Origin of the sequence: Streptomyces albidicamelliae (assembly GCF_025642175.1) — a bacterium.
GTDB classification, from domain to species: Bacteria; Actinomycetota; Actinomycetes; order Streptomycetales; family Streptomycetaceae; genus Streptomyces; species Streptomyces albidocamelliae.
This window is the reverse complement of sequence record NZ_CP106795.1, coordinates 8,336,756-8,381,966: the sequence shown is the minus strand read 5'-3', so window position 1 is coordinate 8,381,966 and position 45,211 is coordinate 8,336,756. Positions and strand designations below refer to the sequence as shown.

Annotated in this window: 37 protein-coding genes and 9 pseudogenes (1 of these 46 only partly in view); 24 read left to right on the top strand and 22 right to left on the bottom strand. The window is 68.4% G+C overall.

All coding sequences use genetic code 11. From position 1 onward, the window contains the following. The first annotated feature begins 783 nt into the window (after nucleotides 1–783). Nucleotides 784–1,029 carry a hypothetical protein gene (locus N8I86_RS37985; RefSeq protein WP_263280026.1) on the top strand — a complete coding sequence of 82 codons (246 nt, stop codon included), beginning with the start codon at nucleotides 784–786 and terminating at the stop codon, nucleotides 1,027–1,029. Nucleotides 1,030–1,082: 53 nt separating this feature from the next. On the opposite strand, the gene N8I86_RS37980 is transcribed toward N8I86_RS37985, so the two are convergent. Further along, nucleotides 1,083–1,853: a class I SAM-dependent methyltransferase gene (locus tag N8I86_RS37980; protein WP_263280025.1), complete on the bottom strand. Its 771-nt coding sequence runs from the start codon at nucleotides 1,851–1,853 to the stop codon at nucleotides 1,083–1,085. A 227-nt stretch (nucleotides 1,854–2,080) separates the two neighbouring features. Here N8I86_RS37980 and N8I86_RS37975 point away from each other — a divergent pair, with 227 nt between their 5' ends. Further along, nucleotides 2,081–2,629, top strand: a complete 549-nt coding sequence (locus N8I86_RS37975) for an ATP-dependent DNA ligase (protein ID WP_263280024.1) — start codon at nucleotides 2,081–2,083, stop codon at nucleotides 2,627–2,629. 12 nt (nucleotides 2,630–2,641) lie between these two features. On the opposite strand, the gene N8I86_RS37970 is transcribed toward N8I86_RS37975, so the two are convergent. From N8I86_RS37970 to N8I86_RS37955, 4 genes are all read right to left on the bottom strand, one after another. Continuing rightward, complete coding sequence (locus N8I86_RS37970; RefSeq protein ID WP_263280023.1) at nucleotides 2,642–3,145, bottom strand: hypothetical protein; 504 nt, start codon at nucleotides 3,143–3,145, stop codon at nucleotides 2,642–2,644. Between the two features lie 7 nt (nucleotides 3,146–3,152). Further along, entirely contained in the window at nucleotides 3,153–5,105 is a 1,953-nt protein-coding gene (locus N8I86_RS37965; protein WP_263280022.1) for a DNRLRE domain-containing protein, read from the bottom strand. A 378-nt stretch (nucleotides 5,106–5,483) separates the two neighbouring features. Then, nucleotides 5,484–6,134: a hypothetical protein gene (locus tag N8I86_RS37960; RefSeq protein ID WP_263280021.1), complete on the bottom strand. Its 651-nt coding sequence runs from the start codon at nucleotides 6,132–6,134 to the stop codon at nucleotides 5,484–5,486. Then, nucleotides 6,094–6,714 carry an NIPSNAP family protein gene (locus N8I86_RS37955; protein ID WP_263280020.1) on the bottom strand — a complete coding sequence of 207 codons (621 nt, stop codon included), beginning with the start codon at nucleotides 6,712–6,714 and terminating at the stop codon, nucleotides 6,094–6,096. The genes N8I86_RS37960 and N8I86_RS37955 overlap by 41 nt, the downstream gene beginning before the upstream one ends. A gap of 106 nt (nucleotides 6,715–6,820) precedes the next feature. Here N8I86_RS37955 and N8I86_RS37950 point away from each other — a divergent pair, with 106 nt between their 5' ends. Both N8I86_RS37950 and N8I86_RS39545 read left to right on the top strand, forming a co-directional pair. Beyond that, nucleotides 6,821–7,738: a helix-turn-helix transcriptional regulator gene (locus tag N8I86_RS37950; protein ID WP_263280019.1), complete on the top strand. Its 918-nt coding sequence runs from the start codon at nucleotides 6,821–6,823 to the stop codon at nucleotides 7,736–7,738. A 350-nt stretch (nucleotides 7,739–8,088) separates the two neighbouring features. Then, nucleotides 8,089–8,316, top strand: coding sequence for a hypothetical protein (locus N8I86_RS39545; RefSeq protein WP_404830862.1), 228 nt, complete (start codon nucleotides 8,089–8,091; stop codon nucleotides 8,314–8,316). Nucleotides 8,317–8,357: 41 nt separating this feature from the next. Here the strand turns inward: N8I86_RS39545 and N8I86_RS39150 are convergent, their stop codons facing one another. Next, nucleotides 8,358–8,441, bottom strand: coding sequence for a hypothetical protein (locus tag N8I86_RS39150; protein WP_317633657.1), 84 nt, complete (start codon nucleotides 8,439–8,441; stop codon nucleotides 8,358–8,360). Between the two features lie 113 nt (nucleotides 8,442–8,554). On the opposite strand from N8I86_RS39150, the pseudogene N8I86_RS37935 reads away from it, so the two are divergent. Together N8I86_RS37935 and N8I86_RS37930 are read left to right on the top strand one after the other, a co-directional pair. Continuing rightward, nucleotides 8,555–8,752: pseudogene (locus N8I86_RS37935) on the top strand (transposase); the annotation flags it as partial. Nucleotides 8,753–9,164: 412 nt separating this feature from the next. After that, nucleotides 9,165–9,455, top strand: a complete 291-nt coding sequence (locus N8I86_RS37930; protein ID WP_263280018.1) for a hypothetical protein — start codon at nucleotides 9,165–9,167, stop codon at nucleotides 9,453–9,455. A 305-nt stretch (nucleotides 9,456–9,760) separates the two neighbouring features. Here the strand turns inward: N8I86_RS37930 and N8I86_RS37920 are convergent, their stop codons facing one another. After that, nucleotides 9,761–9,994 (bottom strand): hypothetical protein, encoded by a 234-nt coding sequence (locus N8I86_RS37920; protein WP_263280235.1) that lies wholly within the window; start codon nucleotides 9,992–9,994, stop codon nucleotides 9,761–9,763. Nucleotides 9,995–11,702: 1,708 nt separating this feature from the next. On the opposite strand from N8I86_RS37920, the gene N8I86_RS37915 reads away from it, so the two are divergent. From N8I86_RS37915 to N8I86_RS37905, 3 genes are read left to right on the top strand one after another with little or no spacing between them, the layout of a single operon-like run. After that, nucleotides 11,703–13,565, top strand: coding sequence for an ABC transporter ATP-binding protein (locus N8I86_RS37915; RefSeq protein WP_263280223.1), 1,863 nt, complete (start codon nucleotides 11,703–11,705; stop codon nucleotides 13,563–13,565). Next, the gene (locus N8I86_RS37910; protein WP_317633639.1) at nucleotides 13,562–14,428 is read left to right on the top strand and encodes an NUDIX domain-containing protein; all 867 of its coding nucleotides are present in this window, start codon (nucleotides 13,562–13,564) and stop codon (nucleotides 14,426–14,428) included. Before N8I86_RS37915 ends, N8I86_RS37910 begins: the two co-directional genes overlap by 4 nt. Continuing rightward, entirely contained in the window at nucleotides 14,425–14,967 is a 543-nt protein-coding gene (locus tag N8I86_RS37905) for a DUF6368 family protein (protein WP_263280016.1), read from the top strand. The genes N8I86_RS37910 and N8I86_RS37905 overlap by 4 nt, the downstream gene beginning before the upstream one ends. A gap of 20 nt (nucleotides 14,968–14,987) precedes the next feature. Here the strand turns inward: N8I86_RS37905 and N8I86_RS37900 are convergent. Continuing rightward, nucleotides 14,988–15,173 (bottom strand): annotated as a pseudogene (locus tag N8I86_RS37900) (ISL3 family transposase); the annotation flags it as partial. Between the two features lie 9 nt (nucleotides 15,174–15,182). On the opposite strand from N8I86_RS37900, the pseudogene N8I86_RS37895 reads away from it, so the two are divergent. Beyond that, a pseudogene (locus N8I86_RS37895) lies at nucleotides 15,183–15,497 on the top strand (transposase); the annotation flags it as partial. 383 nt (nucleotides 15,498–15,880) lie between these two features. Here N8I86_RS37895 and N8I86_RS37890 read toward each other — a convergent pair. Then, nucleotides 15,881–16,477 carry an LLM class flavin-dependent oxidoreductase gene (locus tag N8I86_RS37890; protein ID WP_263280015.1) on the bottom strand — a complete coding sequence of 199 codons (597 nt, stop codon included), beginning with the start codon at nucleotides 16,475–16,477 and terminating at the stop codon, nucleotides 15,881–15,883. 313 nt (nucleotides 16,478–16,790) lie between these two features. Here N8I86_RS37890 and N8I86_RS37885 point away from each other — a divergent pair. Continuing rightward, nucleotides 16,791–17,000, top strand: a pseudogene (locus tag N8I86_RS37885) (transposase); the annotation flags it as partial. A 198-nt stretch (nucleotides 17,001–17,198) separates the two neighbouring features. On the opposite strand, the gene N8I86_RS37880 reads toward N8I86_RS37885, so the two are convergent. After that, on the bottom strand, nucleotides 17,199–18,143 hold the full coding sequence (locus N8I86_RS37880) for a DMT family transporter (protein ID WP_263280014.1): 945 nt from the start codon (nucleotides 18,141–18,143) through the stop codon (nucleotides 17,199–17,201). Between the two features lie 71 nt (nucleotides 18,144–18,214). On the opposite strand from N8I86_RS37880, the gene N8I86_RS37875 reads away from it, so the two are divergent. Beyond that, nucleotides 18,215–19,162: a LysR family transcriptional regulator gene (locus N8I86_RS37875; RefSeq protein WP_263280013.1), complete on the top strand. Its 948-nt coding sequence runs from the start codon at nucleotides 18,215–18,217 to the stop codon at nucleotides 19,160–19,162. A gap of 56 nt (nucleotides 19,163–19,218) precedes the next feature. Here the strand turns inward: N8I86_RS37875 and N8I86_RS37870 are convergent, their stop codons facing one another. Continuing rightward, nucleotides 19,219–19,425, bottom strand: coding sequence for a cold-shock protein (locus N8I86_RS37870; protein ID WP_073898738.1), 207 nt, complete (start codon nucleotides 19,423–19,425; stop codon nucleotides 19,219–19,221). A 556-nt stretch (nucleotides 19,426–19,981) separates the two neighbouring features. Between N8I86_RS37870 and N8I86_RS37865 the strand changes: the two genes are divergently transcribed. Beyond that, nucleotides 19,982–20,563, top strand: a complete 582-nt coding sequence (locus N8I86_RS37865; protein WP_263280012.1) for a hypothetical protein — start codon at nucleotides 19,982–19,984, stop codon at nucleotides 20,561–20,563. Nucleotides 20,564–21,117: 554 nt separating this feature from the next. Continuing rightward, on the top strand, nucleotides 21,118–21,606 hold the full coding sequence (locus N8I86_RS37860; RefSeq protein ID WP_263280011.1) for a hypothetical protein: 489 nt from the start codon (nucleotides 21,118–21,120) through the stop codon (nucleotides 21,604–21,606). 618 nt (nucleotides 21,607–22,224) lie between these two features. Here the strand turns inward: N8I86_RS37860 and N8I86_RS37855 are convergent. Next, complete coding sequence (locus N8I86_RS37855) at nucleotides 22,225–23,772, bottom strand: MFS transporter (protein WP_263280010.1); 1,548 nt, start codon at nucleotides 23,770–23,772, stop codon at nucleotides 22,225–22,227. A 142-nt stretch (nucleotides 23,773–23,914) separates the two neighbouring features. Here N8I86_RS37855 and N8I86_RS37850 point away from each other — a divergent pair, with 142 nt between their 5' ends. Continuing rightward, nucleotides 23,915–24,148 carry a hypothetical protein gene (locus N8I86_RS37850; protein WP_263280009.1) on the top strand — a complete coding sequence of 78 codons (234 nt, stop codon included), beginning with the start codon at nucleotides 23,915–23,917 and terminating at the stop codon, nucleotides 24,146–24,148. A 254-nt stretch (nucleotides 24,149–24,402) separates the two neighbouring features. On the opposite strand, the pseudogene N8I86_RS37845 reads toward N8I86_RS37850, so the two are convergent. Together N8I86_RS37845 and N8I86_RS37840 are read right to left on the bottom strand one after the other, a co-directional pair. After that, nucleotides 24,403–25,092 (bottom strand): annotated as a pseudogene (locus tag N8I86_RS37845) (MATE family efflux transporter); the annotation flags it as partial. A gap of 86 nt (nucleotides 25,093–25,178) precedes the next feature. Then, nucleotides 25,179–25,820: a uridine kinase family protein gene (locus tag N8I86_RS37840; protein ID WP_073898730.1), complete on the bottom strand. Its 642-nt coding sequence runs from the start codon at nucleotides 25,818–25,820 to the stop codon at nucleotides 25,179–25,181. A 749-nt stretch (nucleotides 25,821–26,569) separates the two neighbouring features. Here N8I86_RS37840 and N8I86_RS37835 point away from each other — a divergent pair. Both N8I86_RS37835 and N8I86_RS37830 read left to right on the top strand, forming a co-directional pair. Further along, nucleotides 26,570–27,556 (top strand): pentapeptide repeat-containing protein, encoded by a 987-nt coding sequence (locus N8I86_RS37835; RefSeq protein ID WP_263280008.1) that lies wholly within the window; start codon nucleotides 26,570–26,572, stop codon nucleotides 27,554–27,556. 1,174 nt (nucleotides 27,557–28,730) lie between these two features. Then, the gene (locus N8I86_RS37830) at nucleotides 28,731–29,582 is read left to right on the top strand and encodes a protein kinase family protein (RefSeq protein WP_263280007.1); all 852 of its coding nucleotides are present in this window, start codon (nucleotides 28,731–28,733) and stop codon (nucleotides 29,580–29,582) included. 266 nt (nucleotides 29,583–29,848) lie between these two features. On the opposite strand, the gene N8I86_RS37825 is transcribed toward N8I86_RS37830, so the two are convergent. The 3 genes from N8I86_RS37825 to N8I86_RS37815 form a co-directional block, all read right to left on the bottom strand. Further along, nucleotides 29,849–32,326, bottom strand: coding sequence for an NHL repeat-containing protein (locus tag N8I86_RS37825; RefSeq protein ID WP_263280006.1), 2,478 nt, complete (start codon nucleotides 32,324–32,326; stop codon nucleotides 29,849–29,851). Next, the gene (locus N8I86_RS37820; protein WP_263280005.1) at nucleotides 32,286–32,588 is read right to left on the bottom strand and encodes a hypothetical protein; all 303 of its coding nucleotides are present in this window, start codon (nucleotides 32,586–32,588) and stop codon (nucleotides 32,286–32,288) included. Before N8I86_RS37820 ends, N8I86_RS37825 begins: the two co-directional genes overlap by 41 nt. Before the next feature lie 61 nt (nucleotides 32,589–32,649). After that, nucleotides 32,650–33,756 (bottom strand): glycosyltransferase family 2 protein, encoded by a 1,107-nt coding sequence (locus N8I86_RS37815; RefSeq protein WP_263280222.1) that lies wholly within the window; start codon nucleotides 33,754–33,756, stop codon nucleotides 32,650–32,652. 1,290 nt (nucleotides 33,757–35,046) lie between these two features. Here N8I86_RS37815 and N8I86_RS39540 point away from each other — a divergent pair. From N8I86_RS39540 to N8I86_RS37805, 3 genes and pseudogenes are all read left to right on the top strand, one after another. Beyond that, nucleotides 35,047–35,310 (top strand): annotated as a pseudogene (locus tag N8I86_RS39540) (radical SAM protein); the annotation flags it as partial. A 13-nt stretch (nucleotides 35,311–35,323) separates the two neighbouring features. Beyond that, the gene (locus N8I86_RS37810; RefSeq protein WP_263280004.1) at nucleotides 35,324–35,977 is read left to right on the top strand and encodes an SPASM domain-containing protein; all 654 of its coding nucleotides are present in this window, start codon (nucleotides 35,324–35,326) and stop codon (nucleotides 35,975–35,977) included. A gap of 260 nt (nucleotides 35,978–36,237) precedes the next feature. Further along, nucleotides 36,238–36,351: pseudogene (locus tag N8I86_RS37805) on the top strand (IS5/IS1182 family transposase); the annotation flags it as partial. Here the strand turns inward: N8I86_RS37805 and N8I86_RS39535 are convergent. Both N8I86_RS39535 and N8I86_RS37795 read right to left on the bottom strand, forming a co-directional pair. Continuing rightward, the gene (locus N8I86_RS39535; RefSeq protein ID WP_404830895.1) at nucleotides 36,349–36,858 is read right to left on the bottom strand and encodes a nucleotidyltransferase domain-containing protein; all 510 of its coding nucleotides are present in this window, start codon (nucleotides 36,856–36,858) and stop codon (nucleotides 36,349–36,351) included. The pseudogene N8I86_RS37805 and the gene N8I86_RS39535 overlap by 3 nt on opposite strands. Nucleotides 36,859–37,263: 405 nt before the next feature. Further along, nucleotides 37,264–37,692, bottom strand: coding sequence for a hypothetical protein (locus tag N8I86_RS37795; protein ID WP_123441232.1), 429 nt, complete (start codon nucleotides 37,690–37,692; stop codon nucleotides 37,264–37,266). A 260-nt stretch (nucleotides 37,693–37,952) separates the two neighbouring features. Between N8I86_RS37795 and N8I86_RS37790 the strand changes: the two are divergent. From N8I86_RS37790 to N8I86_RS37775, 4 genes and pseudogenes are all read left to right on the top strand, one after another. Next, nucleotides 37,953–38,036: pseudogene (locus tag N8I86_RS37790) on the top strand (permease); the annotation flags it as partial. 258 nt (nucleotides 38,037–38,294) lie between these two features. Next, on the top strand, nucleotides 38,295–38,726 hold the full coding sequence (locus tag N8I86_RS37785; RefSeq protein ID WP_263280003.1) for an Rrf2 family transcriptional regulator: 432 nt from the start codon (nucleotides 38,295–38,297) through the stop codon (nucleotides 38,724–38,726). Nucleotides 38,727–38,868: 142 nt separating this feature from the next. Next, entirely contained in the window at nucleotides 38,869–39,618 is a 750-nt protein-coding gene (locus tag N8I86_RS37780; protein WP_263280002.1) for an SDR family oxidoreductase, read from the top strand. 369 nt (nucleotides 39,619–39,987) lie between these two features. Continuing rightward, nucleotides 39,988–40,170, top strand: a pseudogene (locus tag N8I86_RS37775) (hypothetical protein); the annotation flags it as partial. Between the two features lie 258 nt (nucleotides 40,171–40,428). On the opposite strand, the gene N8I86_RS37770 reads toward N8I86_RS37775, so the two are convergent. The 3 genes from N8I86_RS37770 to N8I86_RS37760 form a co-directional block, all read right to left on the bottom strand. Next, entirely contained in the window at nucleotides 40,429–42,192 is a 1,764-nt protein-coding gene (locus tag N8I86_RS37770; RefSeq protein WP_263280001.1) for a thiamine pyrophosphate-dependent enzyme, read from the bottom strand. A 14-nt stretch (nucleotides 42,193–42,206) separates the two neighbouring features. Next, nucleotides 42,207–43,748 carry an FMN-binding glutamate synthase family protein gene (locus N8I86_RS37765; protein ID WP_404830894.1) on the bottom strand — a complete coding sequence of 514 codons (1,542 nt, stop codon included), beginning with the start codon at nucleotides 43,746–43,748 and terminating at the stop codon, nucleotides 42,207–42,209. Between the two features lie 731 nt (nucleotides 43,749–44,479). After that, on the bottom strand, nucleotides 44,480–45,211 hold the 3' portion of the coding sequence (locus N8I86_RS37760; protein WP_073898710.1) for a helix-turn-helix domain-containing protein. It continues 483 nt past the right edge of the window; the window shows 732 of its 1,215 coding nt (coding positions 484–1,215); the start codon falls outside the window, past its right edge — the gene reads right to left on this strand; the stop codon is at nucleotides 44,480–44,482.

The window sequence follows — 45,211 nt, the reverse complement described above, 5'->3', positions numbered from 1 at the left end:
AACGAAGGTGGCCGCCCAGATCGGGAGGGAGGCCAACCGGCCCCGCAAGGAATCTGCCCGACACGGCCGGTGAGCGCGGCGGCTGGCGGCGGGCCGCACCGGCCGGTGGATTCGGGGTTGCCGCCGTACCGGCGGGCGGCCGCGGAGCTCAGGCGGCAGATACTGTCCCGGCGCCTGAAGACGGGCCAGCGGCTGCCGCCCCTAAGCGCCGGCATGACCGCCCGGGCCGCTCCGCGCGTACTGGGCGCCGAGGGGCTCGTCGACGTGGTGTACGCATGGCCCCCAAGGACGGCTATGTCCGGTGACGCATGGTCCTGCACCCCATGACCGCTGGACACTTCGCGGAGGGCTACCCCAGAATGCAGGCCGTGGAGGACCCCCCTCCAGGGTCAAAAGTGCGCGTGGTCAGCGCCTGGTCTGCAGCTTCCCTCATATGGGGGGCGGCCGGGTCGCCGCCCACGAGGTCTTCGAGTTCCGGCAGGTCGGCGAGCGAACCAGCGCCGGCTGGCCACTGGCTCCAGATCGCCGGCCCCGGGCGGTGCCGTTACTTCAACGAGTACCTCGACGCCCTGACGCAGGACACGATCGTCGTACGGGTGCTGTACCACGGGTGAAGGGACAGGCGACGGGCTTCGTCGGCAGTATGACGCCGGGAGGCTCATCGGCCCCGACTCCGCCCCCGCAACGACCGCTGACGCACCACGCGTCAGAGCACGCAGCTCGACAGTCGTGGAAGGCATGGCTCATGACCTGGACGCTGCCGGAGCCGATGCTCGCCCCCCCGTGTCCGACCCGGACCTGCCCCCGGGCTGGGCGGCGGAGCCGAAGGCCCAGGCCGCGGAGATCGCCCGCCTCCGCCGCCAACTGCGAGACAACCGACACGAGCGACAACGACTCCAAGACGAAGTCGATGCCGGCGCCACGGTCATCGCGGCCCTGCTCGCGGAGAACACTGCCCTCCGCGAGCAGATCGCCCAACGCTCAGCCGTCGTCAAACCGCTCGACCGAGCACACGCCACACGCGAGTGAAAGTGGCTCGGAACCAGCCTGGGGCCGGCGGCTGACATGGTGAGGTGTCGTGATCAATCTTCGTGGCGCCGACGCGCGAGATGGACGGTGATGTCGGCAGCCATCTCGACTCTGTCCGGCAGTACCTGCATGATCTGGCTGAATACCTGCTCTCGCTCCGCGGTCGGCAAGACGAGATAAGCCGAGATGGTGGAGAGATGACCCACGTAGTCGCGAGCGCTCATCGTCACGCGCCGTTCGATCACGGACTGCTGAACACCGGTGAACCACCACTCAGACTGTTGCAGCTCAGTACCCGGCCACTGCATCTCATGATCCGGAGGCGTCCCGTCAGGCGACGGAATCTCATCACTCTCCAAGAATGGTGCTCGCGCCGCGCGGACTGCTTCCTCCACAGCCGGGTCAGCCAGTTGAAATGGCCCGCCGCATGAGGCGAATACGCCGCCCGGTTCCAGCAGCGCGGCCACGCGCGACCACCGGCCCTCCGGGTTCGTCCAATGCAGCGCTGCTGCCGCATAGACCAATCCATACCGTTCGCCCGGTCGCAAGTCCTCGAACGCGGCTTGCACCGTTCTGACGCTCGTCTGCACGTGCTTGCGCAGTTCGGCGAGCATAGCCCCGTCAGGATCAGTCGCGGTGACCATGACCCCTCGTTGAGCGAACAGGCGGGTTGCCTTGCCTGTCCCAGCGCCGATCTCGAGGGCGGTCCGAACCGGGTGGCCCGCATAGGCCATCACCATGTCGAACAGCTCCACGGGATACCCCGGCCGGAACCGTTCGTATGCTTCCGCCACCACTCCGAAACTCAGCGCGCGACCAGACATGCCCAGCATCCTGACACGAGCGGCCCCTGCGGTGCTTGATCCATTCTGGCGGGCACAGACGCGTGCTGATGTCTCATGAGACACATCAAAGTCTGGAGAAGGACGGCTGGCGTGCACTTCTGTCCTGGGACGCGCACCGCCTCATCCTGCACTCCCGCGGGGGCACCGACCTCTAATGCTGCGGCACGGGCGCGCCGCGCCTCGCCGAGCAGTAGCCGGCGCACTTCGTGGCCTTCGACCTGCTCCGGCTCTCCGGCACCGACACAATGGGGTTGACCTACCGACGCCGCAGCGCCGCCCTGGAAGCCCTCTTCACCGACCGCCAGCTCACCGCGCCCTGGGTACTGTGCCCCTCCACCACCGATCCGGCCACCGTGCGCGAATGGCTGACCAACTGGACGGCCGTCGGGCTCGAAGGCGTCGTCTACAAGCGGCTGGAGGGACGGTGCGAGCCGTCCGTCCGAGGCTGGAGAAAGCACAAAGCCCGGGAGACCCAGGACGCCATCGTCGGCGCGTTCACCGGCTCGCCGGCGGCGCCCCGCACCCTGCTGCTGGGCCGCTACGACACCGACGGACGCCTGCGCTACGTCGGACGCAGCACCACGCTCCCGCAGACCGCAGGCCGGGCGGTCGCCGCTCTGCTCACCCCGGCCGGCGACGACCACCCCTGGGCGGCCTGGACGTTCTCCGCCGGATGGGGCTCGCGAGAGAGCTTGCACGTCCGCTGCTGCGATCACCGCTGCGAGGGCTGGTGCCGGGCTCCGCCCTCACAATGATGATCATCTATGTCAGGTCTTCAGCGGCTGCCTGCCGGCTGTGTCCGGCATCGGGTTCCAGTCAGTGATGGCGAACAGCCACAGGCCGTTCCGCTTGAAGACGGTGAAGTTCTGCCGCTGGCCGGTGCGGCGGAAGCGGATGGTGCCGCCGCGGACGTCGTAGGGGTCTTCCGCGGTCATGTCGACCGTTACCGGGCCTGCCGCTCCCTTCCGGTAGGCGCGGATGAGCCGGCGGGCGCCGGCTGCCTCGTCGCGGCGGGCGAACCAGTGGTTGTGCCAGGACAGGTCCTCCAGACCCTCCGTGTCGCCGTCACGTACCCGCTCGATGAACAGACGCATGTAGAGCTTGAGGGTGTCGGGGGCGGTCTTGTCACCGGTGAAGGTCACCGCGGGCAGCCCCGTCCGGGCTGCCCGGCGGTAGTCCCACTGGGTGCGCGGCGCGCCCCACGCCGCCGTTCCCGCTGCCAGCAGGACGACCAGGTTGAGGGCGGACCACAGCACGTAGCTGCGCTTCATTTTCACGTCAGTACCAATGCGGGGTGATGTGGGCGACGTAGACCGTGACGCCCCTGCGGCGCTTGATGATCGCGGAGAGGGTGGTGTTCCTGTACTTGCTGGAGTGCTGGTAGACCTTGACGGAGCCCGTCGTGGAGCCGGCGCTGTAGATCACGCCCGCGTGGTCGAGGTTGGAGTCCCCGTCTCCCGCGTATTCCAGCAGCATGATGTCACCGGGCACGATGTTGCTGATGCTCTTGACCCAGGTGACGCTGTCCTCGTTGCCCATGAAGTTGGCGAAGTTGTTCGCGGCCGACCAGGAGTAGGTCATGTCGGACTTGGACTTGCGCCACCATTCGTAGGGACTGCGCTTGATGTCGACGACCGACCCGTACTCCATGTGCGCGCCGCCGCCCCGATTGAGGGCCTTGGACGCGAAATTGGTGCAGTCGGTTCTCAGTTCGTCCTTGTCGTTGTAGTGCTTCGACGCCCAGGTGGCCACGCCGCTTCGGGTGAAGGACGCGTAGCTCGCGGTGGAGGCGCCGCTCGCCGCCGGGAGGGAGTCACCGTCGGTGTAGAAGGCGTCCAAGGCGGGTGCGGTGGTGTCGGTGTCGCCGTTGTCGAGAGAGACCTGCGCCGCCGCCCTGTCGGAGGAGGGCAGGCTGGTCAGGAAGTCGTCCGCGGCAAGTGGCTGGGAGATCACGGGAACCGTGCCGCTGGTGTCGAAGGTGTAGACCTCGTAAGCGTTCTCCTCGTTCTGGGCGCTGCCGTCGGTCATCGTGGCGGCGCCGGTGTGGTGCGTGTAGACGAAGTCGGAGGTGTCGCCCGAGGGGCCCGCGATGGTGCCGGCCAGGGTGACGGTGATGGCGGTGTAGCCGAGGCCGTCGCCCGCGTAACGAGCCTTCTCGGCGAGCAGGTCGTCCTCCTCGGCGTGCAACTGGGTGCTGAATGACACTCCGTCGGCCTTGGCCGCTACGGCCGCGTCGGCGTTCGCGTAGGTTCCGGTCAGCAGCCCGCTGCGCGCGTCGAGGTACTGCTGGACGATGGATTGGTACGCGGTGGTGCTCAAGGCGTGTGTCGCAGCGGGCACGTTCAGAGCGGACGTTGCCGCCGCGCTGGTGCCGTTGCCGGTGGTCGCGGTGACGGAGACGGTGTACCCGGTGCCGTTGGCCAGACCGGTGAGCACGGCCGTGGTGCCGACGGTCGCGGCGTCGACCGTGGTCTGGGCGGCTTGGGTGGTGGTACCGGCGGCGTAGGCGGTGACCTGGTAGGAGGTGATGTCACCGGAGTAGCCGGTGTTCTCGGGCGCGTTCCAGTGCACCAGCAAGCCGGCGGCGGTCGGCGTCGCAGTTACGGCGGTGGGGGCGTCCGGGGCGCCGGGGGCGATGTAGGTGACGGTGAGCTTGGTGCCGGAGGCCGGGTAGGTGGTCCCCGTGTTGGTGTCGGAGTCCTCATCGGCGGCTTGAAGGGCGAGCCCCTGGTCGGGGTTCGATCCGTCGAACCAGAGGCGTACGGCGGAGGTGACGTCGAGCGCGGCCGGGTCGGCGGCGCCCATGTCGAGCGGGTCGCCGCCAGCGGCCGTGACGAGGTCGGTGCCGCTGCCTGTGCTCGACCAGTCGGCGTTCAGCGGGCGGACCTCGACGTCGTGCGCTTCACAACTGCCCAGGCACCCGGCCGTGCCCATACTGAGGGTCGCCGAGGTGATCTGCGCCCCGGCGGGCAGAGCGGACAGGTCGGGGCGGACGTAGCTGCGCCAGTGCGTGGTGCCGGAGGCTCCTACCTTCAGGGTGGCGGCTGCCGATCCGGTGCACGCGGCGCCGGAGCAGTCGGTGGCGCCGACGTCCACGGTCGCCTGCGTGAGTGCGGTGCCGCTGATGACCTTGGTCGTCGTGGTCGGTGCCGTCGTCGCCTGGGGCAGATGGACGGTGAAGTTCTGCAAGGCGGTGTAGCTGGAGCAGCGGCTGTTGGAACAGGCCCGCATCTTCCAGGTGTAACCGGCTCCGTCGCTCAGCAGGCCGACGGAGAACTCGTCGTCCAGCCCCCCCGATGTGGACCTGTTCGCCGGTGTCCGCGGCTTTGGACAGGGCTGAGGCCGCGTCACCGGTCGTGCGGTCCGTCTGTTCACCGCTCTGCGACAGGGCGGGAACGGCCATGGCCGTTCCTCCGCCTCCGCCTGCGAGCATCATGTCGAGCGTGAGAGCGGCGGCCACGATTACCGCGGTCCGTCTCAGGCGCCTGGCGAAGTGCAAAGTGCTTCCCTTGATCAAGGACGAGAGTCGGTGAATATTCACAAGGGATTCATGTCGCCTTCAAGATGTTGAGGGGTCTACTTACCTCATCCTTACCGCATTGTCTGTGGTCAGAGCCTCGCGAGGGTTTTGGCGCCTTGCTCGGCGTGCGCGTCCGCATGGGCGGTCAGGAGGGCGGAGGCCCTAACGAGTTGGTGCGTGATAACGGGCATGCTCATGTGGTGAGGGGCACGGTCGATCGGGCGGTGTTGGCGCATCCGTTGTTCACTGTCCCCGATGAGCTCTACGCCCTGGCCCCGGTCCTCTTCACCGCTGCCAGAGATGAGCGTGCCAAGGCCGCGCGAGCCGCTGGCGATCGGGGGCTGGCCGAGCAGATCCGCGCCGGCTGCGCAGGCGGGTTCGGCCTGCTCATTCCCGGAGTGGCAGGTGATCAGTGTGGCGTCGATGTCCAGGACCAAGCCGGGCACTTCCCGTCCGCCGGCTTTCGCCGCCGGTATGCCCCAGCGAGTCTCGGATGCCTGAAGCCGGGCCAGTTCCCGGGCCCGGGCTGAGCGCAGACGGTCCAGTACACGTTCGTCGACGGCGGCCAGCAGCCGCCGGGCAGCCGGTGTAGAGGCAACGGGCCCGAACACTTCGCTCTGGTCCCGCAACACGGCCAGATCCGCAATCGCCTCGCCGCCGTCGGCTTCCACCTGGACCGACAGAATCCCTCGACAAGGTTCATCGTCCCAGCTCGGAGGCACTTCCAGGTTCACGCCCATGATCTGGACGGACTCCAGGTGAAGCCCGAGGCCACGGCTTCACGGGCTCCAGCCGCAGCCGCTGGGCCGGCCAGGGTGCCGGTTCGGCCGGGCCGAACCAGATCCGGACATCCTCCCCGGTGCGAACGGGCAGGCGGGGAAAGTCGTTCTCGGCGTGCTCGGTGCGGTGCAGTGCATGCCCCGGGCCCAGGTGCCGGGCGGCGTACGTGTCGAAGTCGGCCGCGTCGGTGGGATGGCAGACGGTCGCGAGCACCTCACTCGTCCCCGGCTCCGGCGTGAAGCCCGGGCCGCGCAGCAGCAGGACGTCGTCGCTGTCGATCATGGTGGCGTTCGCGGTGTCGCGGTGCTCCCGCCAGACCGGGCCAGTGTAGAACGCCTCCAGCGCGCGCCGGCGGTGCGCCATGTCGGGGAATGCGCGCAGCCAGACGAAGCGGTCCGGGTCGTCCAGATCGCGGAACCGGCCGCCGAGGGTGATACCGACCGCCTGCTGACCGGTCACGAACTCGCGCTCGAACAGCTCGATCAGCGTCTCTCTGGCGCCGGGATGCAGGGTGTACTGCCGGAGTTCGACGATGCTCATGCGGTGGCCTGCCCGGTGCGCGTGAGGTCCATGGTCCAGTTGTCGTCCATGCGCGACAGGTTAGGGCCGGTCTCCTGACATCTACTGTCAGTGGATACTGAGCCGCATGCGTGCGAGCCGGCTGGTCACCCTGCTTCTGCTGCTCCAGAACCGGGGCCGGATGACGGCCCGGCAGCTAGCCGACGAACTGGAGGTCTCCGTCCGGACGGTCTACCGGGACGTCGAGGCGCTCGGTGCCGCCGGTATCCCGCTGTATGGCGCTGGCGGCTACCGGCTGGTCGACGGCTACCGGACCCGGCTCACTGGACTGACCGTGGACGAGGCGCGGGCCGCGTTCCTCGTCGCACTCCCCGGCGCCGCCGTCGAACTCGGCCTCGGCGAGGCGCTCGTTACCGCCCGGCTCAAGCTGCGGGCCGCCCTTCCTTCGGAGCTGCGCGAGCACACCGAGCGGATCCAGGAACGCTTCCTGCTCGACGCCCCCGGCTGGTACGGCGACGTCGGCCAAGTGCCTCACCTGGCTGTGGTCGCCGCCGCGGTGTGGGCGCGGCGGGCGGTGGTTTTGCGGTACCGGCGCTGGCGGGCGCCGGAGGAGATCGAGCGACGGGTGGAACCGTACGGGCTCGTCCTCAAGGCCGGCCGCTGGTACCTGGTCGCCGGTGGGCCGTCGGGGATCCGCACCTACCGAGTCGACCAGGTCCTCGAAATCCGGTCGCTGGAAGAAGAGTTCGTCGTCCCGGACGGGTTCGACTTGGCCGGATACTGGAACGTCTATCTGGCCGACTTCCGAGCGCGACTACACACCGCGGACGCCTTGGTGCGGCTCACCCCGGAGGGCGCCCGCCGATTCGGCGTGACACCCACGGGTGACGGATGGACGGAGGCCCGCGTACCCATCAAGTCGATCGACCACGCCCACCGAGCCTTCCTGCGGCTGGGCGCCGATGTCGAGGTCCTGGCACCGGCCGAACTACGCAGCCGCATCGCCGAGACGGCACGAACCCTAGCCGCCCGCTACGAAGCGTGACCCCGGGCAGAGGGTTCTCCTGCCGGGCACCGGTCACCCGCACACGCGTGTCGGACCCGATATGCCTCTTCACCTGAGAAGTGCAGCGTTCCTGACCGCGCCAGGACTCTTGACAGGTTCCATCGCGCCAGGTCAGCGGCACTCTCATTTCGTCGATCGTTCGTGTCCCTCGCGGCCCCCCACGGCCCACGCCGACAACTTCCCCGCTCTAGCAGCGACCAACTGGGACTTCTCTGCCGATCGCATCTCCGGCCCCGTCAACTAGCGAGCGACGCCACGTGTCATGGGCCGAACGCGCGGCGCCGGTGCAGTTCGGGCCTGAGTTCATCCGTGGTGATGAACCAGTTCTGGTGCAGGTCCCCGACACCGCGGACGCGGATGTGCCACTCGCGGCCACCCACCGGATCTTGTTCGAACGACTCGGCGGACACTGGGCCACCGCCGTACCCTCCGAACGCCTGCCCCAGCACAGCGAAGCACACCTGAACTGGTCACTCATCACCCTCATGACCAGGCGACTCACCCGCAAACCCACCCGGTGGACGAAGAAGACCCCGGCAGCCGACGGTGTGACCTGACCAGCCAGACACCGCCCCGGCAAGGGACTCCCACAGCTCCTTCAGTCCCACCAGAACGTCCAGTGGGCGTTATCCACGAGAGCTTCCTCCGCGTAGAGGCGGATGCTCTCGTACCCCTGCCAGATGTTGTTAGGGCAGAACGCAAAGTGCTCCGCAGCGACCGCGAGAGCTTCTCCAGCGTCTGCGGCGGAGCTGCGACCGACAGGTCCAGCCGCGCGTACGACAGAGCAACAACTCGGAAGGCCGGGACACCGAGCCGTCGGCCTGCGTGACCGACGCGCAGAGCGTCAAGACGTCCACCAGCGTGCACGCCGCAAGTCAGGGCATCGACGCCGACAAGAAAATCGTCGGCCGGAAGCGGAGCATCATCACCGACACCCTCGGCCTCCTGTTGGCCGTCCTGGTCACCGCGGCCAGCGTCCAGGACTCCGCCGCTCCTGCTGCAGCGTGGCAGCGTCATGTCACGGGACGGCAGGCTCTTCACCGGCGGCATTCCCCCGCCCGGGGTGGTGAGATCTCCCCGGGAGGGAAAGCGATCAACCACCACAATCCGACGCTCTGGGCAGACAGGAGACCGCACGTGAGCGCCATACCCGAGGGCCGCGACTGGACCCGTATGCAGCGCGCCGACTTCGACGACTGCGCCCCGCTCGACCTGGTTGACGCGGCCGTGTGCCGGCCGGTGCCCGCCGTGCCCGACGAGTGCGGGACCCAAGCACTGTTCGGAAAGGACCCCGAGCACCCGCCACCCCGCCGCCCCCGCACGCCGGCCCCGCCACCCACCGAGGACTCCGGGAACACGGAAACCTTGTTCTAAAACCGGCACGTCACGCCCGTAGGGTGCGGGCATGACCGACCCCGTCCCGCTCACCGGCCGCCAGGCCAACCGGCTCATCACCGTGCTCCGGCACGGCCGGGCCCTTCACGTTGCGGCCACGGAACTCGGCATCGATCTGCGCGCGGTGTGGGCCAGGGCCCAGACCGACACCCGCCTGGCGATCGCTCTGGCCGGCCGGGATCCCGACGTCCTCGGGGAACGCGGCCGCACCCTGCGCGCCGACTACCTCCGCCTCCTGGCCCTCGGCCTCTCCCCCGGCCTGGCGGAGCTGATCCTCGGTATCAGCGGTGTGGCGGCATGACGGGGAGACGATCCGACGTTCGCCGCCGCATGCGACGCGGTCAGCGCCACCTCACCCCCAGGCGCGGCCAGCAGGGTCATGCGGCAGAGAGCGAAGGTCAGGCACCACTGCAGCATGGCGCGACTCCCGAGCGGCGGGTGCCTGAACGGAAGGTGGGTGGAAGGCTTGGGGCATGGCTTCGCGATCGTGGCGGGTGTTCCGGAGTTCTTGGGAGCCGGGTCACGCACCCGCGTTGATGGTGATCCCCCTGGGGTTGATCGTCACGGTCTGCGTGGTCGACGTGCTGGCTCCGCCGCACATTCACCTCAGGCCCCTGCTGGTGGCTGCACGCTCACCGACGGATGACAGAGCTGCAGGCCGGTGAGAACACCTGATCCGTAGCTCCAGAGCGATCGGTCAGCATGGGCAAGCTCCGCCACATAGTGGAGCAGACTTTCGCCCTGCTCCAGCACTTCAAACGCCTTGCCGTCTGATGAAAACGCCGCACCGAACCGCACGACGCCTTCGTCTCCCGAGCCTGCAGCCTCATCTGCTGGCACGGCTGCAGAAGCCCGAGAACGACTGACGGGTGTCAGGGCAGGCCAGGACACCAGCAGGCTGCTTCAGAACGTTGGTACTCTCCGCATCTACGAGGAGGAGGGGAGATGGTCGTGGGAACAGAGCCGTCGAGTCCTCCGAGCCGCTGGTTCAGGGGAACTGGCTTCGGGATCCTGTTCGGTGGACTGACCGCACTGGTGTCCACTGCTGCGATTGGGAGCGCGTGGGCTGCTTGTGACATCGGCAACGGCGTAACCAATGGCATGGCTTTGCTGCTTCTTGCGCCTCTTACATGGTTCGCCGCTGCGGTTCCGTGGGTCATCCTGCACAGCACCCTCGGAAGACGTCATCGCAGGGCAGCCCATACTGCAGGGCTCACCTTCACACTGTGGCTCACCTGGTTCCTTGTCACATGGCTCGGCATGCCGGACTCCTACCCCGCCCCGTTGTGCCCGGGCAACGTCCCACCTTGGTGGCCGAGCTTCATCCCGGCATGACTCCGGCGAAGACTGTGAAACCTGCACCCCCGCAACTGCCCTCACTGCGACAAACCAGTCACCATCGTCGCTCTGCCGGCCACCCCCAAGGCTGCCCGTCCCACCATTCCCGCAACAAGCCCGGACGTGATTCCCATGCGCAGAGGCTGAGGCTCAACACAGCCGAGGAAACCAGAGCGACATGACCACCAGCCGTTCACTATCGTCGCCCTGAGATAGGACGTGGGCATGGCACTGGTGATCACCACCAACCAGCCGCACCCAAGCAACTGGTTCGGAGCACAGGCCAACCCTGTCCTGCCCTCCGACGTTGCCGACAGCATCCTCTCCTCCCTCTGACTCGCCCACCTCGAAGGACTCACCGAGCATGAGATCGGTGAGTCCTTCTGCTTCCCCCCGCATTCCCCAGTTGGTTCACCCCGTGAACCAACTGGGGCGAAGAGCAGCACTGGGGAAATCTCGCGATCGTCATCAGCGGGGAGCCCTGCTGCTCCCTCGGCCGGTCCGGCGTATGCGGGCTGTCGGTTGAAGCGGCCAGAGCGTGGGCTGGTTGGTGGGTCACCGCCTGCTTGGGCCGATGCTCCATACCGTGGCCGATTGGCGGGCGAGGCACGCAACTTGGCGCGTGGCCGGGGCAGGTCAGTTGCAGCGGCAGCAGGGCGAGGTGGCGGCCGGGTCGTCGCCCCGTTCGTGCAGCAGGACCGCTCCATGCCCGCTCCAGGCCGAGAGCGCGTCCGGCTCGCACCCCTCCCAGGGCCACCGCCTGCACGCGCCACGGCCCGGTCTGTGCTGTCCGCAATCCCCCGAGAGAGTGGCCCGACCTGATCGAACGAGTTTGAGCGGCTCCACCTCAGAGCCCGCACGGCCTGAACTTGGCATGAGAACTTGTGTTCGCCGAATGCCCTCCATTGGGCCGTGACGGGACCGAATTCGCCGCGTTCCTAGAGCATCAGTGCCACATCGACGCCCAGACGGAGGACGCCATGCACCCCGCCCCCGCCCCCTTGCAGCAGCCTCCCAGAATCGAACGGCAGCCCCGCTTGCCCACGCACAGCGTTGACGGCGCGCCCACCTCAGCACGCCCGGATACGGGGTGGGCAGCATGAGTGAGTCCACCAATGCATCAGCCGACACCGTTCCGGGACCGCGCACCACCACCGCACCGTCCCCCGCCGTCTCCGTCACCGCGCCCGCGCCCGCGCCCGAGACGCAGATGCGGTACGTCGACCTGACTGGCAGCCGCGAGGCGGCCGGCCGCTCGATCCGGATGCGCGACATGGCCCGCCGCCTACCGCAGTTGGTGCGCCGTTCGCTGGCCCTGGCCTGGCGCGTCGACCGGCGGGCGGCCGTCGGCCTCCTGCTGTGCCAGATGGTTGCCGGCGTGATGCAGGCCTTGGGTCTGGTCGCCATCGCCGGCACCCTGACCGCCCTGCTACGCGACGGCGACGTCTACCACCGTCTCCTTCAGGCATGGCCCTCCGTCGCCCTGCTCGCCGGGGCCGCGGGCGCGCGGGCACTCCTGGGCATCACCGTCAACTGGCTCTCCTTGCGACTGGCCCCGCTGATGTCCCGCGAGGCCGAGCAGATGCTGCTCACCGGTTGTGTCGAGGTCGAGTTGTGCGCGTACGACGACCCAGGCTTCAACCGCGACCGTGAGGCCGCCGACCGCGGTGCCCAGGTCACCGGCGATCTGATCAGCGAAGGCCAGGATCTGATCGCCTCGGCCGCCGCCTTCCTCGCTGGGGCGATCGTCCTGGCCGGCGTGCACTGGGTCCTCCTCCCCCTTCTCGTTGCCGCCAGCCTCCCGCAGGCCCTCGCCCAGGTCAGCGCCGCCCGCGTCCGCTACCTGGCCAACCTCCGCAGTAACGGCGACGACCGGATCCTGTCCGTGCTGCGCTGGCACATCTACACCAAGGACGCCGCCGACCAGATTCGCGCCGGCACCATGGCCGACTTCCTCTCCGGCCGCTATCGGGACACCGTCGCCCGGATCAACCGCGAGGACCGGGCCGCAGCCGACGAGGGCGCACGGATGTCCCTGGTCGGCGCGATGTGCGGAGGGCTGGGGTCGGCGGTGGTGTGGGCGGCGGTCGTGTGGCTGCTGGCGACCGGCCGGATCACCGTAGGGCATGCCGGCACGGCGGTCTTCGCCCTGCAGACCGTCGGCATGGCGGTGCGCGGCTTGGTGGCTGTCGGCGCCCGGGCCGTGCGGACCGGGCTGTACATGGACGACTGGACCGGCTTTCTCGACAAGGCTGGCGGCTTCCGCATGCGCCGCGGCCCCCACCAGCCCGCGCCGCCGCAGACGATCGAAGTCAGGGGGGCCACCCACCGCTACGCCGGCAAGGATCGCGACGCCCTGTCCGGCGTCTCCCTCACCCTGCGCCGCGGCGAGGTCACCGCGCTGGTCGGCTTCAACGGCTCGGGCAAGTCGACGCTGTCGAAGCTGGTCAGCGGCCTCTACCTGCCCACCTCCGGGCAGGTGCTGTGGGACGGCGTCCCCACCGGTGACTGCGACCCGCAGGCCCTGTGGCGGCAGGTCGCTCTCGTGCCGCAGGACTACGCGCACTGGCCGCTGACTGTGCGCGAGAACGTCACCCAGGGCCAGCCCACCGCGCGGGGCGACGCGGCGGTCCGTGAGGCGTGCGAGGCGGCTGACGCCGACGAGGTCGTCGCCAGGCTTGGAGCCGGACTGGACACTCTCCTGGCCCGCGAGTGGCTCAACGGGGAGGAACTCAGCGGCGGCCAGTGGCAGCGCATCGCCCTGGCCCGGGCTTTCTTCCGCCCGGCCGGTCTGCTGGTCCTCGACGAGCCGACGGCCAACCTCGACCCCCGCGCCGAATTTCGCATCTTCCAGCGGCTGCGGACCCTCGCCCGGGACCGGGCGGTACTGCTGGTGACCCACCGCATCACCAACGTGGCCATCGCCGACCGCATCGTGGTCCTCGACGAAGGCAAGATCGTCCAGGAGGGCACTTACGCCCAGCTCACCCAACAACCTGGTCTCTTCCAGCGGTTGTTGTCCTACCAGATCACGTCCGAGCCGGACGATGACCAGCACGAGTCCCCCGCGTGAGCCGCCCCGGCGCCGTGGTCGCCCGCACCAACGGGGACCTTCTCGCCCCTCTACCGCCGTCCCGAGGTGATGACGTGCCGCTCGCCCGCTCCCACATCCGCAGAACCTCCGAGGCGTACCTGACCCGGCATCCGCATGAGCGGGACTCCCTCGCCGGGCCGACGTCCCTCCTGGACGGCGCCGACGACCCGGCCGACCGTGCGACGCTCCCCGGCCACGTCACGTGCAGCGCGGCCGTCATCGATCGTGAACGGCGCGTACTGCACATCGGCCACCGGGGCACAGGGCTGCTCCTCGCCCCAGGCGGCCACATCGAAGGGGACCGCACGCTTCTGGCCGCGGCGCTACGGGAAGTGTGCGAGGAGACCGGCCTGCGTCCGGGCGACCTGTGCCTCACCCCGCAGTTCCCAGCTCTGTCCGCGGCCGACGCTCTCGCGACGAGCGTGGAGTTCACGCAACCAGGCCACGCCGCGGTCGACGTCACCCGCATGTCCTGGCGCCAAGCCGACCGGCCGTACCTGACCCGTGCCGCCGCGTTGCTGAGACTGAGAGGTGCTCCCCGGCGGCAGGCCCGAGCGAACTGCCAGCCGCCCGGACTCCGCCAGCCGGTAGACGACCAAGGAGCTCAAATGCCCGTGCGCAAGCGAGCGTTCGCCACAGCGTTCCTGGCAGCCATCGCGTTCACCGCCCTCGCACCTCAGGTACTCGCCGCCCTCCCTGCTACCAGTAAGGCTTCGTTCCACCACTGCAGAAGGGAGGGGGCCTTGTTCACGAGTTGCGGTTCTGGCTCAGCTTCTGTGACGCGGCCACGCTGGGTAATCGGTTGGGGTGACAGTCCCGGCTGGTTAGGCTCCCGGCCATGAGTGGACCGGTGTTGGTGATCGAGTTGGCGGAGGCCGTCCCCCGCGTGGAGATCCAGCGGCTCCGCGAGTTCCTGCTTGGCGCCTCGGCACGGTTTGAGGAGAAGCGGGTCGGCGAGTACGACCTGAACATTCACGCGGTGAGCCTCGGGATCACGGATGCCGGCGACGTAGACGGACGTCGGCCCATCCTGGTCTCTCTCATGGGGCCTGGGATCGGTGACGAGGCCATCTTCGAGGCCGAGCACGCCGACGAAGTCGACCAGGAATCCCTCATCGGCTTCACCCCCACTCACGCGGTCGACGTCATCGCGTTCTGTAACCGTCCTGTCGACCACCTCGTCACCGCCCTGCTGACCGCCGCCGTCATGGATGTCATCGGTGGTGTCGCCAACGCCGAACTGCGAGAAGATCAGGTTTCAATCGTGGCTGGCCTTCCCGGCATCGTCGCAACGACGACCGATCCGTGGCCCGCCGCGTACGGCTCGGCGGAATTCCTCCGCGCATGGGCCCAACAGCCCGGTTTCCGGCTCCTGAAGTAGCTGGAACTCAGCCAGCAGGCTCACGCGAGTAGTACCAGCTTGCGTAGCAACTTGAAGCCAGCTCGGCCGAACGTCTGGCGCTTGAGCATCTTGACCCGGTTGAGGTGCCCTTCGACGACACCAGAGTTCCAGGCCAGGGTCAGTCCGGAGATCACGGCGTCGAGGTCGCGGGTGACGCCAGCGGCGAGGGTGTGGAGGCTGGGCAGGACGCGACGAAGGAAGTCCTGTTCAGACTGCGGCTGATGCACCCCGAGATCACCATTGTCTGGGCCGACTCCGGCTATGCCGGATAGCTCGTGACCTGTACGAAGCAGCACCTGAACCTGACGCTCAAGACCATCAGCCGCCCGAAGGACGCCGTCGGGTTCGTCATCCTGCCCCGCCGCCGGGTTGTCGAGAGGTCGCTCGCCTGGATCATGCACGCCCGCCGTCACGCCCGGGACTACGAACGACTCATCCAGCACTCGGAATCCTTGATCACCTGGGCCGCGATCACGCTGATGACCAGGCGCATCACCCGCCGGTCCCCCCGCAGGACACAGCCCGCCTCCCGCGAGGCCAACCGGGACTGATGGTTCTTAAGTTCGCGGTCGGCATCTCCGGCCGGACCGGCCCGAAGAATGAGCACCGCTTCTACGAAGGCGCCGGGTCAGCACGATAGGCGAAATACCGATCGAAAATCTCCTGGCTATCGGGAGTGAAGGTCCACTGCTGCAGAGGGGTCCTGAGCGTCAACGCGTTCCACAAGTTCATCCACGACTCACACGATCGCAGACCCCACTGACACCTGCCTGGACCCCGGGGACTGTCGCGCAGTCAGCGGCCCCCGACCCACCTCCCCACGCTCCAGCCCGGCCAGTTCAGGAAAAAGCACTGATGCCCCGTGAGTCCGGGTGCTCGGGACCAGGGTGGCTCACCGGCCCGCCTCCTGAAGCGCCGGCGAAGCGGGGTTCCAGCCCAGCTCGGGGGCGATCAGGTGCCGGACGTCGTGCAGGATCTGTGCGTACTCCTCCCGGTGGAACTCGTACGGCAGCTCCAGACGCAGCTCCGACACCTGCGCGACGACGGGATCGGCCGCCAGCTGTTCCAGGATCTGCTCCGCGGTGCCGATCACGTCCGGAGCGAACAGGATCCGCTTCCCGCCCAGCGCGGCGATGGTCTGCGGTTTCAGGGTGCGCTCGTGCCGGCTGGCGGCGTAGTCCCGGTAGCGGGCCCGGGTGGCCGCGTCGGCGCTGTCGAAAGGCACGATCACCCGCCCGAGCGCCACCCGCGCCGCTGTCCGGTCGGCGCCCAGGCTGCGCCGGTACTCGGAGAGCAGGTTCAGCTGGGCGGTGGTGAAGTCGTCGGTGTCCTCGCCGGAGACGATGTTGCCGGACAGCAGGTTGAGACCGTTCTCGGCGGCCCAGCGGGCCGAGCGCAGACTGCCTCCGCCGTACCAGATCCGTTCCACGAGACCGGGGTTGTGCGGCTGCAGCCGCGGCCGCTGGACGTTGCCGGGCGAGTGGATCACGGTGTCCGGGCCGCCGAGGTAGTCGCCGCGCAGGTGGTCGACGAGGCGGGCGATCCTGCCGTACGACAGGTCGAAGCGAGGTCGTTTTCATCTGTGTTGCCTGCATATAGGGCGGTTCTTGAGGTGTGGGATCGCGGTGCGGAAGAGGTAGTCAGGTGTGGTCGGGGCCTGTGTGCTGGGCGGGGTGACTGGCGGGGCGGGATGTGGCTTGTTCCTGTCTCATCCCAGGACGCCCGGTCTTCCTGGCTGTGTGCTTCTGTCGCCACAGCTGTGCGCCTGGGCGCACTCGGGTCCATGGCGATACGCCGGAGGCATGCCGACGCGACGCCCGTATCCGAGTGGTCTGTCCGATGCCCGCTGGGAGTTGATCGAGCCGGTACTCTCGGCCTGGCGCTTCGAGCGCCGAGGCAGGGCCCTGGACTTCGGCCGGCCGCCAGAGCGCGATCTGCGCGACATCACGGACGCGATCTTGTATGTGGACCGCACCTGCGTCCAGTGGCGCTACCTCCCCCACGACTTCCCACACTGGTGCGGGGTCGCGGGGAGGAGCCCAGGTGCCCAGGAGTTTAAAGTCGTTACGGAACACAGGGGCGAACTTTCGCCAGACGGCGTCGTCGTCGAGAAGCTGCGGTGTGCTGCCGCCGACGTTCCGGAGCCAGCCACGCAGTTCGTCGTCGGACATCAGGTGAGGGAGGCCGTCGGCGAGCCCGAACCACAAGCCCTACCCCGCGCACCGGGACACAGGGGCCGGCCGCCCACCCTCACTCCCGCGAGTCCGCGAGCCCGCCAACGCCTGCGCAGACGAGGCCGGCTTGCGCCGGGTCAGCCCCACCCCCACCAGCACCACCGCCATGCCCGCGAGCACGCGTGCGCCGATGTGCTCGTCCAGGACCACCGCGCCCAGCGTGACCGACACGACCGGAAGCAGGTAGCCCACGGTTGCCGCCGCGGTAGGGCCCTCGTCCGCGATCAGCCGGTAGTTGAGGTAGAACGTCACCCCCGTGCCGAGAACACCCAGCGCGGCGACCGCCAGCAGCGCGGTGGCATCCGGCCTCAGGGGGCCGGCCACCGGAAGAGCCAGCGCACTCCAGGCCGTGGCGGTGAGCATCTGCGCCGCCGACATGGCCATGGGCGACTTCCCAGCCGTCAGATACCGGGCCATGTAGGCGAAGGCCACCGCATAACTGGCCGCCGCCGCCAGCAGATACAGGGCAGGCCAACTCAGCAGACCCGCGTGACGCCAGGGCGCGAAGATCACGACCGTACCGGCGAAACCCGACACGAGACCCACCAGACGTACGAAATGCACCGCTCGATCGGTACCCAGCGCGATCCCGATGAGGAGGGACCACAACGGCGTCGTGGCGTTCAGGACACCCGCGATGCCCGAGTCGAGGTGCCGCTCCCCCAGGGCGAACAGAGCGAAGGGCAGCGCGTTGCAGAACAGCGCGGCCACCACCAGGCGCCGCCACAGGGCCCCGGACCGGGGCAGGCGCTGGCCTGCCCGGCGGGCCAGGAACAGCAGGACGGCCGTGCCCAGGACACATCGGGCGATGGTGATCTGAGCGGGAGTCAGGCCATGAGTCAGGGCCAGCTTGATCCAGAGGAAGCCGGAACCCCAGAAAAGGGAGAGCGCGGCCATACGGAGCGTGGAGGCGAGGGGCATGCAGCTACGGTCACCCACCCAATCAATGAGGACAAGTGAAATGTTTTTGATGGTTCGTTAAGCTGGGCTGCATGCTTGATGTGAGACGGATGCAGGTACTGCGGGCGGTCGTACGCAACGGCTCCGTGACGGGGGCGGCCACGGTGCTGGGATACACGCCGTCCGCCGTCAGCCAGCAGATCGCCACCCTGGAGAAGGAAGCCGGCACCGTCCTGCTCGAGCGGGTCGGCCGGGGCGTACGGCCCACGCCGGCCGCCGTCCTGCTCACCGAGCACGCGGACGCCCTCGCACGACAGGTCGCCGAGGCCGAGGCGGCGCTCGCCGACCTGCTCGCCGGACGGACCGGGCAGCTGGCGGTGCGGTACTTCGCCACCGCGGGCGCACACCTGGTGGCACCGGCCGTGGCACGCCTCCGCACCGCCCACCCCGGCATCCGCATCGACCTCAAACTCACCGCCGACCCCGAGGACGCACTGACCGACGTACGCCAAGGACACGCCGACCTGGCCCTGCTGGTGACAAAAGCCGGGCGGCCGGACGGCGATCTCCGGCTGCTGCACCTGCTCGACGACCCCTACCTCGCCGTCCTGCCACGTGGGCACCGCCTCGCTGGACGGCCCAGCGTGCGATTGAAGGACCTGGCCGACGAACCGTTCGTAGGAAGCGAATGGCCCGGCCCCTGCCTCGACGCCCAGCTCGACGCATGCGCGGCAGCCGGCTTCCGCCCCCACTTCGCCGTCCACAGCGAGGACTACGTCACCGCCCAGGGGTTCGTCGCCGCAGGCCTCGGCGTCAGCCTCATCCCCCGCCTCGGACTCGGCAGCCCACACCCCGACGTCGTCGTACGACCGGTAGACGACCCCGCACCCACACGCACCATCGAAGCAGCCACGCGCGAGACAGCACCCCCACAGCCCGCCCTCGACGCCTTCATCGACGCACTCAAGAAAGCCGCACCCACCGCGCCGGCCGGCATGCGCCCCACCGACCGTGCGAAAGGCGGAGGCCGACAAGGGTGAAGGAAACGGCCCGGCCCGGCGGTGGTTGCGGCCACCGACGAGCAGACCGGCGCCGATCAGACGACCACGGTGATGTTCGCGGCCGTGGGCCCCCTGACCCCCACGATGAGGTGGTAGTCGACCCTGACGTTCTCCCCGAAAACTCCCAGACCGCCGGTGTTGACGGCCGAGCGGTGGGCGTAGACGTCGGGCCCTCCGTCATCCGGGCTGATGAGACCGAAACCCTTCTCCGCGTCGAACCACTTCACCGTTCCCGTCGCCATGACCGTGCCCTTCGCCAGAGGATGCGATCACAGCCTCTCCCAACCCGACGAGCGGCGCACCGCACTCGCAGCCAGACGGCTGGCCTTCACCCGCGGCACACCCCACACGGCAACCGGCGCGAACCATCACCCACATGCACCACACCCTCGGCAGGCCTGCGGCGCCGCCGCGAGATCCCCGCCGGCCACCCGGCCAACCGGGTCGAAGCCACCGGATGACGTGGGGTGCGGTGGGGCTGCTGGCGGGGCGGCCCGGATGGGATGTGTGCAACGCGGCGAGGGGGACCGAGCGCACCACCCGGGAAGCGGGCGCCAGTAGTTCAGCGGCTGAGCCAGGATCAGGGGTCCGCCAAGAAAACGACGTCCAGCGCAGAACGGAGCCGCCCACCGGGGCTGGGCCTCGTGCTGCCGGCCAGCCAGGGACTCAGGACCGCACGCCGACCAGGACCGCCGCCACGGCGAACGCCTCGTGCCCGCCGTAGACGACGACTCGACTGCTTCAGACGAGCAGCACAGTGCGGTGTCCCGAGGCGGGCGCGCACTGCATGATCGTCACATGTCGAATCCTGCTTCCTTCCGTGACCCGTCCAACTGGGGCGACGGCTACGAGCTGGCCATCGAGGTCGGCTCAACTAAAGACGCCCAGCTGCAGACCCTCCTGAGTGCTCTGTGGCGGGCGGCAGGTGTGCGGGGCTGCTTCGGGCGGCGCGAGGGGGAACCCGACGAACAGGACGAGGTGCCGTGCACGGTGGCCTCGCTGACTGAACACACCCACCTCCTCGGCCAGGTACGCCTGCCGACAGGACAGTTGACGGTCTGCGGTTGCACGGCCGTACGCGGTGGCGACGACAGCAGCGACTGGCTGGACTTCTACATCCCCACAGGAGCACTGGACAAGGCCGGCATCGCGTACGGGGACGGCCGGCCGTTCTTCAGGTCTGCGGTCATCGACGACTGGCTCGCCGGCATCGCGATGGAGACCTTCCACCAGGTGCCGTTCAGCCTGGGGCTTGTCGGCTGGATGGTCTCCGGAGGCGCCGACGCCTCCGCCCTGGCGGGCGAGATGCCCACGAAGCGCGACATGGGATACCTGCTTCCGCGCGGCGGCGTCCTGCACTACGGCGCCGCCAACACCTGACCCCGACCACTCCCCTCCACCGGGAAACCGCGGCAGCAAACAAGGCTTGGCGACACGAGCGTCGGGAGGGACGTCCTCGCCGAGCCTGCACAAGGTTCCCCGTGCGTGCGCTGCGTATGGGGCATCGCGCTCAGACGACGGAAGGGCGCTGGAGACCGACCGGGTTGACCGCCCCCCTACCTGCTAAAGCCCGGTCACCGTCTCCTTCGAACTCCGGCGACCACACCACCGTCACCGCCTTCGCCGGCTTCTGGGGAGTCGGTCAGCCCGCCACCCTGCAGATCGGCGACATCCGCGTCTTCTCCTCCTGAGCCCCCGCGGCACACACCGGCGCAATGGGGACCGTACGGCCCCTGGGGCGTCCACGGCGCGAGATTTCCGCCGGCCCGCCCCTGTCGGTATCAGGTGCTGGTGTCAGCGGGATGGCCGCTCGTGCATGCATGCGAGTGGAAACTGGGCGTGCCGCGGCATGGATGGCGATACTCGGGCATACATTGGCATGTTTCTTCATAAACACGCATAGGCCTATCAATGCAAGAAAGGAGTACATAAGGGTGAAAGAGAAGCGTAGGGTTGCCGCCTCGCTGGCCGCCGCAGTCGTCATGACGTTCGCCGGAGTCGGAACGGCACACGCTGCGAAGCAGCCTGGGGCAACAAACGGCATGACCACCCGCGCGGGCATCGCATCCCTTGGCGGGTGCGACAACGGCCACGACTGCCCGAAGCCCCCGCCGGTGCCGACGGGATGCTTCGACATCGACTCGGCAGTTCAGGATCCGGACAAGTTCATCTCGGTGGTGTGCGACGGGCGGGTGTACGTCCTGACGGTCAGAGAGGCGCCGCCCACGGCTCCTCAGCCTGTGGGCGACTGGCAGTTCGTGGGCGGCCCGACCAACGTGGTCGACGCCACGCTGTCGACGCGTGCCAACGAGGTCTATGTCAGCGTGCTGACCGCGACCGGCACCGTGTTCCAGGGCGTCTGCACCGCGACAGAACCGCTCACGGTGCCGTGCACCTTCACGCAGATGCCCACGCCTCCGTGACGAGACGTCAGGCGGATCCTGCCTGACTGGCAAAGCCGACACTAGGTGGTTTCGGAGTGACACACGAGTCGCTGCGGCGTTCGAGGACCTGAATTGACAGCCAGTTTTGGATAGCCGGCGCGACTGGGCGCAGTCAGGTGAGCGAGGTCCTCACGGCCTGCCGGTCACAAAGTGTTGGAGCCCCGGTTGGTGATCATCAACCGGGGCTCCTAACGGACGGGCCACTTCCTCACCGTGGGGCGGCCCGGGGTTAGGACGCGCTCGAGGGCGGCGGACGGAGCCAGAGAATCCGCGCGCGGGCTGTCTCGCCCCCATCGCAGACGTCGAGGTCGGTCGTCGACCTCACCGCCCCGCTGGTGGCACTGGTGCCGGCCGATGCACGTCAGGTCTGTGACGGACGTCCGCTGACGAACCGAAGTGATGCCTTCCCCCGCGCACGCCCACGTCGTCACCGCCCTGCTCGCCCAGGCCGACGCCGAAGGTGACCTGGACCGGGTCGCTGGGGTCGCCTCCCCAATCGTGCGTGCGCATCAGCACCAGCCGGGGCCCGGCACAAAGGGAGGCGGCCGGCGAGCCGGCAGACATGCCCTCGAGCGGACCTGGCAGTGGACTGACCCCTCATGCCGACGGTCTGGGCGTCGACCGGCCGATAGTTCCGCGCTGCACGGTAACGGCGACGAGGGCACCCAGCAGGATGATTCCGCCCAGGGTGAGGAAGGTGATCTCGATTGCTGTTGCGAAGGCTTGGTCAGCGGCTCCACGGACGTGGTCCTGTGAGGCGCCTGGCAGCTGGGCGAGGAGATCGGTGTCGATCCGCTCGCGTGTGAGGGCGTCATCGAGAGCACTCTGTTCTTCCGGAGTGAAGGCATCGCCGGGTTTCAGGAGGCTGTTCCGCTTCTGCCATTCCACGGCGGTGAACAGCATGTTTGTCAGGGCGAGTCCGAAAGTGGCACCGATCTGTCGGGCTTGGATCGCCAGACCTGCGCCGACACCCTTGGCTGAGCCCACAGCGGTGTCCGCAACAAGTGTGGTCGCTGACGGGTAGACCAACGGGGGCGCCAGCCCGAACAGCAAGAGGGCTGGAACGAGAAAGATGATGCGCCTGTCGAACACCTCGAGGGTGAGCCAGAGCAGGCAGACACCAAGGGCGGCCATGCCCGTGATGACCAGCCGGCCACCATGGCCACGCTCAGTCAGCTGTCCCACGAGCGGCGAAAGCACGATGGTCCCCACGCTGGTGGCCAGCAGTAGCAGACCCGTGCGAAATGCACCCATGTCAAGTACATGCTGCAGATACAGCGTCATGTAGAGGACGAGAGCCAGTGACGCGCACTGGACGAGGGCCAGAGCCGCCAAGGGGACGGATGTCGTGGCGCCGCGCAGAGGCCGCAGATCAAGCAGTGGGCTTCGGGCACGGCGCTCAGCCAGCACGAAGGCGACGAGCAGCGCGACACCAGCGGTGAGCGGAGCGAGCGTCCCGACATCGGTGAGCCCCCAGTCGGAAGAGCGTTCACAGGCGAAGACCAAGAGGGCGAGCCCACAAGCGATGAGGACACAGCCCATCAGGTCCAGCGAGGTCGTAGCGGGAGCGCGTGTCTCGATCAGATGCCGCCAGGCCAGGACGACGACCAGTGCAGCCACAGGGACAGTGGCGGCAAAGGCCCACCGCCAGCTTGCGTACTGAGCCAGTAGGGCGATACCCAGCGGCATGGCGATGGCGAAAACGGAGACCACCGCGGTCTGAACGCCGATAGCCCACCCATGTTTCTCCGCCGGTAGCGCGGCGGTGAGGTTCGCCAGAGCGAGCGGTACGGCCAGCGCCACGCCCAGTCCCTGCACGGCACGAGCTCCCACGAGAAAGGCCCCATCGGTTGCGACGGCACACAGTGCTGATCCGGTGACGAAGCAGGCCATGCCAAGAAGAAAAACCCGGCGTCGTCCGAACGCGTCGCCCAGACGACCGCTGACGACAGCAAGCGCGCACAGCGGCAGTAGCGCAGCGACAACGACCCAATGCAGGGCTGAGCTGTCCAGTCCAAGGTCGCGCTGGACCGCCGGCAGGGCAACGATGATGCTGGTCAGGCTGGAAAACAGCAGAGCACTCGCAGTTACTGTGGCCAGCATGGCGGCCCGCTGCTGGATCGTCAGGCGTCCAGAATTACCCATAGGTCCCACTCTGCCGACTGTCGGTGGGTTTGGCCTTCGCGGTGGCTGGACGGGCGACCGGGATCGGCAGTCTGTCGTAGCAAGCAGTCAAACTGGCCACCCCGGCCTGTCCACGGGCGGGGACACCCGGTTCGACGCCGCCGTGGCCGCGGCCATCTTCCCGGCGGGCACCGAGCACGCCCCGGAGATCACCCGGCAGCTCACCACGCGGTTCGCCGACGAGTTCGGCTACGCGGTCGACGACCTCCTGCTGTACCGGGCCGCCTATGCGATGGCCACGAGCGACGCCTTCGCGCCGGGCGGCGGGGACGAGCACTTCGCCTGGTGCGTCACCGTGCTCGAGGACCCGGCCGTCGCCGAGTCCCTGCACCGGTGACCCACCACGGCCAGCCGGGCGGCCGGAAGGTTCCGGTGACGGTGTGTGATGCCCTACGATCCCGAGCGGACCCAGGGTCGCCCAGACGCGATGTGGTTCTTGCCGAACAGGCCCCGGGGCCGCGTACCGGCACCGACGTGTTCCACGTCTGCGAGTTCGTCCCGATCCCTGCCGATCGGATCTGAGCGCGCCGCATGGCTTTGTCCACCCGATCTCATGAACAAAGCTATTCCCGCCTCGGCCCACCGCACCAAGGACACCCCCGTCTCCGCCTGACTCCGGGCGCGCCGCAGCAGCACCGCGACGGCCGCGCACTGCACGGCCATGGCGAGCCCCGGCGCCAGGCAGGCCGAGGCCGGACAGGGCGTGGGCCAGGGGCAGTTGGACGGCGGTGCCGAGCAGGGTGACCCGGAACAGCGCGGGTGCTCCCCCGCTGCCCGCGAAGACCCCGCCGAGCGCGATGAAGCACGCCATCAGCAGCAGGTAGGGGCCGATGCAGCGCAGGAACAGCACGCCCTTGTGGGCGACGTCGGGTCCGGCGCCGAACGCGGCCATGATCCAGGGCGCGGCGGCGAACAGAGCGGTGGCACCGAGCCCCAGCATCCCGGAGAGGCGTACCGCCTGCCGGCCGATGTCCCGCCGTGCGTCCCCACCCGCGCCCCGGGTGTGCGCGCGGTGTGGATGGCGGCGGCCTGCCGTACCGCGTAGAAGGCCATGGTGGCGACGTACATCACCTTGTAGGCGATGGCGCAGGCGGCCACCGCGCTCACGCCGAGCCGGGCGACGACCGCGACCAGTATCGGCGCCCCTCCTTGCCGCACGGTGAAGTCGGCGGACATGGGCAGCCCGGTGGCGAGCGTGCGGTGCAGGGCAGCGGGGAGCGGGACGGCAGGACGGGCCCGGGCGGCCGTCCGCAGCAGCGCATTGCGGCGCAGGCAGCGCAGTACTCGGCAAGGTTTGCCCAGCCGAGTAGGCCTGCCGCCCCCGCAATCGAAGTTGTTCCTCGCCAAGACTCGCCCGCCGGGACATGTCACATCGCGAGCGCCCGGACCCCGGGGGTATCGGGCACACCGCATCCCCGGCGGGTCTGCGAGGACACCGCGGCCGGTGGGCTGAGGGCCGGTCCGACCAGCGGCATGACGGCCGCCAGCATCTCCGCCTCGCTCGCGGTCCCGTCCACGACCAGATCGGCCGCTGCCCGGGAGGGCGCGACATGGGCCGCGTGGCGGTCCCTGCCGGTCTGTAGATAGTTGCGCAGGGACAGTCGCGGGTCCTGACGCTGCGCCTCGATCTTCCTGAGGATCTTGCGGGCCAGGCGTATGTCGTCGGGGGTCTCGACGTACACCCGCCACGCCGCCCGCCTCACCACAGACGGCAGTGACAGCGCGAACAGGCCCTCGACCACCACCAGCAGCACGCCGGGGCGCTGCAGCGCTGCGTCGATGGCGTGTGCCGCCGCTGTCTCGTCGATCGATCCCGGATGGTTCCAGTCGAGGACGGCGTGCCCGTCGGCGCTGACTGTCCACACACCCCTCAGGGGGTCGTGGGCGGGCACGTAGTAGTCGTCCAGATGGATCAGCGTCACGCTCTCGGGACACTGCAGCGACAGCGCCTCGGCAAGGGTCGACTTGCCGGATGCGGTGCCGCCTGCAACCGCCAGTACACCCGTCATAACGGGCGCTCCTCATGTGCTCAAAGGGGGGTGGACGAAGCGGCCGGACAAGCCGGGTCCAGGGAATGTACGGCCGTGCGATCGCCGCTGGCAAGCACGGAGACCCGGCCCGGTTCAGCGGAGCCAGGGCTGCTGCGCACGGCCTCGACGACGCCGCGGACCATCAGCGTGGCATGACGGCCCCTGGGCGCAGGCGGGACGCCGTCGCCCTCATGACCGCCCCGTTCGCCGCCGCCCCGCCAGGCGGATCGAGAAGAACCCCGTCGCAGCCGTTCGAGCAGACCGACAGCGGCATCGCGGTCCGGGACACTCGACACGGTGAGCCCCTAGCCGGTCAGCCATCCCGAACGACGCGTGTGTACGGCGTTGCGGATGGCGCTGGGGAGATGGGAGAGGGTCATGGTGATGAGGCGATGGAGCCGCGTGACGGCACTGCCGCCGGCGGTGAGCGGACTCGGCCTGGCAGCTTCGGCCCGGCACGGCGAACGCCGCCGACACGAAGCTGTCGCCCGGCGAAGACGACAACCACGCCTGCGGCGCACCCATCGACGGAGTACGCGCAGCGGGGCCGGGGGCGGGTGAGGAAGGGCAGTGCGCGATGTCAGGTCGCTTTTCCGCGCGATCGCCGAGGGCCGTTCGCTAACCCCCCGGTGGCTCCTCCTTTGGGTGCCTCCATCGGGAGTACCGCCACCCCACGGTTCGGAGTGGCATCACAGACTCGTGGCCGCTTGCTCTAGGCAGGGGATGTGATGACTGCGCTCTATCAGCGGCGGGCAAGGGCACGCCGCATCCGACGCCTGCACCGGATCGGTTCCTTGGTGCTCGCCGTGGGAGGCGCTCTGGTCCTCGCGGTCGGTCTACCCTGGCTGGTGTGGCGAGGGCCGTATCTGCTTGACAAGGGCTACATCGACACGGCCACGGTGGGTGTAGACGGCGGTTCGGCCGCACTGGTCACTGGCCTGCGCACCGCACTCGTCGCGTGTGCGGCCGCGATCGGGGCCGGAGTTGCCCTGGTGTACACGATCCGAAACTACCGGCTGACCCGGCGCGGGCAGGTCACGGATCGGTTCACAAAAGCCCTGGAACGCCTCGGGTCCGACCAGAGGTACGTGCGGATCGGCGGAGTGTTGGCGCTCGAGCAGATCGTCCAGGACGCCCCCGAACAGGCCACCCACGCCGCTCAAGTTCTGGGCCACTTCGTGCGCGACCGCGCTCCGACCCACCAGCACCCGACTAATCCCCCGAACGGCGAGCCAACCACAACGGACACCTCACTCCCCACGTCTTTGGAAGCAGACGTCCAGGTGGCCTTGACCGCCCTGACGCGTCCCGAATCACGCACGCACGTCGACGACCGCGAGAGGCTCTACTTCGCCATCCTTCACCTCGCAGGCGCCGTCCTGGTCAGAGCCGACCTCACCGACGCCCTCCTGACCAGGACGAACCTCACCCGCGCCGACCTGTCCGGAGCGGACCTCACCAGCGCCTTCCTCCGCCGAGCGGACCTCACCCACGCCTTCCTCGATGGGGCGAACCTCACCGGCGCCAACCTGGCCAAGGCGAACCTCACCGGCGCCTCCCTGCGCGGGGCGGACCTCACACGCACCGACCTGAGCGGGGCGAACCTCACCGATGTCCGGGGATTGAGAACGGAGCAAGTAGAGTCGGCACGTCTGAATGCGGAGACGGTACTGCCGCCCGACATCAGGACAGCCGTGGGGCCACCCACCACCTGAAGAGCAGATCGCCGTATCGGTCGACCGACCGTGCTGCAGAGTGGCGTTCGAGAGGTGACGAACGTTGGGATCACAACCCTGGTGGGCGGACCTGCCTAAGGTCACGTGGCCCGACGTTCCGTCGAACGTCACGACGCGCAGTGCGTGTTGTTGCGCTTCTGGGCTTTCTTACCTCCCTGCTTACCGGGGCGCGTCATATCTTCGACCCGCAGGGAGACTGGATCAGGTTCAGCCAGGCTAGCCTGCAGATCGAAACCGAGGTAGTCCGCTACAAGCAGGCTTGGAACGAGTACGGCGACCCAGCCACCGCCCCAGGAATTCTTGCCGCACGCGTCGAGGACATCTGCGCAGAGGAGACCGGCGCCTGGGCTCAGCGCCTCCCCCGTCCTGCCACCTCGGGCACCACTGACGTCAGGCCTGACACCAACGGCTGACGTCAGCCGCCCAACTTTCTTTCTCGGCGTCTCAACGCGCAGATGTGCGGCCCGGCGGCTTGGGGCCGCAGGCGATGGACGGCTCCGCGGACGTGAGCGGCAGCCGGGGAGGAGCGGGCCGATGGCGGTAGTCAGCTGATAGGACACTCGTCGGTGGCGCAGCCTGACACCAACCCGAGTGCTCAACGCTGGGCCACTTGCCGATAGGGGGAACGATTCGGCGTTTCTCGTGAGAGGGACCAAGCGTCTACAACGCCGTTGCCGGGGCATCGCTCGCTATGACCGCGTCGGCACCTCGACGACAAGGAACCCTGATGTCTCTTCGCTCCCTCACAGCGGCCGCCGGTGCTGCCTGCAGCGCCCTCGTCCCGCTGATGGCCGCCCCCGGCTCCGCCCTGCGTGGCGACGGGCCAGTTCCGCTACACCTAGACCAACGCCGAGGGATACGACGCCGTCGGCTTCCTGAACGACCCACCCAGCGGCCAGTGCATCAACCTGCCCGCCCCGGCCGCCGCCGAGGGAGCAGCTGCCACGGCCACCGTCTTCCTCGACGCCGACTGCTCGGGCGACACCTACTTCACGCTCCCGGCGGGCGCAGACGCCTCCGACCGCCTGCTCCTGCGCTCCGTCGTCTTCTCCTAACAGCCTCCGCCTCGTGACACATCGCCAGCAGGGCCCGGAGCGACGGTTCACCAAGACCGGCGTGGGTCCCGCTGGTGGGACTGCTGACGGTGTAGAGCATGACGCGGCTGCAGCTTCGCACCTACCCTGTCCGAAGGGACTGGCCGTCCGTGGAAACCCGACGCCTGCGCTGGGATGATCTTCCCACCACTGTCCGTACAGCGGTCCAGGAACGGACCGGCCCGGTCCTCGGCGCGCAGGCCATGACGAGCGGGAACAACAATGCGTTGGCCGCCCGGCTGCACACGGCGTCAGGTGAGATCTTCGTCAAGGGGCTCCCTCGCAGCCATCCGCAGATCCGGGCGCAGCAGTGGGAAGCCGACCTGGGCGTGAAGGTGGCGCCGATCGGACCAAGGTTGCTGTGGGATGTGGAAGCCGGCGGGTGGAGCCTCCTCGGTTTCGAATACATCGCGGGGCGGCAGGCCAGCTATGCCCCTGGCTCTCCTGACCTGCTTTTGCTTGCGCAGACTCTGACCGAACTCGGTGAGCGGCCTCTTCCGGCTGTGGCGCTCGAGCCCGTCGAATGGCGTTGGGCCGAGCACGTAGACGATCCTGCGGACCTGGAACGCTTCGCCGGTGACACGTTGGTGCACACGGATCTGAATCCGGCGAACGTGCTCATCACCAAGAAGCGGTCGCATCTGGTGGACTGGGCCTGGGCCGGTCGTGGCGCGGTCTGGCTCGACGCAGCCCTGGCCGTCATCTGGCTTCTCACCAGTGAGTTGCACACTCCCGCCAGCGCCGAGGCGTGGGCCGCGACCATGCCGGCCTGGCACCAAGCACCCGCCCGTTCCCTGGACGTGTTCGCCGCGGCCAATGCGGCGAAGTGGAGTGGGATCGCCGAGCACGAGGAGTGGGCGCAAGGGCTGTGCCACGCCGCCCGCTTGTGGGCCGCCCACCGCAGCCGCTGAGCAATCCGTCGCTGTGGGCCGGCCGCAGGCGTCGTCAACCGTCGGAGGGCAGGCAAACCAGGAAGCCTGCCCGCGGACGTCTCGCCTAGGGCTCGGCTCACAGCCATCGCCTGGGCGGCGGATCGGGCGGGCGGCCTTCCGAGATGGGACCTTGGAAAGCCGCACGCGATCACCACGAACACGCGATGTGGGCCAGGGCCCAGGCCAGGAGTGAGCCTGTGACCTGCGAGAACGGGGTGGCCCCCTTACGGGATGAGGGTATGCGGTCAGGCGTCGATGGTGACGGTGGCGTGGCCGGTGACGAAAGGCGGGTTGCCGATCTGGATGCCGACGCGGACAGCGCCCGGCTGAGCGTTGGTCTCTACCTCCATCTCGGGGTATACGTAGGCCGATTGGCCGGGGTCGAGGTTGAGGGCGGCGGCGTTCCGAGAGGTCAGAGTGCGGTTGCCGTCCGAGCGTTCGGCGGTCAGCTCGATCTCGCTCTTGTGACCGTCCTTGGCCATCATCAACCTGTCCTCGGAGAACCACAGGCCCTCGGGGGCGGTGAAGACGAGATCCTGGGCGCCGGTGGAGTGGTGTCCGGTGTTGGTGAGCGCGAGGGAAACGGGGTACGCATGCTGCTTGCCGGGCGTGACGTGGGCCTCTGCGAGTTTGGTCTGCGTGATGCGGAGGCTGGCCTGCACGGTGGTGCCGGTGACCTCGGCGCGGATCTGCACGGGGGGCCGCTGGCCGATGCTGGCCGAGCCGTCGCTGACCACACCGGGAACGGCGTCGTGCACGGCCTGCAGGTCGATGGCGTAGAGGAGCGGCGCGTTGTCGGTGTCGGTGGTGTTCAGGTGCGGATTGTGGCGGATGACCAGAGTGCGGCCGTCGTCGCGGATGTCGTGCTTCAGCTCGCCGGTGATCGCGCCCAAGGCGGTGTTGGGGTAGGTGTAGGTGGGCCGGCCGGTGAAGACGAACCCGGTGGGTGCACTCAGGCGCTGGTCGAGGTCACCGGGGTTGACCGGCTGGCCCACGGGCGCGAGGAAGCGCAGGTGAAAGCGTGCACTCTGGCCCGGCGCGGCCTTGGGCAAGTTGTCCTGGAAGACGATCAGCGCATGCTCGCCGTCGATGGGTTCGGGAACGACAACGGTGATCGGCAGGACCGCGGTGTTGTCCTTGAGGTTGAGGTCACCGCCGTACTGGATCTCCAGCGTCGACTCGTACACCCCCGGCGTGGCGTCGTCGGTGGCGCGGACGCGGAACACGCCGTCCAGTGAGGCGCTGTGCGGGGCGAGGTCGGTGCCGGTGAAAGTGCGAGTCAGACGGCGACCGTTGCTGTGCTGGGCGCTTTCCAGGCCGTCGGCCAGAGTGAGAACCACCGTGATGTCTTCGCCGCTGGCGATGGCCGGGCCGCGGTTGTGCACGGTGGCGCCGAGCTCGAACTGCTGGCCGCGGGGCGCGGTGACGGGCAGGACGTACTTGCCGTACAGGTCGGCGACCGGTGGGGCCGGCGGCACCACGGCCGACGCCCCGACCACCTTGTACACGTAGTAGCTCCCCACGTCGCCGATGTACAGATCACCGGACGGAGCCACCGCCACCACGATGGGGCTGTAGAGGTGAGTGTTCATCGCCGGGGCGCTGTCGACAGCGGCCCCGGCCACGCCGTCGCCGGCCATGGTGGTGATGATGCCGTCGGGCGCCACCTTGCGGACACGGTGGTTGTCCTGGTCGGCGATGTAGAGATTTCTCGCCCCGTCCATGTCCACGAAGTAGGGACCGTTGAGGGTCGTGGTGGTGGCGGGCACCCCGTCACCGGAGTATCCCTTCGTGCCGTTGCCGGCGACCGTGCTGATCGTCCCGTCGGGCGTCACCTTCCGGACACGGTGGTTGGAGCAGTCGGCGATGTAGAGATTGCCGTCCTTGCCGACCGTCACCCCGGTCGGATTGTTGAGCTGGGCGGCGAAGGCAGGGCCCCCGTCACCGGAATACCCGCCGGTGCCGGTACCGGCCACCGTGGTGATCTTCCCTTCGGGCGCCACCTTACGGATTCGGTGATTGCCCAGGTCGGCGATGTAGAGGTTGCCCGCGTCGTCCAACGCCAAGGACTGGGGCAAGTTGAGCTTGGCGGCAGAGGCAGGTCCGCCGTCGCCGGAGTATCCCCTGGGGCCGGCGCCTGCGACCGTGGTGATGGTTCCATCGGGCGCCACCTTGCGGATCCGGTCGTTCTTCCGGTCGGCGATGTAGATGTTCCCCGCCTTGTCGATCACCGTGCCGTGCGGGCCGCTGAGCTTAGCGGCGGTGGCCCTCTCACCGTCACCGGAGTAGCCCTCAGTGCCGGTGCCGGCGATGGTGGTGATCTTCCCGTCGGGGGTCACCTTGCGGACGCGGTGGGTGCTGAACTCGCAGACGTAGACGTTTCCCGCCTCGTCCACCGTCACTCCCCAGGGAGTCCCGATCTTGGTACTGGTAGCCGGAACGCCGTCCGCTTCGAAACCGTTTTGGCCGTTGCCGGCGGCCGTGATGATCGTGCCGGGAATCATTTGTGTCATGGCTGTTCCTTCTGTCGTAGAACGCGGTGCCCGGACCGGTGTCCGGATCGGGTGGTCGTGCTTGTGGCATTGATCCAGCCGCACGGTGGGTGACGTGCGCGGAGTCAGGGGAGTTGGCAGACGGCAGACAGCTGGCTGCGCGTCCGGTGGGCAACCCGAAACGGCGAGGTCACAGGACCTTCGCCTGGGCTTCGACCATGTCCTGCGCATCCGGTCGCCGTGGTGCCAGCCGCTCCGGGGCTGCGGGAATCGGAATGCCGGTCACGAACACACTGGGGCGACGCCGGGGCAGCAGTTTGTACACCGAGACCCCGGCCATCAGCAGGGTGGTGGCCGCGACGACGGTGGCGAGGGTGTCGAAGCCGCTACGGCGTCGGCAGGCCAGCGCGGATGCGCCGCCGACTCCCAGAGCACTGGCCAGTGGCACGCCTGCGTACACCGGTCTCCCGTCTCTCCTGAGCTTGTTCACCACGCGGATACCGGCGCGGCACGCGCACCGGCTTGCCACGTCGTCCGAGGCTGGGCCGGCCTGCTCATGTCGCGCACCAGCGCTCCTCGCGGCGCCGCGCCATGTCCCACAGGGAGCGCAGGTAAACGGCGTGCTGGAACATGTCGTAGGCCAGCTCGACGGCGAGCGAGCCCGCCAGCAGCTGGGACTTGAAGCCCGCGCCGCGGGCGGTGACGACCTTCTCCGCCACGAAGACCAGACCGACGGCGACCCAGAAGGGGGCGAACTCGGGGCGGCCGCGGGCCAGCATCCACACGGTGAACACCAGATACAGACCCAGTGCCAGCACGGACAGCCCCATCAATCCTTGGCGCACGATGTAGGGGGCGGTCACCTTGGTGAGGCCGTAGTCGCGGAGGTTCTCCAAGGCGCCGCGCTGCCAGCGCATCCGCTGGTGCCACAGCTTCGGCAGGGTGGTCATCACCTCGGTCACCACCCGGCAGCCCGGCGGTGAGACGGTGCGGTAGCCCAGCGTGCGCACGGCCTTGGTGATCTCGTCGTCCTCCGTCAGGGATGCCAGCGAGTAGTACGAGGTGCCTCCGCCGATCAGCCCGTCCAGGCGGGCCTGGCGAATCTGGCGCAAGGTCGCGGCCCGGAAGACCGTCGCGGTCCCGGTGAGAACGTCGGCCCGGTAGTCGCGGCGGGCGATCTCGCGGGCGTAGCGCTGAAACTCGAGGCGCTGCAAGGTGCCGAGGAGTCTGCCGCCCGGCTCGCCGTAGAAAATCGCGCCGACCGCCCCGACATCCCCCGTCATGGCCTGGACCGCGTCGGCGAGGAACGAGGAGACGAGGGTGGTGTCGGCGTCCTGGACCAGGACCAGGTCGTGGCCGGCCAGGACGTCCAGGACCTGGTCGAGGGCCTGGTTGAGCGCACCGGCTTTCTTGTGACGGTTCTTCAAGGTCTCCACCACCTCGGCGCCGGCTTGCCGGGCGACATCCGCGGTGGCGTCGGTGCAGTTGTCGGCGACCACGACGATCCGCTCCGGCGGTCGGGTCTGCGCCTGTAAGGCCGCAAGCGCTGCACCGATACGGTCGGCCTCGTTGTGCGCGGGGATCAACGCGAGGATCCGGGGCACCACCGCCGGGCTGCTGGGTAGGGGCCGCACCGTGGCCTGATGCGGGTTTCTACGCATAACCATGCTCCTGACCATGCGCCCGAAACACCGGGCGCACGAGGGGACTGTGCCAAGGGGACTGGTCGAGGGGCGGGGTGTGACGGACATGGACAAGCGCTCAGCGGGCAGCCCGAGCACGCGGACTGTCAGGGCTTTCGGGCCTGCCACGCGAACCGCCGCACTGGCCGCCGGCTGTGACCGGCACCGCGCCTCATCCCTGGTGGGCTCCAGCGAAGCGCCGGACGGAATTTCATCCGGCATATGCATCCCTTCCCCCCGGAGCGACGACTCGCGGAACTTCTCACCCGGCCGGAGCGGGGCGTACCGGATCACCCGTGAAAAGGGCACCTGCCCCGGCGCACAACCTCACCAGCAACGCGCCCCGCAACCGGGTGACCTGCCGACACGGCTGCACCCGCGGCGGGCGCGCCGCCCGACGGCAGGGAAGGCAGAGCGATCCGGCTTTGGGGGGAGGATCTCCTTGGCCACGGAACCGACATCCCCGCCCCCGCGATGAGCCTCCTGGGCGCGACGACCGTCATGCTCTGCCTGGCCGCCGGTACGCGCAGCCGAGCGGACCGGCGGGAGAACTCCGCGCTGAGGCCGCTGTCGAACCCTCCTACACCATCTCGCGGGACTGATGAAGCGACCTCAGCCCGCTGATGGCACGCCGCCAAGACGGCGGCCCTACGACGCTTTCCGCGCCGATGCCGCGCCGGCCTTGCCGGACGACGTCCTCCAGCGGTTCCTCTTCGATCACGGCGACAACGCCGCCTTCGTGTACGACAACGGCAGTGCGGGCACACGGGTCCGCCGCCAGCGACTCGGTGCGAGCACCAGCGTGATTGTCCGCGGAGTGCCTGCCGTGTGCCGCAACCGCGCACCCGAGTGGCCGGCGGTCGGATCGTCGGACCCGATCGCCGTCATCCCCTCCTCCGTTCGGATGTCATGGACGTTTCACTGCACGGAAGCCGAGCGGCTCGGGTGTGCACTTGCCTATGGCAATCCCGGTTCACGGAAGGAAGGACGGCCATGTCTCCAGGTGCAAAAAGGGGTGCTCTTCCCGTCATCTCAGGCCCCCCGAAGTTCGCCGTTCGGTCGCGGACACTGCCCGGTGGGGAGGTCTGGTTCACCTGCGGGCAAGCCTGGGAGTACGACTCGGAGGACGGGCCGGCGTACGCGATCAGCATGACGATGACCCCGGTGAACTGGGACGGGAACCTGCTCCTGATTCCCATCCAGGAGGACCTCCAGACGAGTTAGTTCACAGGACTGACCTGCCCTCCCCTCCAAGGCCGAAGGAGTCACGTGCACGCCAGCGAGACCACCCACCTCACGGAAACCAGAACGCCCGACGACGTCGACGGAGTACTGGAGTTCCTCTGGCTCGAACTGACGAACCGCTGCAATCTGAAGTGCGTCCATTGCTACACCGAGTCGCATCCGCACAGCGGCGGCCGCGACGTCCTCACTGCAGACGACTACGAGGCGGTGATGACCCAGGCGTACGACCTCGGCTGCCGCAAGGTCCAGCTGATCGGCGGCGAACCACAGCTCAACCCGGAATTCCCTGCTGCGTCGCAGCGTGGAACTCGGATTCGAGTTCGTCGAAGTGTTCAGCAACCTCACCATGCTCGACGAGGACACCATCACGTTCTCGTCCGAGAACGGGGTGCACTTCGCCACCTCGGTCTACGCCGACGAACCGGCCGTACACGATGCCGTGACCACCGTTCGCGGCAGCCACGGGCGGACCGTCGAGAATCTGCGCCGGCTCGTCCAGCGCGGAATTTCGACCCGGGCCGCCGTCATCGATGTGAACCAGGACCGGCAGGCTGCGGACCGCACGGTGAAGTTCCTGACCGACCTCGGAGTCAGCGGATCCCGGTCCTCCGAAGTACGGGAGTTCGGACGGGGCAAGGAACTCCTCAGGCAGGAATCGAGCATGTCCGGCCTGTGCGGCTACTGCTGGAGCGGAAAGCTGGCGGTCGCCCCGGACGGAAAGGTCTTCACCTGCGTCATGGCACGGGACTGGCCGGTCGGCGACATCCTCAGCCAATCGCTCGGCCAGATCCTGCAGGGCGCCGAACTCGCCCGGATCCGCCGCGAGATCCACGAGAAGGTGTGGCTGTCGGCGACCACCGACCCGGCGCGCTGCCCCCAGAGCTGCGGGCCGGACCTCTCCTGCCCCTGCGATCCCCTCCTCTGTCCCAAGTGCTGCGGCCCCACGCACCGGTGACCGGAGATGGCCCCCGACGAAAACGAGGGCCAGAGCGGCCCCGCTCCCCCGCAGGGGCCACCCATCCACGACGCGATCTCCAGGAAGGAGTCCGCGCCAGAACGCTTAGAACTCCTAACGAAATGATCTTCGGGGTGGTTGGATCACTCCGGGAGTGACGATCCGGGGGGTGGGGTGGCGCGGCCGAAGCCGTGGCATGTCGAGGACGGGCTGTGGGCGGTGATCGAGCCGCTGCCGCCCAAGGGCGAGCGACGGACCCAACACCGGCTGGTGTGTGGGCCCGGCTGCAAGCGGTCCTCCTCGCCAAGCTCCACAGTGCGAACGCCCTGGACTTCTCCCGTGCCGCAGTCGACGGCTCCCACATCCGGGCATTAAAGATGCTGGAGGCTGTCGCCGCGGCGCCACAGGCGCGGCATGGGCACACCCACGCTTTCGAGTTGGCGACGCAGGGCGGTATCGAACCGGAACCGGATGCCGCGACTGCGGCCGGCCAACTGCCGACGCAGCTCGCTGTGGGGGGGTGGGCCGGAGAAGTGGGAGGCAACTTCGAGCTGCCGCATCCGCTCGTCGCGGTGGAAGTCCACGGTGATGTCGACATCGTGCGGCTCAAGGGCGCCCCGAGCATAGGAGCCGAACAGGTAGAGCTCGTCGACCAGCGTCAACGGCCAAGCGCACGGATGCCGCACGAGCGGCTCCGGAAGTGGGGCCGTCGGCGAGTGGGGACAACGCGGGCCGTCAGGCAGCGGGGTGCGTCGAATGCCCCTGCCGCAGAAGCAGGCAGCAGGCAGCAGGCAGCAGGCAGCAGGCAGCAGGCAGCAGGCACGTCCTGTAGACCGCACCTGATGCACGCCACGTTCACCGGATGCGGCTTTCGGATGCATCTCAGCTATCGCGGTGCGCAGCGGTGCGGGCATGACAGACCCCGTCCCGCTCACCGGCTGCCAGGCCAACCGGCTCATCACCGTCTCCGGCACGGCCGGGACATGGCCGTTGCGGCCGCGGAACTCGGCATAGATCTGCGCGCTTCGTGGGGCAAGGGCCCGTACCGACGTCCGCCTGGCGATCGCTCTTGCCGGCCGGGATCCCGACGTCCACGAGGAACGCGGCCACCCCGGCCGACTACCTTCGCCTCTTGACCCTCGGGATCTCCCCGGGCCGGGCATAGTGATCCTCGGTGTCAGCGGTGCGGGGCCCGGCGGGGAGACGATCCTGCGTTCGCGGCAACGAAGCCCTCTTCGGGATATAACCAGTGCCCCAGAGCCATGGACCACGGACCGGACCGCTGGTCAGCAGTTGACGGGGGGATTTCCGGAGGCGACTCGGCAGAAGTCCGTCCCGGCCCCGCCGTCGACGGTGCCGGCGTTGGGGCCGACGAGGATCGAGTCGCCGTCTGGGCCGCCGAGGATCCTGCCGGACACCGTAGTACCGGCGTTGGCCATGATGAAGTCGTTGCCGGCGCCGCCGTCGACGGTGCCGGCGACGATGCCGTTGATGACGATGTAGTCGCTCCCGCCCGAGCCGTTGACGCTGTCGCCCTGGGCCAGAGCGCCGCAGCTGATGTAGTCGGAGCCGGCAGTACCGTTGACGGTGGTACCGGACACGGGCCGGCCATTGACCGTACAGGAGGTCAGGGCCTGTGCGGGCGTCACGGTCAGGGCGAGGGGAACGGCCACAAACGTGGCGGCGCACAGCGTGCGCATCGCATGTCTGATCATGCGACGAGTGATTCATGGCAACTTCATGATCGCAATTCTGCCCGGTCGGTGACTCTTCCGTACGGGGCGGTGTACCGCCCGGACGGACCACCGCCAGAGCAGACCGAGCGGCTCCAGCGTGGCGCCGTTCGCCCAGCGGCGGAGCAGACGGCCGTCAACGAGGTGGACGTCATCGTGGTGGGAGGCCCGGTGCAGGTCGCAGAGGCGCCCCGGAGCACACCCCCGCCGCAGACAGCCGGGCAGCACGGACGCAAGGACCGCTGATCGGCGGCGTCGTCGCACAGCACATCGGCGACCGCCGCCACCTCGTGCTGGGGCTGGCCACTGGACTGATGCTCGGAGTCTTCTGTGTCGTTGACGGAGTCTTCCTTCTGTGCCGACGCCTGCCGCTCCGCACAGCGGCGGCTCGCGCACCGGCCGTGCCGGGGCTTTCCAGGGCTTCCGTCCATGAGGGGCGGAAAATCGCAGGCGGGGCGCGAGGCGAGCTGATGAGACCGTGGGCGGGGGGGGGCGGTGCCGGCAGGACTCCGCCAGCGGTGTCGTCGGCACCGTTTGACCGCCCCGGGTGTAACAATTACAGTTACTTCCAAGGAGGTGGTGACGTGGCGGGCAACAGTCAGCTCACCGTCGCGGCGCACGCGCTGACCTGGATCGAGCTGCACCGTCGGATCGGGGACGGAAACGCGACATCCGAGGGAATCGCGGGCAGCGTCAACACCAACCCCGTCGTGATCCGCCGACTGCTCGGCAGGATGCGCGAGGCCGGACTGGTGCACTCGCGACGAGGCGCCGAGGCCGGGTGGGTGCTCGCCAGACCGCTGGAGGACATCACCCTGCGGGACGTGTACGCGGCGATCGAGCCGCCCCCGCTGTTCGCCATGCACCGCTCGGACCCCAACCTCGGCTGTCCGGTCGGTTCCGGCATCCAGCCCGCGATGCGCCCGGTGTACGCCCGCATCGAGGAAGCCGTCCGCACCGAACTGGACCGGATCACGCTGGCCGACGTCCTGCGGGACGTCCTGGCGTCGCGGTAACCCTCGGGTTTCGCTTCACGCTCCCCTTTCGAGACCGGCTCAGCACACCGACGGCGAACCCTCCCGCGTCGCACCCTGCCGGGCAGCGACGTAATCGACCATCGAGGCCAGCCGTGGCCTTTATAGAACTGGAGTTCCCATCATGGGACAGCTTGACGGAAAGACCGCCGTGGTCACCGGTGGCAACAGTGGCATCGGACTGGCCAGCGCCAAGCGCTTCGCCGCCGAGGGCGCGTACGTGTTCATCACCGGCCGACGACAGGAGGCGCTGGACGCCGCACTGACCGAGATCGGCCCGAACGCCACCGCCGTCCGCAGCGACGTCTCCGATCCGGCCGATATCGACCGGCTCTACGCTGCCGTCGCCGACCAAGGGCGGCGCGTGGACGTGCTCTTCGCCAACGCGGGCGGCGGTGAGTTCTCCACCCTGGAGCAGGTCACCGAGGAGCACTTCGACGCGACCTTCGGCATCAACGTGCGGGGCACGCTCTTCACCGTCCAGAAGGCACTGCCGCTGCTCAACGACGGTGCGTCGGTGATCCTCACCGGCTCCACCGCGGCGACCTCCGGCGGCGAGGCGTTCGGCGTCTACGCCGCGTCCAAGGCCGCCATCCGTTCGTTCTCCCGTACCTGGGCCAACGAGCTCAAGCACCGGGGGATCCGCGTCAACACCCTCGTCCCCGGCCCCATCCAGACACCCGGAAACGCCGGCCTCGCACCCGACACCGACAATGCCGCCAATCTGTGGGACTTCTTCGCCAGCCAGGTGCCACTGGGCCGCATGGGCCGCCCCGACGAAGTGGCCGCCGCGGCCCTCTTCCTCGCCGGCGACCAGAGCAGCTTCATCACCGGCACAGAACTCTTCGTCGACGGCGGCCTCAACCAGATCTGAAGCAGTCTTGTCGGCCATCGCGGGAATTCAGCGGCATCGCTCGGGCGGCTGTCCCGGCACGCTCGACTTGCGCGCCGGGCCGCGGCCGGGAAGTGGCGGGCGGGGACCGACTCCCGCTTCGGGAAGATCACAGGCCCGCAGGACGGAGGGCGCGGCAACTGACGCGAGCAGCGAGGGGAGCATCGGCGTCAGCAACACCACAGCAAGGTTTCGAGGGGGCCGCCTTCAGCGAGTAGGGCTGCCCAGATCGCAGTGCGGGGCACCACCGCTGCCCCGGCGGCAGAGCACGCCTCGGCCTCCCCTTCGAAGTGAACAGCATCTTCAACCGGGGTGCCCGGCTGGGCGACGCCGTCGAGGTAGTGCACCGGAGGGTTCGAACCCCTGCGGAAGCGGTGGGTGACCCAGCGGACATTCGGCTGGCTGATGCACCCCCACCGCCTGGCGCGGGACTACGAAGCCCTGCCGCAGAGGCCGGACGTTGATCCACTGAGCGACGGCTACCAAACCGGGCCCCGAACTGCCCGGAGAATCCGCACCAATCTGGCGAATTGAAACGGACATCCCACCCACACCAGCCTGGACACTGATCAGATGTTCTCCCCGGATGAACTGGGCCTGCCGCCCCCGTGCATTTCGTCGCCATCACCTTGAGGCGTAGTCATCCCGGCACGGGGGCGTTCGAAACAGCCGGCAGGTGGCCTCAAGGCTGACCGGCCGTACCCGAGCCACGGCTCGCGAAAGTAGTCACCGTCTCCAAGGAGCAGGCGGCGGCTACTCCTTGGAGACCTGCTCCTGATGGCCTTGAGGGTCTCAATGACTGCCGGTGTCGCCGTGGCTTCGGACGATTTCCTTCACTTTGGCGACCGCGAATCCCCATCCTTGCTCGACCGTCGGCTTGGCGGGCACGGCGATCTCGTCGGGGTTGGTGAGCACGTCGAGCAGCACCGGGCCGGGGCTGTCGAAAGCGTGACGCACGGCCTTCTCCAGTTCGGCCGGGTCACTTACCCGGATGCCGGTGATCCCCATCGCGGTGGCGACGGCTGCGAAGTCCGGGTTGTCCAGTACCGTGCCGAACTCCGGCAGGCCAGCCTGCTCCTGTTCGAGTTTCACCATGCCCAGACGGCGGTTGTTGAAGACGATCAACTTCACAGGAAGTCGATGGGTCTTGAGTGTCATCAGGTCGCCCAACAGCATGCTCAGACCACCGTCCCCGCAGAAGGCCACGACCTGCTGTTCTCGGTTCAAGCACTGGGCGCCCAGCGCTTGAGGCATCGCGTTGGCCATCGACCCGAGGTTGTAGGAACCGATGAGCCGGCGTTCGTGTCGCATTTCGACGAAACGGGAAAGCCACACTGTCGCCATGCCCGTGTCGGACGTGAACACGGCATCGTCTGCCGCCAGCCGATTCACCGTGGCCGCCAGCGCCTCCGGACGGATGTCCTGCGTTCGGTTGTCGAGTGAGGAGCGGATGCGGCCGATCAGACCCTTGTCATGCGCGGGATCCGCGAGCCGGAGCTGACCTTCGTGCCACCGGCCGAAGTGCTCACGAGCCTTCTCCAGGTGCGACCGGTCCCGTGCACCCTGAGCCCCCGGTGCCGGTGTGGAGAGGTGGCGCAGGAGATCACGAACGGTAGCGCCCGTGTCGCCGACGAGGCCGATGTCGACCGGTACCCGTCGCCCGATGTGGATTGCCTCGCTGTCCACTTGGATGACGGTCTTACCCTGCGGATACCAATCCCGGTAGGGGAAGTCGGTGCCCAGAAGCAGGAGGGTGTCGGCGTCTTCGAGGGCTGACGCAGCAGCCGGGTTGCCAATCAGTCCGGTCTGGCCGACCTGGAACTGGTTGGCGTCGCCCTCGAAGCCTTCCTTGGCCTTCAAGGTGAGGACCATGGGAGCGGCCAGCCGGTCGGCCAGGGCCAGCACATCATCACGAGCGGCCCGGGCGCCCCTGCCCACAAGCAGCGTGATGCGCTCGGCACTGTCGAGGGTTTCGGCCGCTCGCCGCACGGCCGACTCGTCCGGTCGGCTGAGTGGGGCATTCAAGGAGAACCTGGCAGGACGGTCCCCGCTCAGTTCCCGTTCCCCAAGGTCACCCGGCACGGTCAGAACAGCTACGCCCTTGCGGCCCAATGCGGTGCGAACCGCGGTCTCCAGCATCTGCGGCAGTTGTTCGGGCGAGGTGATGGTGGCCCGGAAAACGGCCACGTCACTGAAGAGGGCGTCGTTGTCGACTTCCTGGAAGTAGTCGCTGCCCAGTTCCGCAAGCGGCACCTGGCCGGCGATCGCCAGGACCGGGGTATGGCTCTTGGCCGCGTCGTACAGGCCGTTGAGGAGGTGGACGGAACCAGGTCCGACCGTGCCCATGCAGACCCCGAGGGTGCCGCTGAGCTGCGACTGGGCGCTCGCGGCGAATGCTGCGGCTTCCTCGTGCCGGCATCCCACCCACTCCAGGTCCTCGGTGGTACGGATGGCGTCGGTCAGAGGGTTGAGCGCGTCTCCCACGACGCCGAAGACTTGGCGTACGCCGAGATCACTCAATGCATCCACGATGACGTGGGCAACAGTACGGGCCATGTGAGTCCTCCAAATCAAGAAGTGAAACGGTCGGGGTCTGCGGCCTTCCAGTCAGCCGCCCAGGAGCGCGGAGGCTCGGCGAGAAGCTGTCCCGGCTCGAGCCACTCGTGCAAATCCGCGTAGGAACGCTCGGTGTGGGGGGCTATACGCCTGCGGAGCATGTGCGGACGCAGGTCGGCCGGGTCGGTGACGCCCATGGACGCCATGATCTCCAGCGCACTGGCTACGGTCGCTTCCTGGAAGCGCTGAACACGCGGTGTCTTGTCGCGGACGTCGAGGGCGCGAGCACGTCGGGGATCCTGCGTCGTCACACCGGTGGGGCAGGTGTTCGTGTGGCACCGCTGAGCCTGGATGCAGCCGACGGCGAACATCATCGCCCGTGCTGCGTTGCCGTAGTCGGCGCCCTGTATCAGGCGTTTGACCAGGTCGGTACCGGTGGCGATCTTGCCACTCGCCCCGACCTTGATCCTGTCGCGCAAGCCGGCACCGACAAGCGCGTTGTGCACCGTGAGCAGGCCCTCGGTGAGCGGTGCCCCTACGTGATCGGCGAACTCCAGTGGGGCGGCACCGGTACCACCCTCCCCTCCGTCTACGACGATGAAGTCGGGTGCCGTGCCTTCCGCCAGCATGGCCCTGCACACGGAGAGGAACTGTCGACGGGATCCTACGCACAGTTTGAATCCTGTCGGCTTGCCGCCGGACAGCTCCCGCATCCTGGCGATGAACCGGACCAGTTCCCTGGGGGTGGAGAATGTTCTGTGGTACGGCGGCGAGATCACCGTCTGCCCCTCGGGCACGTCCCGTACCTTCGCGATCTCGGCGTTGACCTTCGCACCCGGCAGGACGCCGCCAATGCCTGGTTTGGCCCCCTGGGAGAGTTTCAGGGATACGCACTTGACGTGATCGTGCGCAGCCTTGTCGGCGAACTCGGCCGGGTCGAAATCACCGTCGCCGGTGCGGCATCCGAAGTATCCGGTGCCTATCTCCCAGATCAGGTCCCCGCCGGGCCTGAGGTGGTACTCCGACAAGCCGCCCTCACCGGTGTCCTGCGCGAACTTCCCCGCCGCTGCCCCACCGTTGAGCGCGAGGACGGCGTTGGCCGACAGCGAGCCGAAGCTCATCGCCGACACGTTGAGCAGCGCCATGTCGTAGGGGTGCTTGCAGTCGGGCCCGCCGACCCGCACCCGCGGCGGCGTCTTCGGCACCGGGCAGGGAGCCATCGACGGCACGAGGAATTCGTAGCCAGGCTGATAGACGTCCCGTTCGGTGCCGTACGGCTGCTCGGCGTCGGTACCTTTGGCCCGCTCGTAGACGAGGGTGCGGATATCCCTGTCGAAGGGGCGCCCATCGAAGTTCCGCTCGATGAAGTACTGCTGTAGTTCCGGGCGGATGCGCTCCAGAAGGAACCGGGCATGCCCCAGCACGGGATAGTTGCGCAGTACCGAATGCCGCCGCTGCAGCAAGTCGGCCCCGCCCACCAGCCCCAGCAGACCGAGCGGGACAGCAGCAACCGACCACCAGGGCGAGGATCCGACCGCGGCCACGGCCGCCACCATGCCGGCGACCAGAGTGAGAGCGACGAACGTTATGCGTATCACCCTTCGTTTCCTTGCCCTGGATCGGCCTTCCACGCCTGCGATCTGCTCCACACCTGGGTCTCCGCTGCCTGACCAGAGGCAAAATGATCAACCCTGCGTCCGTAGCACTGGTGCAGCCATCAGCAGCCGGTCGACCCGACGTCCGGTCATCGCCTGCCCGCAGACAAGGCCGAATCGGCCGAGGTAATCGCCTGTATGGAGGCGGTCACTTCTGCAGGGATCGCCCTGGCGCGGGCTGTGACGGCTCTGCGTGCTGCTGCGCGTGACGTAGGGGTCGACACGCACGCCACTTCACGGCACCGCCTGACCAGCGTCCGTGCCGCTGTTCCGCGGCACGCCGACCATCGAATTCCCGGCCCCGATATCTGGGTCTTCAAAGTTGAGCGGTGCGGAGGTGTCCGCGGGCTCGGCGGGTGGTGAGGGCGTCAACACCAAGACCAAACGAATCGCGCGCCAAATGCACGGACGAGCAGGCTTCACCGTGCTCCCGCACCGCATCCTCCTCGGATAGGAGCACTCTCCGTCAGCACCGAATGTGAGACAGGGCCAGTCGCTGGACACACCCGCACTCGGAGTGGTGTCGGCGCCGTGGACGCCTCGGTTGGCCGGCCAGGCCGTGAGCCGGGCTCTGCCGCGGCGGCGGATCGACGTCAGCCGTAGGAGAGCGAGGCAAGATCAAGTGCTTGGCGTTACTGGCTGTTCTCTTGGTCCCCAAGGCAGGCTGCGCGCCATATCTCGGCGGTGAGGTCGAGCATGCCGTTGGCCTGTGCCTCGGCTGCCAGGGCGTAGAGGCGCGCGCGGGCCGTCGGGTCGGACTGTTTGACGCGGATCTGCGCCATGAGCATCTCCAAGCGGATCCGGTCCCGGAAGTTGAGCCGAACCTTCTCGGTGGCGGCCTGTTCGCAGTGGCGGCCGGCCTCCTCGTACTCACCTCGCACGTAGGCGAGTTGGGCGTGCAGGAAGGCGCTCTCCTGCTGGTGCTGCGCCGTGCCGACGAGTTCCAGGGCGGGGCGTGCCTCGTCCAGGTAGCGCTGCGCCTTGTCGGGGGCGGGCGGCAGTGCCTGCAGGGCCAGCGCCGCGGCGGCGTGGCGCAGGCGCATCCACAGGAGCAGGTCATCGCGGCTGGACAGTGCGGTCATCGCCCGTTCCAGGAAGGAGGCAGACAGCTCGTAGTTGCCCTTGCGGGTCGAGACTGTCGCGGCGGTCCATAGGGCCTGGGCCGCCAGCGCGCCGGTCTGCCCGCCGACTCGGGCGCAGGCCTCCTCGCTGAGGCGGAAGGCCTCGGCGAGGTCCCCGAGTTCGGCTGTCACTGAGGCGAGCAACAGGCGACATCGGAGCATGTCGTGGTTGTCGAGGGAGTCCTCGCTGCCGATTCGAAGCGCTTCGAGCGCGGTGATCCGGGCCGAGTCGGCCTCGCCCAG

What these genes read in the sequence shown, in the direction of transcription:
- N8I86_RS37880 (WP_263280014.1), bottom strand. Translation starts at nt 18,143, where the DNA reads ATGCCCCTCGCCTCCACGCTCCGTATGGCCGCGCTCTCCCTTTTCTGG.
- N8I86_RS37825 (WP_263280006.1), bottom strand. Translation starts at nt 32,326, where the DNA reads ATGCGCAGGACATGGTCGAAGCCCAGGCGAAGGTCCTGTGACCTCGCC.
- N8I86_RS37960 (WP_263280021.1), bottom strand. Translation starts at nt 6,134, where the DNA reads ATGGGCGTGAACCTGGAAGTGCCTCCGAGCTGGGACGATGAACCTTGT.
- N8I86_RS37980 (WP_263280025.1), bottom strand. Translation starts at nt 1,853, where the DNA reads ATGTCTGGTCGCGCGCTGAGTTTCGGAGTGGTGGCGGAAGCATACGAA.
- N8I86_RS37770 (WP_263280001.1), bottom strand. Translation starts at nt 42,192, where the DNA reads ATGGCCCGTACTGTTGCCCACGTCATCGTGGATGCATTGAGTGATCTC.
- N8I86_RS37870 (WP_073898738.1), bottom strand. Translation starts at nt 19,425, where the DNA reads ATGGCGACGGGAACGGTGAAGTGGTTCGACGCGGAGAAGGGTTTCGGT.
- N8I86_RS37780 (WP_263280002.1), top strand. Translation starts at nt 38,869, where the DNA reads ATGGGACAGCTTGACGGAAAGACCGCCGTGGTCACCGGTGGCAACAGT.
- N8I86_RS37905 (WP_263280016.1), top strand. Translation starts at nt 14,425, where the DNA reads ATGAGTGGACCGGTGTTGGTGATCGAGTTGGCGGAGGCCGTCCCCCGC.
- N8I86_RS37765 (WP_404830894.1), bottom strand. Translation starts at nt 43,748, where the DNA reads ATGGTGGCGGCCGTGGCCGCGGTCGGATCCTCGCCCTGGTGGTCGGTT.
- N8I86_RS37930 (WP_263280018.1), top strand. Translation starts at nt 9,165, where the DNA reads ATGACCGACCCCGTCCCGCTCACCGGCCGCCAGGCCAACCGGCTCATC.
- N8I86_RS39535 (WP_404830895.1), bottom strand. Translation starts at nt 36,858, where the DNA reads ATGCATCCGAAAGCCGCATCCGGTGAACGTGGCGTGCATCAGGTGCGG.
- N8I86_RS37875 (WP_263280013.1), top strand. Translation starts at nt 18,215, where the DNA reads ATGCTTGATGTGAGACGGATGCAGGTACTGCGGGCGGTCGTACGCAAC.
- N8I86_RS37830 (WP_263280007.1), top strand. Translation starts at nt 28,731, where the DNA reads ATGACGCGGCTGCAGCTTCGCACCTACCCTGTCCGAAGGGACTGGCCG.
- N8I86_RS37950 (WP_263280019.1), top strand. Translation starts at nt 6,821, where the DNA reads ATGCGTGCGAGCCGGCTGGTCACCCTGCTTCTGCTGCTCCAGAACCGG.
- N8I86_RS37970 (WP_263280023.1), bottom strand. Translation starts at nt 3,145, where the DNA reads ATGAAGCGCAGCTACGTGCTGTGGTCCGCCCTCAACCTGGTCGTCCTG.
- N8I86_RS37795 (WP_123441232.1), bottom strand. Translation starts at nt 37,692, where the DNA reads ATGATCAGACATGCGATGCGCACGCTGTGCGCCGCCACGTTTGTGGCC.
- N8I86_RS37965 (WP_263280022.1), bottom strand. Translation starts at nt 5,105, where the DNA reads ATGCGGGCCTGTTCCAACAGCCGCTGCTCCAGCTACACCGCCTTGCAG.
- N8I86_RS37835 (WP_263280008.1), top strand. Translation starts at nt 26,570, where the DNA reads ATGACTGCGCTCTATCAGCGGCGGGCAAGGGCACGCCGCATCCGACGC.
- N8I86_RS37840 (WP_073898730.1), bottom strand. Translation starts at nt 25,820, where the DNA reads ATGACGGGTGTACTGGCGGTTGCAGGCGGCACCGCATCCGGCAAGTCG.
- N8I86_RS37955 (WP_263280020.1), bottom strand. Translation starts at nt 6,714, where the DNA reads ATGAGCATCGTCGAACTCCGGCAGTACACCCTGCATCCCGGCGCCAGA.
- N8I86_RS37855 (WP_263280010.1), bottom strand. Translation starts at nt 23,772, where the DNA reads ATGGGTAATTCTGGACGCCTGACGATCCAGCAGCGGGCCGCCATGCTG.
- N8I86_RS37815 (WP_263280222.1), bottom strand. Translation starts at nt 33,756, where the DNA reads ATGCGTAGAAACCCGCATCAGGCCACGGTGCGGCCCCTACCCAGCAGC.
- N8I86_RS37915 (WP_263280223.1), top strand. Translation starts at nt 11,703, where the DNA reads ATGCGGTACGTCGACCTGACTGGCAGCCGCGAGGCGGCCGGCCGCTCG.
- N8I86_RS37865 (WP_263280012.1), top strand. Translation starts at nt 19,982, where the DNA reads ATGTCGAATCCTGCTTCCTTCCGTGACCCGTCCAACTGGGGCGACGGC.